The sequence below is a fragment of the Priestia sp. MDV22-iso46 genome (genome assembly GCF_058629175.1).
In genome coordinates, this window is record NZ_JBZVWT010000001.1 from 2,129,694 (window position 1) to 2,187,364 (window position 57,671).

Sequence of the window (57,671 nt, forward strand, 5' to 3'; positions counted from 1 at the left end):
AACCGGTAGATGAACCTGTTATGACAACTACTTTTCCTTCTAAATCTTTATACATTGTTAATAACCTCCTAGTTAGCTTTTGGCGAGCCCTAACATGACTCCTGCTATGATGATCAGTATAATCCCGATAATAATCCCAACTAGCTGACGCTTCGTTTTCTTCTCACCCAAAATGATGATCCCGCCTAATGTTGAAATGACGATTCCCATTTGAGAAAGCGAAAAGCTTGTCGCTACGCCTACTTTAGGTTGTGAGATGAATAAAAACATATTACCAGCGGCCCAAATAAGACCTGGGATAATGTTGCGAATTGCATATTTATTAAATGGCTTATGCTTAAACGTCAGCAATACTCCTCCAATAACCATACCAATTGCTTGAGGTAATAAAGCCGACCATCCGTCTACATTAAATAGACGGGCTACTACAACATAAACTAAATAACCAACGGTTGAAATTAATAAAATAACAATTCCTTTTTTGAAGTTTCCTTTTCCTTCTTCAGCCTCTTTCTCTTCTTTGCTTTGAAGTGATGCTAAAACAATCCCTACAATAATAAAGATAAGAGCGAGCACACCAAGAATGATTGAAGTTTTTGTAGACCACTCGTGAAACACAATTACTCCAAATAATGAAGTGGAAACTAACTGAAGCCCAGTTGAAATAGGCATCGTTTTAGAAACTCCAATTAAATCAATACTTTTCAGCTGATTACTTTGTCCAACTGCCCAAAATAGCCCCGATACAACTCCAACCCCAAAGATTAAAGGTGTAAGCGTAGGGTGTACAAAAATATAAATACCGATGGAGAAAATCAAAGCTCCCAATGTGGTTCCAAGCGTTTGACTATAAGGTCCTCCGCCTAGTTTCACATTGAAAAGCACAATGCTTCCCCAAAATATGGCTGGTAAGACAGCTAAAAATATGTCCATGTTTCAAAACCTTCCTGTGCTAAAATTAAATGTCAAAGTGCATATTCCCCAATTTTTCCGCCATTAATCCTTTTTCAGGGACATTTTATGAATTAATGACCGCACGAAATATTCTTTGGATATCGAAAACTGTATACCTTAATTTGTTCTAGGAGAGAAAAAGATATACTTTCTAACGCAAAAAAACAGCTTTTCCAAATAAAAGCTGTTTTGTATCATTTAATTTATTTTTAACATATAGCGATTAATAGGTCTCCCTACTCTGCCGTATTCAACTGATAATTTCAGCTCGTTTTCCTGTTCTAAAAACTCTAAATACCTTCTTGCTGTAACACGCGCAATTCCTACGCCGTCCGCCACTTCTTCAGCAGAAATTGGATGATTTTGTTCGGAAAGATATTGTTGTATCCTCCTTAGCGTAACCGCATTTAGCCCTTTTGGAAGCAAATCGGCTTTTTCTTCAAATTGCTGAAACAGCATAGAATCTAATTCAGACTGAGTAATATGTTCTTTTTGACTTATTTTAACTTGAAACGAACGATACTGCTCAAGCGCTTGCTTCATTCGTTCAAACTTGAACGGTTTCATAATATAATCTACCGCGCCGTATTGAAGAACTTTCCGTACGGTTTCAATATCACTTGCAGCCGTAACTGCTATCACGTCTGTTTTATAGCCATTTGCTCGAATTTGCTGTAAGGTAGTTAAGCCATCTTGACTAGGCATATACATATCAATAATCGTTAAATCAGGCTGATGCTGTTTAATGAGCTGTACCCCCTCTAAACCATTCGAAGCTGCAGCGATAACGATGAATCCTTCAACTTGTTCAATAAATTGGCGGTTCACTTCTTGTACCATAGGATCGTCTTCTATGAGAAGCACCGTCCATTCTTTTTTATTCATTTCCCACTCCCCCTATAAAAAGAATGTAATGATAAAAGTCGTTCCAACATCTAATTCTGACTCTACTTCGATCTGACCGTTTCCTTTTTCAACAATTTGTTTTACTAAATGCAAACCAATTCCTCTATTTTCCTTTGCTTTGGTTGAAAAACCTTCATCAAAGATTCTCTCTACTTGATCCTCATTCATGCCACACCCGTTATCTTCAACTAGTATAGAAAGAATGCCGTCATTTTGTTCCATACTTATATAGATCTTCCGTTCACGACGCTCCATATGTTGATACGAATCAAAAGCGTTCTCAATTAAGTTACCAATAATAATCACAAAATCATGATGATCTAAGTAAGGAGGAAATGAGTGAAGCTCGCTGTGGCGATCGATAGCTAACTCAATTCCAAGTTCTTTGGCACGGCTGACTTTGCTCAACAGCAATCCCGATATACTTTCATCTTTAATATGCTTATGAAGAAATTGGGTGAGCTCTTCTTGCTGTTCAGACACTTGAAAAACATACTGAAGAGCCTTGTCTTTATTTCCAAGTTGGATAAGCCCTGCAATCGTATGAAGTTTATTCATGTATTCATGGTTTTGAACTCTAAGAGCGCTTACAAATGATTTAACTCCTGTTAACTCTTCGGCTAATTTTTTAACTTCTGTTCTGTCTTGAAAAATAGCGACCGCACCGACTGTGTGATTATTAACCTTAATCGGCACACGATTGCTTAAAATATTCAAATTTCGAACTTGAAGCTCTCGATTATAAACAGGCTGATTAAGCTGCAGAATTTCTGGAAGCCTTGTATCTGGAATCACATCATAGATCTTTTTTCCAATTACCTCATCGGGTACATCCATCATAATTTTCGCTTTATGATTAAAAATAGTGATATTCTCCTCTTTATCAATGGCAATGACTCCTTCATGCATGGCATTAAAGGTCTCCGTTCGTTCTACGAACAAACGAGCAATTTCATGAGGTTCAAGCTCAAACATCTCTTTTTTGATACGAGATGCAAGCGCCCACGCTCCCCATCCTCCAAAAAAAAGAGCAAGACCTGAGATCAGAAAGATTTCTTTTTTTAAACTTAAAATGACCTCTGTAAATTTCGGAAGAAGATAGCCTGAGACAACCACTCCTACTTGTTCATGCTGATCGTTTACAACGGGCACAAAAGAGCGAATGACCATTCCGCCTTCTCCTTTTGCTTTATCGGTATAGGTATGTTCTGCAAACGCCTGTCCCTCATCATCTCCTTTAGAGATTTTTCCAATCATGCTTTGCAAAGGGTGAGACAAACGTTCATGATTCATATTCATAACTACTACATAATAAGCACCGTGAATAATGCGAATCGGCTCTACAATTTGATTAATGTTCTTACTATCTTTTTCAATTTTTTCTCGAATTTCAGGCATTTCAGCAACTGTTCTCGAAGTGATTAAAGCCCTTTGCTCTAAATCATTTTCTTTTGACTGTACAAAATTATTAATCACCACGATACTTGCTAAAAACAACGAAAAGGCCACGATAAAAAAGATTAACCCCGTCATTTTCGTTTGCATCGATAAGCGCATCATAGCGGAACACCTACTGCTGATTGAAGTTTATTTTAATTTTACCACGTTGAGAAATTGCGTGTTAGAATATTTGTAGAGAAAAATTATTGAATCGCGGGGTTGGACATTTTGAAGATGTTTATAGGGGCAAGTATAATTGTCAGCGTTTTCTTGATGATCTATGTTTTTTTGCAGTATACGGTTATAAATCAGGATAATGTGTATCATGACGATGAGCAAAAAGGATTAAATAAGCAAATTGTGATTAATTTTAGCCATGTGGTAGCTGAAAACACTCCAAAAGGCTTAGCCGCTCAAAAATTTGCTGAAATCGTTAATCAAAAATCGGATGGTAAAGTTAAAATTGAAGTATATTCAAACGGTGTATTGTATTCAGACGACGAAGAACTTGCCGCCCTTCGCCGAAATGATGTACAAATGATTGCACCTTCCATTTCCAAGCTAAGCGACCTCTCCCCTACGTGGCAACTTTTTGATCTTCCCTTCATTTTCGATGATTACAGCGAGGCAAAACAAGTGTTTACCGGTAAAATCGGACAGGATTTGTTGAGTACGCTGCAAGAGAAAAACATTAAAGGGCTTGCTTTATGGAGCAACGGCTTTAAACAAATGACTAGCAATACGAAGCCTTTGCTCTATCCAGCAGATTTTCAAGGTCAAACGTTTCGCATTATGCCAAGTGAAGTAATCAAAAAACAATTCGAACTTCTTGGCGCCAAGCCTCAGGCTGTCTCGTTTAATAAAGTATATCAATCCCTTGAACGACAGGAATTTGATGGACAGGAAAATACCATTTCTAATATTTATTCAAAACGTTTGTACGAGCTGCAAAAATATATGACCATCAGCAACCATGGATACTTGGGCTACGCTGTTTTAATGGATGAAAAGTATTGGGACAGCCTCCCTGAAGATGTAAAACAACTATTAAGTGATGCAATGGTAGAAACAACTAACTGGATTTGGACTCAATCAAAAATGATGAACGATGAACAGCTGCAGCAAATAAAAAATAAATCTGGCATGCGCGTTTATTACTTAAATGATTTACAAAAAGCCGAATGGAAAAAACAGTTTAACTCTCTTTATCAATCGTTTGAAAACAATGCAACAAAACAAACGCTTGATATCATTCAACAAATAAAAAATATCGAAAGCAAAAAGTGATGACTATATAGTCAACACTTTTTTTGACCAAAATGACCAAAAAGAACATTATCACCAGAAATATAAATAGTTAAAATTATCAGTTAATATAAGGATAAGAATAATGTAAGCGTTAACAAAAATACTCTCGAAAGGAGCATTACGTATGAAATTAAGTTTTAAAAATCTAACTGTTCAAGTTGTTATCGGTATCCTTCTTGGTATTGCAATTGGCTTCATGTTTCCTGAATTTGGAGCTAAATTAAAAGTATTGGCTGATATCTTCATTAAATTAATTAAGATGGTGATTGCCCCAATTATTTTCTTAACAGTGGTCATCGGTATCGGAAGCATGGGAGATTTAAAGAAAGTGGGACGAATTGGAGGTAAAGCTCTTTTATACTTTGAGATTGTCACTACTTTTGCCTTAGCAATTGGAATTATCGTTGTAAACTTTATCAAACCTGGGGCTGGCTTTAATATCAATGGTGCAAGCGGAGCTGATGTTACTCAATATACGCAGCAAGCAGCTGAAGCGGAGCATGGCTTTATGGAGTTTATCATGGGAATTATTCCAGACAGCGTATTTGGGGCGATGGCAAATGGTGAATTATTGCCAATCTTATTCTTTGCCGTACTATTTGGAATGGCTACAGCTACACTCGGCGAAAAAGCGGCTCCTGTCATTACATTCTTTGAACGCTGTACAGATATTTTCTTTGGAATTGTTAATATGATTATGAAACTTTCACCTATTGCGGCGTTTGGAGCGATGGCTTATACGATCGGTAACTTTGGAATAGGCTCTCTTCAAAAACTCGGTTTCTTAATGGGATCTGTTTACATTACTATGTTCTTATTTATTGTATTTGTACTTGGAACCATTGCTAAGATTTATGGATTTAATATTTTTAAATTCATTGCTTTTATTAAAGAAGAAATTCTACTTGTATTAGGTACGTCTTCTTCGGAATCTGCACTGCCAAAAATGATGGACAAAATGGAGAAGTACGGATGTTCAAAATCTGTGGTAGGACTTGTCATTCCAACTGGTTACTCATTTAACCTAGATGGAACAGCCATCTACTTATCCATGGCTGCTATCTTTATCGCTCAAGCGTATGGAGTCGACCTGTCGTTAATGCAAGAGATTACGCTACTTGGTATTTTAATGCTAACGTCTAAAGGAGCTGCCGGAGTTACTGGCTCTGGATTTATTACACTAGCAGCTACGCTTGCTGCATTCCCGATGATTCCAGTTGAAGGAATCGCGCTGTTAATTGGGGTAGACCGCTTTATGTCGGAAGCTCGTGCCATTACAAACTTAATTGGAAATGGTGTAGCAACTGTAGTTGTATCGAAAATGGAAAATGAATTTCATCCTCCTGTAGAGACGATACAAGACGTTAATTCCGCACCTCCATTAGCTAAGTAATAAAAAAAGAGGTTGAGACATAGCGAAATGAATCCAATCTAAAGACGAATAAATGGGATACATGAGCTGAACCGCTTATGACACCGCAGTTGATTTCCGTACAAGACTTCGCTTTCCGCGGGCGGCCGATGAGCCTCCTCGTCGCGTACGCTCCTGCGGGGTCTCATCCCTTCCGCTTTTCCCGCAGGAGTCTTCGCCTTGTCCTCCAATCAACTGCTAGAAGGATCTAAACAAAGGAAGCCTACGTTCACCACAACAAAAAAACGAACCACTAATCAAACATTTTGATTAGTGGTTCGTTTTTCACTTCATCAAATACTTTTGTCCCAACCTCTTTTTTAGGATTAATGCGTTTCTTTTTTAGAACGTCCGCTAAGTTTCCCAACAACAACAACTAAAATAGCTAACAAAATAGGAACAATCATATGCAAATGCGGATTTAATCCTTCTAATACATGTCCCACCGCTTTGTCTTTAAAAATCATTTCACCAGCAGTATAGCCAAGAAGCGCTGCTCCGGCAATGATGATAATCGGGAATTTTTCCATGATTTTCATTAAAAGCTGACTTCCCCAAATGATTAACGGAATGCTGATAACAAGACCAAGGATAATGAGTAGAATATTGCCGTTAGCCGCACCCGCAACCGCTACTACGTTATCTAAACTCATAACAAGATCCGCTATAATAATTGTTTTAATAGCACCTGCTAGAGTTGAATTCGCTTTAATATCTCCGTCATCTTCACCTTTTAAAAGACTAATCGCAATCCATAGAAGAAGCAGGCCTCCGATGAAATTTAAAAATGGGATTGTTAATAAATATACAGCGACAAACGTTAGCCCTACACGTAATACAACCGCTCCTAATGTACCGAAAACAACCGCTTTGTTTCGATGCTCGTCCGGAAGATTCCGACAAGCTAAAGCAATCACGACTGCGTTATCGCCACTCAGTACAATGTTAATCAGTAAAATTTCTAAAAGATTTAAAATAAAACTCTGATCCATAAAAAAACTCCTTGATTGATTTTTATTAGTCTATTTCTCTATCTCTTTTTTCATTACTAGAAATAGAGAACTAAAACTCTATCAATATAACCCGTTCTTACCCTTTAATGAAGAGAAGTAGTTATTTCACTAACAGTATTTTATCACTAAAAAGAAATTTGAAATAGGGATTTGTAAAGGAAAAGTCAGTTCATTACAATAAATCAAACCTTATCCTTTATCTTTCATCTGTTTTTCACCATCACCCTCTACTATTAGTAGCAGGAGAGCATTTATAAAAAATAGAGTAATTTTTATAAATAATACAAGCCTCCAATGCTTCTTCGTTATTTTGTAGTTTTTCGACCGCTACGACATAAGAAGGGAGAAAATAGGTATGATTTTAAAAGCGCTAAAAACAAATAAATTATTAACTATTAACTATCAAAACAACGGTTTTGTTCAAACGGTAAAAGGTTATATTCAAAACTTAAACTTACTTGAACAAACTCTTCTATTAAAAGATGAAAATCAGCATGTACGATCACTTCGCCTATCAAGTATTAAAAATATTTATTGATAAAAAAAGAAGAGATTTAGACATAACTACACCAACCCCATCTAAAGACGTACAAATTGGACAAATGATCTGGACTGCTTGTTACACCGCGGTTGATTTCCGTGCAAGACTTCGCTTTCCGCGGGCGGCCGTTGAGCCTTCTCGCTGCTTACGCTCCTGCGGGTTCTCACCTGTTCCGCTTTTCCCGCAGGAGCCTTCGCCTTGCCTTCCAATCAACCGCTAGAAGCAGCTAAATAGAGTAAATTCACGTTATCATAACCATAAAAAGATCCGAACGATTCATCGTTCGGATCTTCTTTCAATTAAATAAAATACTTTTGTCCTACCCTCTTTTTATTTAGCTCACTTTATAGCGTGCGATTACTTCTTTAATTGATTCATATACAATTTCAACCATTCTTTTTAATTCTTCGTCCGTCATTGAAAGAATAGGCATCATTGTAACCACAGGACCTAGTTCTCTAATAATTAAACCTTTTTGGCGAGCCGCTAAAATAATGTCTCCCATCACTTTTTTATCTTCAAAAACAGATTTTGTTTGGCGGTCTTTCACAACTTCGATTCCTGCCATTAATCCTCTTTGTCTAATGTCTCCCACGTTAGGCAGTTCATAAAGCTTTAATAGATAACGTTTAAAAACTTTTGCCTTTTCTTTTACACTACGGATTAACTCTCTTTCTTCTATCAGTTCAATATTTCTAAGCGCTACTGCACAGGCTAATTGATTTCCCGTATACGTATGTCCATGAAAGAAGGTTTTATTTTCATCTGGATGAGCTAAAAAAGCATTAAATATCTGTTCGGTTGTTAACGTAGCAGCAAGCGGCATATACCCTCCTGTTATCCCTTTTCCTACACACATAATATCCGGTACAACATCTTCTTGCTCACATGCAAACAGCGTTCCTGTTCGTCCAAATCCAACGGCTACTTCGTCACAAATCAGCAATACCCCATACGCTTTACACAAACGCTCTACTTGTTTTAAAAAACCAGGAGGATGTGTAATAATACCCGCTGCTCCTTGCACAAGCGGTTCAATAATCAAACCGGCTACTTCTTCTCCTTTGTTCTGCAAGAGCTTCTCTAGCTGGTGAATACAGTAAGCTGAAGCTTGCTCTTCCGTTTCGAATCCTTCCATACGGTAAGTATAAGGAGAAGGTGTGGGAATTCGTTCAAACAGCAAAGGCTTAAAGATGCGATGAAATAAATCCATGCCTCCCACACTGACTGCCCCAATTGTATCTCCGTGATATGCCTCATTCAATGAGATAAATTTACTTTTGTTTTTGTACTTTACAGAGTCGAGATTTTGCCAATATTGATAGGCAATTTTCAACGCAATTTCGACAGCGGCGGAGCCTGTATCAGAGTAGAAGACTTTCGATAAGCTGTCAGGAGTAATTTCCGCTAGCTTTTTGGCTAACAAAATGGATGGAACGTTTGCGGATCCAAGCAGCGTAGAATGCGCTAATTTTTCCACTTGTATATGTAAAGCTGTATTTAATTCCGGATCATTATGTCCATGCACGTTCACCCATAGAGAAGCGTATCCATCTAAATATTTGTTTCCCTCTACATCATATAAATAGCTTCCTTCTCCTCTTTCAATAATAAGAGGATTCGATTGACGGTAAGCTTTCATTTGTGTAAACGGATGCCATACATATTCTTTATCCCATTTCTCCAGCTCAGCTTTTTGATACGGCACAGTCAAACACCTCCTGAATATGTTGAATAACACTTTTTTGCCTCATCATTTTCTCAATATATGCATCTAACTCTTCATCGATATGTGTGAATACTGGAACGGTCATTAAAGATGATATTTGAAGCAGCTTTTCAATCGTTCGAACATTATCATTATGAATGATACTGCTGTGATTAAAACGATTAAAAATGAGTCCGTTGATTTTAAGGTGATGCTCACTTGCATATGAAAAGGTAGAAAGCGCGTCGTGAATGGCTCCTAACCCCGTTGTTCCAACAGCAATAACCGGCATTTGTGCATCTATGATCAAATCTTTTGTCATATAGAATGTTGTTTCTTCCTCAATTAAAGGTACGGCAAGACCTCCCGCTCCTTCCACGAGCACTACATCAAATTTCTTTTTTAATTCATTAATGCGTTTTAAGACGATTGAAGGCTCTACTTGCTTGTTGCTCAGTGCAATAGCCAAATGAGGAGACGTCTCCGGCTTTAACTGATAAATACCCGTATCTGCTACTCCGAGCCTTGTTTCAAACCAATGAATATCCGGATAACCTCCAATTTCGTCTTGGTAGCCGGTTTGAAATGGTTTGCAAATTGTCGTTTTTATTCCTAGACGACCAAGTACTTTATACAAAATACTTGTAACCAGGGTTTTTCCAATATCTGTTCCAGTTCCTGTAATAAAATACGCTTTGCCCATTTTCTTTTTTCTCCTTTTTTTCTATGTCTTAGTTACCCTGCTTTAACCCGCTTTGATGACAAACGACTAAATTGAGGCTGCATTCGGTGAATCAGCACTGAACATAAAATACACAATAAAAGATCTCCAGGCATTGGCAAAACAGCTCCAAAAAGAAGTGTATCACTCAGTGAAAGAGGCTTTTCAATTATCCATTTCATTGCTCCGTAAAGCCAGAAGCAGCCGACTGCGTACACAATAGCTAACGTAGATAAATTAGCTGAAAAGATAGAAAAGGGTTTCTTTAAGTCATATTTTTGAATAAGATAGCCGTTCATAAATGAACCTGCAGCATAGCCAATTAAATAGCCAAACGTTGGTTTGAAGATATACCCTAAACCTCCTCCTTCTGCAAAAACCGGAACACCGATTAACCCAATACCTATGTAGCATAGCTGACTATACAAGCCTAAACGCGGACCTAGCAGCGCACCGGCTAAATAAACAGGAACAATTTGAAGAGTAAACGGTATGTAGGGAATAGGAATTTTTATAAATGCACCGATCGCCGTTAAAGCTGCAAATAAGGAAACATACGCCATTGTTTTCGGTTTCATATTTACCCTCCTTTCTCTTTTCGTTGCTTTAAGTTTGCAATAATTTCTTTTTATTTGTCAACTTAATTTTATTTTAAGTTTACAAATAAATAATAAAAAAAGACGCAAAAACCTGGGCTTTTGCGTCTTTTTGATTTTTATAAAATTACTTTTTTGTCGTCTTTAAGCTGCACTTCTTGACGGCTGATAGATAAATCAACTTTCTTTTTTACACGGGCATGATAATAAGCATAAAACAGCAGCGCTAGTGGAATACCAACATACAGTGCCATTCGCTGTTCTGCATCAAATGCCATGCTTCCCAATACGATTGTATTTAATACTAATGCGATTAAAGGTAATACCGGGTAAAGAGGGACTTTAAATTTTAAATCCTCGATTTGCCCTCCTTGATTGATATATCTTTTTCTAAATGCAAGCAGTGATGCAGCAATCGTAATCCAGCCGATTTGTGCACCTAAACCCGCTGCAGAAATGAGCCATACAAATACTGTTTCTTGAGCAAAGAATCCTGAAAGTAAAGATAAAAGCGCAATGCCTAATGTTAAAAGCAGGGCATTCATCGGCACACCGCGTTTATTTACTTTCATGAAAGCTGAACTTGCCATGTTATCTTTTGACAATGAATACAGCATACGCGTTGCTGCATAAAGACCTGAGTTAGCTACAGATAACAGTGCCGTTAGGATAACAAAGTTCATAATATCTGCTGCATATGGAATACCAATTTGGTCAAATACAACAACAAATGGACTCTCAACTACGCCTGCTTTTTCAAGCGGAATCATACCCGCTAAGACAGCTACAGCTAGTACAAAAAATACAAGCGTTCTCCATACCGTTTGTTTAATTGCTCTTGGTACAGTCTTGTCTGGGTTTTCACTTTCCCCAGCCGCTACACCAATAAGCTCCGTGCCTTGGAATGAAAAATTAACTGTAATCATGGTAATCAACACGGCACTAATTCCGTGAGGAAACACGCCGTGAGCCGTATAATTAGAGAAAAGCGGTGCGCTGTCTCCATTACTTAATGGAAGAAAACCAAACATAGCAGCTCCACCAAGCACGATAAATAAAATAATAGCTAACACTTTAATGCTGGCAAACCAAAACTCCGCTTCACCAAACGCTTTAGCTGACAGTGCATTTAATGAGAATAATAAAAGTGCAAATATAGCACACCAGATCCATACAGGAGAATCAGGAAACCATCTTTGCATGAGCTGACCTGCTGACAAAAATTCTAATGCAACCGTTACAGCCCAGCCCAACCAATATAACCATCCAAAAGCGAAACCAACACCAGGGCCAATAAATTTTGTTGTATATGTCTGAAACGAACCGGAAACTGGCATTGCTACTGCAAGTTCCCCCAAGCAAAGCATTGTTAAGTACATAATGAAGCCACCTACGATAAACGAAAGGATAGCTCCAATCGCTCCTGCTTGGCTAATCGTGTATCCTGTTCCTAAAAAGAAACCGGTACCGATAACCCCGCCGAGCGAAATCATAAACAAATGTCTGCTTTTCATCGTCTTTTTTAATTCATTTGTTTGCTGTTGTCCTTCTATCATATTAACGACATTTCCTTTCAACCTATTTATTACGAGATATTACCTAGAAAAAAATTAATAAACCTTTGTTTTCTATGCATATTTACTTACATATTTATGCGGTGTTCTCAATTTAAATGAAACAGCCTTTTGTAATCTTAACATAATGCTCACTAGATTTAAAATGTTTTTCTGCAAAAGTAAAATGAATTTTTCTTGAATAGTGTAATTTTCTTTTACTGTTGATATTCATAACCGCTTTTCTTCAAATGAATAGAGGATGCAACAAGAAAAAAGCTGTGCTTTCGAAGACGAAAGCACAGCTTTTTCACACTTTTTACCAAACAAACAATCCAACAATCATAGCACTTAATAATGAAACAGCGATACCGCTCACAAGCAGTTTCCATACGTTTTTTCCAATAATCGTTGATTTACCTTCTGATAACGTAGAATTATACGTTCCATAAATCATACCCACCGTACTGAAGTTAGCAAAAGATGTTAAGAATGTTGTAGCAACTGCAATCGTATGCGGTGGAAGTGTATCTAGATTTTTCTTCAAATCCATCATCGCGACGAATTCATTTGTTGCTAGCTTGATACCCATCAGCTGAGCTACGTACATTGCATCATGCCCCGTGAGCCCTAGTAAGAATGCGAATGGACTAAAGATATAAGAGAAAATCTTTTGTACAGTCAAGCCGTCTACGATAACGCCTAAAATACCGTTAAGCGCAGATGTAAGAGCTACATATCCAATAACCATCGCTAAAATAACAATAACCATGTTCATTCCGACTAACATACTGTTTGAAATGGTAGAGAAAAAGTCTTTTTTCTCCGACTTTGGCGGTACGTAAATCATATCTTCTTCTTTTGTAACATGAACTGGATTCAATAAGCTCACTAAAATAAGCGCGTTTAAACAGTTCAGTGGAATTGCTGTAAACACGTACGTAGCGGGAACCATCGTTAAATAAGCACCGATAATAGATCCGCTAATACTGCTCATACTCATAATTCCAAACGTAAGCAAACGGTTGTCTTTTAACACAGAAAGTTGATTACGAATAACAGCCAATGCTTCCGTGTTTCCTAAAAACATCATTTGAATAGCGAAAAAGCTTTCTAATTTAGGCAAACGAGAAACTTTCGAAATGACCCAGCCTACTTTATCGATAATCCACGTTAAAATACCAAAGTAAGATAAAATATCAAAAAATGTCACGACAAAGATGATAGGCAGTAATGCACTGAAGAAAAAGTCAACCGTTTCATTTCCCATTACGGATGGGAACGCAAAAGCAATTCCATCGTTAGCACAGGAAATTAGCCAAGTAAAGAACGAAGCAATTTTATTAATGATCCATGTTCCGATTGAAGTTCCTAACATAAACCAAGTAATGAGCACTTCAACGACCAACAGTGAAGCAATAGGACGCCACTTTATTTCTTTCTTTTTAGGAGAACATAAGAAGACGACACCCATTACTACAAAAACGCCTAATAAATTTAATAAAAAGTACATGCAAGCCACTCCCAGGTGTGTATTTGAAAACCAAAAAAAGCTCTTACTTTTCATAAATTCTGACAATAACAGAAAGTATGAAAAGTAAGAGCTTTGAAAGAAGGCTGTATCTATGATAATACGCCCTTCTTTTTGCTGCTTATATCCAAACTTTCTTGTAGTCTAGTTTTTTACGGTTACTAGGTAGAGACTATCAGACCATATTACTGATAATATACAAGATCGTAATCTTAGCTGTATTCAATTGATATGAACAAATTCTACCCTTTATTTTTTTAATAATCAACACTTTAAAAGTTTTTCGGAATAATAAAATTGGTATGAAAATTCTATTTATTTATCACTTCTTTTGAACTACTTATCCCAAAATCACACAAAAAAAGTGAATTTAATCGTTCTTTTAACTCAATTATTTTCCTATTTTTGAAGCAAAGAAATTGATTCTTTGATGAGTATGTTTAAATATCTACTTCGCTTTTCATTTAATTCCTCAAAAAAATGTTTCGTTTTTACGACTTGAGGCGTAGAAAAAAATAATCCTGCTGTTCGTTGAAATTAACCGCTTTTCAATTTACACTTTATGGTAGAAGAAAACAAATTTAATTTAGGTAGAAAGCGGGTTATAACGTGAAAAAAATATTGGCTTTTATTTTAGTGATAGGTGGTACGGCAGTCCTCTTTTCTACTGCGTTTGCACCTTCCTCTTGGTCGTTAAGTTCATTCAAGACGTCCAAGTCTGAAGCAGCGTTATCAAGTGATATTCAGCATATTCAAATTGACTCTCCAAGCATTAGTACAACTGTCGTGCCGCAAGATCGTCAAGATATTAAAACAAAAGTAGAAGGGAAAGGAAAAGTAGATGTAAAGCAAAATGGAGACACCCTAGTCGTCACTTATCAAAAAAGTCCTTTTCAATGGCTTTCTATTTTTTCAAACACAAAAGTGACAATCTACATTCCTAGAGATTATCACCACAACCTTGCGCTTACGGTAGGTTCTGGGGACCTTCAAGTTGCTGCACAGCCTGAGCAAGCGCTTCAGCTGAAAGATGTTTCGATTAAAGTAGGTTCTGGAAATGCAAGTATTTCAAACTTGATTAGCACCTCTCTTCGCACGGATGTCAATTCTGGAGATTTACAGCTGAGTGATGTTGAAAGCCAAACGGCTAAATTTGCTGTAGGCTCTGGGGAAATTAAAGGAACAAACTATAAAGGAAAACTTCAGGCGCGCATTGGATCTGGTGATCTTTATATGGATTTTAAAAAGCTAGAAGAGGCCGTTTCTGTAGATGTAGGATCTGGAGATGCCGTGCTGGTTCTTCCGAAAAGCGCTGGTTTTAAAGTGAATGGAAAAGTAAGCAGCGGTGATATAAACAATGACTTTAAGTTAAGCAATGCAACCGTAACAGAAGATGTATTAAAAGGAAAGCATGGAAATGGAAAATATCCTATTGATGTAGCTGTTTCAAACGGAGAATTAACGTTAAAATCAAAATAAAACGAACACGGAAGTGTTCGTTTTATTTATGGTCTCACTGCAATATACCACGCTACTCCTACGATTGATCCTATGAATACGACTCCGTAAATAATAGATAAATTCACTATACTTTTCTTTTTAGATTTTCCGTAATCTTCATCTACTTTCTTTGCAGCACTGATCGTACCTGCAAGGGCAGCAACGCCGATAATAATGACAAGAAGCAATGCTAATTTCATTCATTCTCTCCTCCATATTTCGGTGATTGAATAAGACTGAATACCATGATGTTATTTATTTCATTTTAAGCAGCACGATTTAATCAGAATATGAAAGCGTTATATCTTCTCTTTCTATCATAAAGCTAAATTATGTAAAATCAACCATCCAATTGTGCATTATTTTCCTCCACCACTTTACATACATAAAAAATTCCCGAGCTTCACTGCTCAGGAATCTTCACCTAATAGAAATGGCATTTTAAGGTTTTAAAATGACTTTAATGCAGTTATCTTGATGATCATTAAAGATTTTGTAGGCATCAGCTGCGTCTTCTAAAGCGACTTTATGAGTAATAATTTCTTTTGGATCGAATTCTCCTTTTACAATTTGATCATACAATTTCGGCATAACCGGAATGACAAATGGTGTAAAATTCCCAAATGGCACTTTTAAATATTCAGCTTGACCTCCTGGATGATTTCCAAACTTTTCAGTATAACCGAAATAGCCGCCAGAATCGTAATGTGGATTAGAATTATCACATTGGCTCGTTAAATCATCCTTACAGTATGCACACTGTCCGCATGCTACGTTAAACGGAATAATAACGCGATCTCCTTTTTTTACTTTTGTAACATCCGGTCCTACTTCTTCCACAATCCCCATTGGTTCATGACCAATAATATAACCGTGAGGCAATGGCATGCTTCCTTGATATAAATGCAGATCAGAACCACAAATAGCCGTTGACGTTATTTTAATGACAATGTCATCTTTCTTCTCTAACTTCGCATCTTCTACTTCTGCTACTTTTACCTGATTAGGCCCTTGATACGTTACCGCTCTCATTTTCACCCTCCATTTTTACAACCTTCATATTACTTGAATTTATCTAAAGACATGTATTCTATCCGGAGAAATCAAGGAAAATAAAAAAGCAGCGCTTACGCGTCTGCTTAAATGATTATTAAAACTGAAATAAATGTTTTCCTACCAGTACATCTGCCATCTTTACAAAGCGCTTGATTTCTAATACGTCATGAACTCGAACCATTTGAACGCCTTGTGCAATACCTGCATATACAGTAGCTGCAGTTCCTTCCATTCTTTCCGTAGGAGGAGCATCGACTATTTGCCCAATAAATCCTTTACGAGAAGTAGCAAGCAGCACAGGATAGCCCATCTTTGTCAGCTGATCTAGATGCTGAATCGCTTCTACATTATGCGCAGCCGTTTTTCCAAAGCCAATGCCTGGATCTAAAATAATTTGATCATCTCGAACTCCTGCAGCTTTTGCAATTGATATGCTTTCTTCCAAATCACTTATCATATCTGTAATCAGATTTGTATAATTGGGCTCATGACGGTTATGCATTAAAATAATAGGAACATTATAGTCAGCTGCAACTTGAGCCATTTTGGGATCAGCCTTTGCGCCCCATATATCGTTAATAATATGTGCTCCTGCTTTTAGCGCATGCTTGGCCACTTCCGACTTGTATGTATCTACAGAAATCGGCACCTCTACGCGCTTAGCCACTTCAGAAATAACAGGCACAATCCGTTTAATCTCTTCTTCATCGCTAATTCTTGTATAACCAGGACGAGTTGATTCTCCCCCGATATCAATGATGTCTGCTCCTTGCTTCACCATTTCCTCAGCATGAGCAACCGCTTTATCTACATCGTAGTATTTTCCGCCATCTGAAAATGAATCCGGGTTTACGTTTAAAATCCCCATAATAAGCGTACGGTCTGCATAATTAAGTTCATACTTTCCGCATTTAATGACGGATTGAGACGTTAAAGTTGACACTATCCTCAGCCCCTTCGTAATTTGCAAATTGATGTATATTTATAAATATCATGTATTTTGAGAATGTCATACCGTTCGTAATTATATCAAAAGTCACCAGTCCTATGTGATTTTTCTTGGAGTTTCTTTCTTCTATAGTGTGAGATAAACATTAAAAGTGAATACACAGATAACATTAAAAATCTCTATCGGGCTTGTCTTTAGGGTCTTTTTTCCTCTTCTCACATCTTTTGTGAGTCTTTTTATTCAAAAAGAAAGGATTCGCATGAAAAGCGTTTAATTTATAGCAATAGTTGGGAATTTATAATTAAGCAAATTCCATTTTTATGGAATTCATTTTAAGGAGGATGACTATGACTCAACAACCATTACAAGTCAAATTAATTCCTTATACAATTGAGTCGATTATCGACTCAACAAACGAAACGCCTAAAGGAGTAAGCTTAATTCAAGCACCTGCTATTTGGGAACAAAGCAATCAAGGAGAAGGCATTGTAATTGCAGTTATCGACACTGGTGTTGACACAAATCATCCTGACTTAAAAGATTGTATTATCGGAGGAAGAAACTTCACTTCGGATCATAACGGAGATTCTTCTGTATTTGAAGATAATAATGGGCACGGTACTCACGTGTCTGGTACCATTGCTGCTGCGCTCAACAATGAAGGGGTAGTAGGAGTGGCACCCAAAGCAAAAATTCTCAGCTTAAAAGTACTTACCAGTGAAGGATCCGGAAATTACGAATGGATTATTGACGCTATTAACTACGCCGTCGAATGGCGGGGCCCTAACAATGAACGAGCACGAGTTATTTCCATGTCACTCGGCGGACCACAGGACGTTCCAGAACTTCACGAAGCTGTTCAAAACGCTGTGAATAAAGACGTTTCTGTTGTTGTTGCAGCTGGAAATGAAGGTGATGACCGTGAAGAAACCTTTGAATATTCATATCCGGGAAGTTATAACGAAGTCATTCAAGTAGGAGCTGTAGACATCAGCTTAAGTTTAGCTCCTTTTACCAATGTCAATGAAGAAGTAGACTTAGTCGCACCCGGAGTTAACATCATCTCTACTTTTTTAGAAGGTAAATATGCTACTCTTTCAGGAACTTCAATGGCAACTCCCCACGTGGCTGGAGCTTTAGCTCTATTGATTAACTTATGTGAGAAGGAATTTGGCCGGTCTTTAATTGAAGCTGAAATCTATGCTCAACTTGTAAAAAGGACGCTTCCTCTAGGATATCGAAAAAGCTCTGAAGGAAACGGATTTCTCATGCTCGATTTGGTAGAAAAAATACATGATATTATTAACGTAGCCCGCATCAGTCCTAGTAAGTAATAAATAAGAAAAACGAGAAATCTTCTTGGTTCTCGTTAAATTGAAATAAAGACATGCGAACGCATGTCTTTATTCATATCTTAATGCTTCGATTGGATCTAGCTTTGCCGCTTTGTTTGCAGGAAGCATGCCGAATACAATGCCAATCGTCATGGAAAACAACACTCCTCCAAGTACTACTTGCCACGAAATTAATGACGGCCAGCCAGCAAATAACGAAACAAGAGCTGCCCCGCCCGCGCCGAGGCCAATTCCAAGCAAACCACCAATTAACGTGAGGGTAATGGATTCAATCAAAAACTGAGTTAGAATTTGTCTTTTAGATGCTCCCAACGCTTTACGAATACCAATTTCTCTTGTACGTTCCGTTACAGAAACCAGCATAATGTTCATAACGCCAATCCCGCCAACAAGCAGTGAAATGCCTGCAATCGATCCAATAATCGTTGTCATAATTCGCGTTACATTTCCAATGCTATCTGCTATTTCTTCTAAGTTCTGCACTTGGTAAGCATCTTCCGCATCATGCAAATTATTTAACAAATCCGTTGCGTCATTGCCTACTTTTTTTAGTTGATCAGAGCTTTTTGCTTGAACACTAAGGTTGGTGTAATCGAGCTTACCGAAGCTTGATTTATACGTATTATTCGGAATATAAATGGTCGGTATTTCAAATGCTAAAAAGCCCGTTGCCTTTTTTGTGACACCAATAATTTTGATAGGCTGTCCTTGAATCCATACTACTTGCCCAAGAGCTTCTTTTTTATCAAATAGCTCTTTTTTCATATCGCTTGTGATAACACCTACTCGATTACCTGATAAAAAGTCAGAGCTGTCTAACATTCTTCCTTTTGAAACTTCCAGCTGATTAACTTCAATATATCCTTCGTTAATAGCATTAACAGTCGTATCAGATTCCTTGTCTCTATATCTTATCCCCATTCCCATTGAGCTAGAAGCCACCACATTCTTCACTCCGGGAATAGTCGAAAGAGCTTTAATATCATCCTCTGTAAAGATGGGCTCACCCGTCATTGAAAGGTCATCAGCTTGCATCTCGTCTTCAGGAGGCTGATAGTATACATCAACTGTATTGCTTGCTCCTGTTATTTCCGACTTAATCATTTGTTCTCCGCCTTGACCAATGGCTACAACGATAATAACAGCCGCTACGCCAATGATAATACCAAGCATCGTCAAAATAGAGCGCATTTTATGAGCAAGAACCGAAGAGAGAGCCATACGAATATTTTCTATCAAACTCATAAGCTATCGTTCTCCTTATCGCTATGACTTAGCACTTTACCGTCACGAACGATAACTGTACGCGATGTGTATTCTGCCACTTCAGGTTCATGGGTAATGACTACCACTGTTGTGCCATCTGCATTAAGTTTAGAAAATTGTTCCATAATATCAGCACTTGTTTTTGTATCTAGAGCTCCTGTTGGTTCATCCGCTAAAATAAGCGTCGGATTATTAACAATAGAACGAGCAATAGCAACACGCTGCTTTTGCCCTCCTGATAACTCGCTCGGTAAATGTTTCATCCGCTCACTCAGCCCTACTTTTTCAAGCGCAGCTTCTGCTCTGGCTCGTCTTTCCTTACGCGTTACACCGGCGTATACCATTGGAAGCTCTACGTTTTCTACCGCTGTTAAACGCGGCAACAGCTGAAATTGCTGAAAAACAAAACCGATATGAATATTCCTTACTTTTGCAAGCTGCTCATCACTATAAGTAGAGATTTCTTGTTCATTTAATAAATAGGACCCTGAAGACGCACGGTCTAAACATCCGATAATGTTCATTAGCGTTGATTTACCTGAGCCAGAAGGTCCCATAATCGCAACAAATTCACCGTCATAAATCTTCAAATTAATATCTTTTAAAATTAGCACTTCCTCTTTGCCAAGATGATAACTTTTATGAATATTCACAAGCTCAATCATTGAACAGTCACTTCCGCACCGTCAGTTAAGTTCTTTGTAGGATTTGTAATGACTTTGTCTTTAGAAGATACGCCGCTTTTGATTTCAATAAATTTATTTGTTGTTTCTCCAATCTTTACTTCCTTACGAACCGCCTTTTTATCTTTCACTACATATACATATTTTTCTCCGTCTTCATTTACAACTGCTTTTATCGGCAAAGATGAAGCTTTTTTACTGCTTGTTTCAATTTCAAGCAGCAACTTAAATCCCGGCTTAATCATCGTGATATCCTGGTCATCTACTTTTACTTCAATTGGATATTGATTAGCCGCATCATTGCCCGCTTCTGCTGATGCCTGCTGCTGAGGTAGATAGTCAATTTGTTTGACGCTCCCTGCCCATTCTTTATCAGGCAGCACATCTGATGTAATTTTAACAGCTTGACCGGTTTTAATTTTTAATGCATCATACTCAGACAGCACGCCAGTAGCTAAGTATTCATCGGTATTACCAATATGTATAAGCGGTTTTTGAACGTCACTTGTGTTATTAACCGCTTCTTTATCTACTTCTAGCACCGTCCCATTAATATCACTCGCTACGTCTAAATTACGTTCTTTTTTAGCAATTGATTTGGCTTCTAGTTTGTTTCGTTCTAAATCAATTTTAGCCGTTTCTAAATCGAGATTGAGCTGCGTACGCTCTGTATCAATTTGATCTCTCGCTTCTTGCTTACTCATTTCTTTTTCCAATTCTTTTTGTTTTTTATTTAAATTAGAAAGCTGTTTACTTACTGATTCAATTTGCAGCTGACTGGATTTTTTTTCTAGATTGTTTTGTTCTTGCTCTAAATCAAGCGCATCGCTCTCGTATGTTACAAGAGAGGTGCCCTGCTGTACACGAGAGCCTTCTGTTACGTGAAATCGTTCAACCTCGCCTTTTTCAGCATCAAAATAGACATATTGTTCATCAGCAAGCTTTAACGTACCCGGAACCATAACTGTATTTCTTAACTTTTTTTCCTTTATATTTGCTACGTGAACATTGACTGCTTTCCCACTTACACTTTGTGCACGATATACGTTAATCCCAATAACCGCAACAATAACAACTGCTACAGCTGTAATAATTATTCCTTTTTTCATTTACAACCCTGCTCCTTTAAGCGCTTCTGAAGCAGCTCCTCCAACTCCTGAAATAGCGGCTCCTAAGATGAATAAAATAATTACTGTAATAATAGAAGCAGCTTTTGATACATTTGCCACTTTTTGTAGTCCTACTGCTGTCAGAATAAGTCCCCAGATAGAAAAGATTTCAATGGAAGTAAATACTCCTCCCATAGCACCTTTAGCACCAACCATTCCATTTAACGAAGTCACATTAGCTGAAGTATGGGCTAGTGCAGCTACTCCCGTATTAATTAGCTGACCGATTGCTGTGATGAACGTAACAAACAAATTCAAACTAAACATTTGGCGGTAAGTTGTTTTTCCAGTCCCTAACTTTGCAATTAAAAACAGAATCAAACTTGTGAATGCCAGTGTAGCAACTACTGCAATAACTCCTCCAATCGCTCCGCCAATCATACTATATGTTGAATTCACTTCAATGCCAGCTTCTTTTTGCTGTTGCAGCGCTTCTTGTCCCTGAGGGGTATAGACGGCTAGAATCGTTGTTGCAGCTGTTAAGATGAGGATAAGAAAAAGAGGTCCCCAGATGACCGGGCTGCTTTTCATTTTCTCAAACTGTACAACCGGACTCGTAATAAAACCAAAAATAGAAGGCTTTCCTTTCTCTTGGACTTCCGAAGATACATTGACTTCTGTGCTCATAATCAAACTCCTTTTATTTTGTTTCGTTATTAGCTCTTAAGACCCGTCTTTTACTATTTTTTAAAGTCTTCTAGCAAAATCGGCTCTCTCTAAGAAACTCTCAAACACCTAATATTCTAACATAATTATACAAATAAATTTACATTTTTCTTACATTTTATATTTTTTATGGTATTTTTAGAAATTAAAGAGATGTCTTAATGCTGAATTACAGTATTAATTTTATTTATATTTTCTAAATATTCTAATTATAATTTGACATCGTTCAATATAATTCGTATATTATGATTAAAGTTTATTATTCCTATGTTTTTTGTAAGTTTTATATTTAAGGAGGAGTTTCAATGTCTGCTAAGAAACCATTTCGTCCTGAAACACAAGCCATCCATTCTGGCCAACAGCTTGACCCGGCTACTTTTTCGCGTGCGGTACCTATTTATCAAACAAGCTCATTTGGTTTTAAAGATACGGAGCACGCTGCATCTTTATTTAATTTAAGTGAACAAGGCTACATCTACACTCGAATTGTAAACCCTACTACGGACGTTTTTGAACAGCGAATTGCTGAGTTAGAAGGCGGGGTAGGTGCTCTAGGAGTAGCTTCGGGTCAGTCAGCTACTACCTTTTCCATTTTGAATATCGCTTCCGCAGGAGATGAAATTGTATCAGCAAGCAGTTTATATGGGGGAACATACAACCTCTTTTCGTCTACGCTTCCTAAACTGGGCATTACCGTCAAATTTGTAAACGCCGATAATCCAGAAAATTTTAGAAGTGCAATCACTTCCAAAACAAAGGCAATTTATGCTGAATCCGTTGGAAACCCGCAGGGAAATGTGCTAGACATCGAAGCAGTTGCAGACATTGCCCATGAACATGGAATTCCTCTTATTATTGATAATACGGTTCCAAGCCCTTACCTTCTTCGTCCCATCGATTTCGGAGCAGATATTGTCGTTCATTCTGCTACTAAGTTTCTTGGAGGGCATGGAACAGCAATTGGGGGTGTTATCGTAGACAGTGGAAAATTTGATTGGGAAGCGAGCGGGAAATTTCCAGACTTAACAACTCCAGATCCAAGTTACCATGGCCTTGTATACACAGAAGCTGCCGGTGAAGCTGCTTATATTACAAAAGCGCGCGTTCAGCTTTTACGAGATATTGGAGCTGCTTTATCACCTTTTAATTCCTTTTTACTCCTTCAAGGGGTAGAAACACTCCATCTGCGATTAGAGCGTCACAGCGAAAACGCATTAAAGGTAGCGAAATTTTTAGAGCAGCATGAATTAGTAGAATGGGTAAATTATGCGGGGCTTCCTTCCCACCCTTCCTATTCTTTGGCACAAAAATACTTGCCTAAAGGGCAAGGAGCAATTTTAACCTTTGGTGTAAGGGGAGGAAAAAACGCTGCGGCTAAGTTAATTGATTCGGTTCAGTTATTTTCTCATTTAGCCAATATCGGCGACTCTAAATCACTCATTATTCACCCGGCAAGCACCACTCATCAACAGCTATCTAAAGACGAACAAAAAGCTTCGGGTGTGACGCCAGAACTCATTCGTTTATCGGTTGGAACAGAAGCAATCGACGACCTTCTTGAAGATTTAGATTATGCCTTAAAAGCCAGCCAAAAAGTGAATACAACTGTTTAAAAGCTGTGATTTTCCACAGCTTTTTTTATATCATCCAATAACTTTTTATACTTTCGCTTATGCTACAATAAACAAAACGAATGAAAAAGGAGTTACTATGAACACGTTCAATTCAATACCTGCTATCACATTTACAGACGTTCATAAAACATTTAAGGATAAAGAACATAGTGTTTTAAAAGGCATATCGGGTACAGTGATGCAAGGCTCGCTCGTCATGATGGTAGGACCATCAGGATCCGGAAAAAGCACCCTTCTTTCCATGTGCAATTTACTTTCCGCACCTGATGAAGGAAGCATTGAAGTATATGGAAAAGACATTAGCAAATGGAATATTTCTGATTTACGAAAAAAAGTGGGCATTGCTTTTCAATCAGCTCCTGTTATTGATGGAACAGTGCGTGATAATATGATGCTTGTTCAAAAACTGCATGGCAAGCAGGATATTATGCCTGAAGAACTCTGTGCCTTAACCGGTCTTTCCCCTGACTTGTTAGAGCAGGATGCAAGAGATTTATCCGGTGGTCAAAGACAAAGGTTATCATTAGCCCGCACGCTGTCGAACGGATCTGACCTTTTACTTTTAGACGAAATCACTTCCGCTTTGGATGCCACTTCTGCTCATGAAATTGAACAGCTTATTTCTCATTTACATAAAGAGCAGAATAAAACGATTATTTGGGTTACCCATAATTTAGATCAAGCGAAACGTTTAGGAGAGGAAGTCTGGCTTTTAATGAACGGAGTGATTGTAGAAAAAGCGAAGACGGAGACCTTTTTTCATGCTCCTGTAAAAGCTGAAACAAAACAATTTATTGAAGGAGCCCTTCTATGAGTTCACTTTCACTGATTTTTACAATCATTTTTGTTTTTATTGCTCTTTTTTTATCAAAATCTTTTCGGATAGGACTCGAAAAAGATATTATCATTGCCAGTATTCGAGCAGCTGTTCAGCTGTTAGTGATAGGATATGTTTTATCTTTTATTCTTGACGCGAATCACCCTGCTTTTATGATTCTCATTTTATTCGTTATGCTGACGGTCGCTTCCCAAAATGTTGTAAAGAAAAAAAAGCAGGGATTTAAAGCTTTCTTTCGTGTATTTGTCACTCTTTTTATTGTAGAAATCCTGACCCAAAGCGTTATGCTCGGACTACATATTATCCCTGCTACTCCGCGATATATCATTCCTGTCAGTGGTATGATTATTGGAAATTCGATGATTTTGGCCAATTTATTTTTAAATCGGTTAGATGCTGAAGTAAATAGAAGACGAGACGAAATTCAATTGATTCTGGCGCTTGGCGGCACTCCTCAACAAGCTATTCATAGTATTTTAAATGCCGCAATCAAAGCTAGCATGATTCCTACTGTAGAAAGTCAAAAAACAATTGGACTCGTTCAGCTTCCGGGTATGATGACAGGCCAGATTATTGGAGGGGCAGATCCGATACAAGCTGTCAAATTCCAGCTGCTTATCGTTTTTACTATTCTAGCGTCTGCTACGCTTTCCTGCGTCATCTTAAGCCGATTAACATACCCTACCCTTTTTAATAGCTATCAGCAGCTTATCCGTGAGCATACATAAAAAAAGAAAGGAGACTCCTTTCTTCTTTTTTTATTGAGCAGCTTTTTTTAATCTTGATCCTATGTCACTTCCAAAGGTTACTCCTAAATCGCCGAGCCATCTTCTATACGCAATACTCAGTCGGTCCGGATTCAAATGAAGCTCTGCTTGTAAGTCAAGCGGCAGCTCTTCTGGTTTTTGACTTTCCACAATACTGGTATCTTGTTCAATAATAAGCTGCTGAAAATCGCGGAAATATTGATCAGGTGCATCAAACGAATAGTTTCTAGAAACCAGCGCAAACACCGTGGACTTCCTTTCCTCTTCAGGTAAAACCGCAAACAGCATTGAAAAGATTTCACCCGTTTCGTAGTTCACTTTTTTCAACCTTGCAACGGTAGGACGAAGAATTTCAAAGGTATAATAAATAGTCGCAAAGTTACCCGTACCATCTGCATCTGCGTACACAGCGATTTCATCAGAAACGTATCGGTTATCTTTCCAATGCACCTTATAATCAGGAATTTCAGCGTAGTCAGAGTGTCCAAGGCTTCCTTCGTGAACAAAAGCCAAATGGCTTACATCTAGGAAGTTTTCTACGACACGAGGAGCTGCTGCCTGCAGAGTATGAGGGTTGGCGCAAACCGTTTTGAATCCGGAGTTAAGATGTTCATCATAAAAGGGAAGAGGAGTATCACCTGCCTCGCTGTTCATCTTCACCCATATAATCCCGTACTTTTCAACGCAGGCATATACCTGTGCTTTTGCTTTTGAAGGAATAGCTCTTCCCGGCGGCTGTTGAGGAATTTTCACACAAGCCCCGGCATCATCGTATTTCCATCCGTGATAAGGGCATACAATGCAATCATCTACCACTTTTCCAAGAGATAACGCTGCACCGCGGTGGATGCACAAATCTTTAAATGCTTTAATGGCATTAGTTGTGCGAAAAAGCACAACTCGCTCTTCTAAAATCGTTACTTGCAAGGGCTGATCTGTTAAATCATGTGAATAAGCTGCAGGCAGCCATTCCTTAGCCAATACTAAATCTTTAATCATCTGCATCGCCTCCGTACAATAAGTAAATTTATTTCTTGTTTATAAAAAAAACCGCAGAAATAGAAGGAGTGCTTCTAATTCCGCAGCTTTTTCGTTCCGTAAAACAGACTATAAGCGCGCGAAGATTCTACATGATTGCAGATAGAGCGACCTTAGCACTTCATCTACAATGACAATACGTATTCATCGCTATTTTTTTAATCTTAAAATCTAACCCTTATATATTGAATAAAGAGCGGCCAGCCGATAAAAGCTTTTCTGTCCACTGATTTCTCTTAGTTTTACTTTATCAATTTCCCACTGAAAAATCTCTTGCTTTGTAAGCATCTCTAACATAATTTTTTCGGTTAAACGAATAAAAGCTGCGGTTTTTAAAACCGCAGCTTGCTTTATTATGAGCTCATATAACTGGCTGTATATTTTTTCGTCTGCTTTTGTATTTCTTGATTTAAATGTTTGAAAAATGAGAGGGTTTCTTCATAATCCGTCGCTTTTTCATGAAACTTCAATGTAAGATTTTCTTCAAACAACGTTTCTCCCTGATGACCGACCGCTTTCAGCTGAACATCTGTAACAATACCTTGGGAAATCGAACATAATAAATAATTAAAGCAATGAACCGGAACGATATGCATCAGATGAAAATCGTCGATAGTTCTATCACTTTTTGTTTTCTTAAATTCCACAGTGAGTTCTTCTGGATGAATAAACACATTTATATGCTGTTTGGACAAACAAGTAGGATTCATTTTTTGTGTATACTCACAAAATTCCAGTCCAATAAATATAGAATTCTCGGAGTCAGCTTCAATGAAGATTTGCGAATTTTTTACCATTGTCCTCGTCCTCCATATTCAATCTAGTTATCCCGTCACCCGCACCCATTTGTAGAATATTTCCATTCCTTCTCTATTCTATCATTGATTTTTCTCAATGCCTATTCCGCAAGCGGAAGTTCTCTTTAAAAGAGAGGGAACTGACAGGCAGTTCTTTATGTGAGAAGAATAAACAAAAGACACCTCTTTTATTTTGTTGAGGTGTCTTTTAGTATCATCAGCCTGTGTTACGTAACCCTGCTGCAATGCCATTAATCGTTAATAACGCTTCTTTTAAAAGTTCTTCATTTAACGTTCCAGCCTCATCTTCACGCAGCTTGGAAATGACCTTAACTTGTAAGAACGTTAGAGGGTCCACATACGGATTTCGTAATTTAATAGATTCTTTAATCGTTGGAAGATGATCCATTAATTCTTTTTGACCTGTGATTTGAAGAATCATTTCTTTTGTGAGATTATACTCTTTTTTAATGGCGGTAAAAATCCGCTCTGAAATAACCGGATCTTGTACCATTTCCGTGTATTCTTTTGCTGCCATTAAATCTGCTTTTGTTAAGGCCATTTGCAGATTATCGACGGTCGAGCGGAAGAATGGCCATTCTTTATACATTTGCTGAAGAAGCTGTATATCTCCGGATTTCTCTACTAAATGCTGTAAGCCTGTACCTGCAGCGTACCAGGCTGGAAGCAGCTGTCTGCTTTGCGTCCATGCAAATACCCACGGAATTGCTCGCAAGTCTTCAAAGCGATCACTTCCTTTTCGACTCATTGGACGTGACCCAATATTTAAAGCCCCCAGCTCAGGAAGAGGTGTAGCTTGTTTAAAGTACGTTAAAAAGTCTGGATCTTTGAAAACAAGCTCTTGATACTTACGTAAAGAAGCAGTTGAAATCTCGTCCATTGTTTCTTCCCATTCATGTGTACGAATATCACATTGTTCAGCTTCTTGAGAAACATTTGCTGCCGCTGTAAGAAGAGCTGAAACCGCTTGTTCAAGGCTTCGGTAAGCAATGTCATATAAAGAGTATCTAGAAGAAAGAACTTCTCCTTGCTCTGTAATTTTGACGCCGTCTCCTAGCGTCTCAACAGGCTGAGATAAAATGCTTCGGTTTAACGGCCCACCTCCTCGGCCTAGTGAGCCGCCTCGGCCATGGAAAAACTTCAGACGAACTTGATACTTCCTCGCCATATCGTGAATTTCCTGCTGCGCTTTATAGAGCTTCCAATTAGCAGTAAGCGTTCCTCCGTCTTTACTTCCATCTGAGTAGCCAAGCATAATTTCCTGCAAATCCTGCTGTTTCCTTAAGTGCTCTCGATAAAAATCTAATTGAAATAGCTGTTCCATGATTTTAGGACCTGCTGTGAGATCATCAATCGTTTCAAGCAGCGGAGCTATATTTAACTTACTTTCAATGCGGCCATCTGCATGAAGGCGATAAATACCCGCTTCTTTGGCGAGTACCATGACTTCTAATAAATCACTTGCAGACTGCGTCATACTGATTAAGTAGACTTCAATAGATCTTTCTCCAAATTCTTTATGTGCCCGATGTATCATATTAAATACTTCAATTACTTGCTGCGTTTCTTTAGAGTAATTCTCTACAAATGATATCACAGGTCTTGGGTCTTGAAGAACTTTCCCTAGCAGCTCAACTTTTTTCTCTTCCGTTAACGCTGAATAATCTTCAGCTAAAGAAACAGCATGGAAAATTTCTTTGATTGCCGCTTCATGTTCCCCGCTGTGATTACGGATATCAAGCGTTGCTAAATGAAAACCAAACAGCTCAACTTGGCGAATTAATTTACATAAGCTTTTTAACTGATAATCCTGAGGCTGGTGCTTTTGCAAGCTATCTTTGATTAGAAATAAATCATGTAGAAGTTCTTCCGACCTTTGATAGCCTGCTTCCGATTCTCCAACTAAATTTAATTTATGAAGCATAATCGTAAGCTTGCAGCGATATACTTCGTGTTTGATTCTCCATCGCTTTTTCTCAGGCAGCAGCGATATTTCTTGATTAATAGAATCAAGAAGATTATCTGAAACTGCGACTCTTTTTGTAGACTGACTTAACCTTTGTCTCAATTGAGTAAGCGACTCTTTATATTTACGAATAGCTAACTTCCTTTGTTTGACAAGCGTTTGCCACGTTACTTTAGGAGTTACGTTTGGATTTCCATCTCGGTCTCCGCCAATCCATGAACCAAATCGAAGAATATTAGGCACCTTCCAATTTTCTTCAGGGTAATTCTCCTGCAATGAATTTTCTAACTCCTGATGAAGTTGAGGAAGCACTTCAAATAACGTTTCATCAAAATAATATAATCCATTGGATACTTCATCCATCACAGTCGGCTTGCGATCTCGCAGTTCATTTGTTTGCCATAAAATTAATACTTCGCTAAACAGTCTTTCTTCAATTTCCGTACGTTCACGTTTTGTTAACGTTGGATTATCCAAGTTTTTCAGAAGCTCAGCCATTCGTTTATGAATATCAAGGACACTTCGTCTAGTGGCTTCTGTTGGATGAGCAGTGATGATGAGCTCTAGAGATAGAGTTTGAAGCAAGTTAGCAATTACGTCTGGCGCCACGCCATTATTTTTAAGCGAAACAACGGCACTTTCCAATGAGCCCGGCTGCATAATAGAATCTTCTTGCTGCTGATATTCGCGTCTGCGACGAATTCGATGATTTTGCTCTGCAATATTAACTAAATGAAAATAAACTGCAAACGCCCGAATAACCTGCTCGCGCATCGGCTGTTCAAGAGTAACGATTTCATTTTTTATTTCTTTATAGATAACTTCATCTTTGTTTTCTCTAAGTGATTTTGCTACTTCGCGTATTTTTTCTACTTTGCTGAGCAGTTCTTCTCCACCTTGGTGAACCAGAACTTTCCCTAACAATTGACCGAGAAACTTTACATCACGGCGCAGGGCAGTGCTGCTGTTTTGTCTTTCTGCTGCTTCTACTGTTACCATTAGACACGACACCTTTCTTCATAAATATTGTACTTTTTAAACTTTTTAGAAAATTATATTAAATTCATATTACCATGAACGAAAATAAATTTCATATAATTTTATTTCCTCCTCTCGTTCAGGAGAGGAGATTCATCAAATATAAAAGAGAGGTTAAGACATAATCCAATCTAAAGACGAACAAATGGGATACATAAGCCGAACCGCTTGTGACGCCGCAGTTGATTTCTGTGCAAGACTTTGCTTTCCGCAGGTGGTCGCTGAGCCTCCTCGTCGCTTCCGCTTTTCCCCCGGGAGTCTTCGTCTTGCCCTCCAATCAACTGCTAGAAGAAACGAAACAGATGAAACCTACGTTCACCATAACAAAAAAAAAAACGAACCGTTAATCAAACATTTTGATTAATAGTTCGTTTTTCATTTGAGCTAAAATACTTTTGTCTCGGCCTCTCTTTTATGCTACCAAGGTTGTCCCAAATCCAATACCGAGGCTAGTTCATTGCTTTTTTTACGCACTTGTTTACGCGTGGCAGCGCGATCTGCCCCCGTTTGAAACAGGTATTTTTCTTCTTCTGTTTCTGGAATAAGCTCCGGTACTGCGCGGGGCTTTCCATCATCATCCATTGCCACAAAAGTTAAAAATGATGTAGCTGCAATTTGACGCTCCCCGGTTTTTAAATTTTCTTTAATCACTTTCACAAACACTTCCATGGATGAACGACCTGTCCATGATACGTATGACTCCAAACATACAGAATCCTGAGGCGTAATAGGGTGCAGAAAATGAATAGAGTCTGCTGAAGCTGTCACACACTCTGTACGACTGTGACGATAAGCTGAAATGGACGCAATCATATCAATATCACTCATTAACTTTCCGCCAAATAACGTATTGTGATTATTAATATCATTAGGAAAAATGCGGCTCGTTCGAACGGCCTTTGTATCTTTACAATAATTTGCTTTCATTAGTAAGAACCTCCATTGATGCCTATCATAATAAGAATAAAAGAATGAATGAACCTATACTAGCATATTTTGATAAATTTAGCTTTACAAAAAACTCGTTGATTTATTTACAGAAAACAAAAAAGAGAAGAAAAATTCTTCTCTTTTTTGTCTATCGAATATAGCTTGACCCAAACGTTTTACCTAAAGAATCACTGTATAGGTCACTTGACTTTACAGTCCATTTCCCATCTTCTTTCACCATAAAAATTCGTAGGGGACGACTTCCTTCTTTCGTTTCTAATTCATTTACAATATCTTTGAATTTAGAAGCCGCAAACTCTTCAGAGTGTTGTGTATCGTAATCTTTCGTTTCATCTGTGTATGCTCGCTTAAGCTGCGATACGTATGAATATAAGTCTGATAAATCAAGAGTAGTGTACTCCACTTCTACTACGGCTTTATTATTTGCATTCGCAATCATATTTGTTTTCACACTTGCTTTTTCTTTTAAAACATCTTTATACATGTTAAAAAAATCTTTTTTTGCTTTGTCGGTTAAACTGTTAGAAAACGCACCTTTTAATTCCTCATTAAACGCTTTTTTCTGTTCTTCTATGACAGCTGTTTTATCTGCTGTTACATATTTATCATAGTCTACGTTTTCTTTGTTTAAGTAAAGGACTTCTGTGTAAGCTTGCAGAGCTTTTTCTGGGTCTTGCAGCTTATTATAGCTTTTCGCGTACTTTTTCGTATCCAGTGTTAATGTCACTTCGTCAATTTCTTCATCATAATCAGATGATTTTGGCTGAAGCCCAATTTTGTACTTTTTATCTTTTTTGACTTCAAAGACAAACGTTAAATTTTTTTGCTTTCCAGCGCCAATCTTGTCAGATGCACTGCTTTCTAGTCCAAGCTCACGACTGTTCACTCCCATTTTTGGAGACAGCTGTTCATCTCCTTCGTATAAATACACACCGTCATAATCCGATAAAGATATACTGTTTTTGGATACATTTTTCACTTTTAAATCAACTTTCAACAGCCCTTTTTCTTCACTTGTAGCTCCTTCATCACTATCTACTAAAATATAAGATGCGCTGTCAATGGATGCTTCAATCGCCTTATTTTTAGTCGAAGTGGATCCTCCCGTTTCCTTAGAACTGTTGCAAGCTGCTAATACTAGCATAAGTACAAAAGCCAAAGCCAAAACATTCATTTTTTTCACAGCTGCCTAATCCCCTTTATTTTGTTTTTTTAGAACTTTATCCCAAATAAAGGTTCCCTCTGTATAAATACTTAAACCTTAAAATCTATATTTTTTACAATATTTTGATAAAAAATAAGTCTAAATTCTCTACTCACCTAAATAAAAAAAACACGAGCACGAGCTCGTGTTTTTTTATTTAGATTTAAAATTTTCTTGATTGATTTGTTCAGCTTCTTTCATATATCGGTTAGATTTGCCGCTTTTAATTCCCCAGTAATAAAAAGCTAATGATACGCAAGCAATCACTAGCATATCCCATCCGAAAGGCAAAATATTTTTCCCTCCGAATTTTTCGCTTCCTATGTAGGAAATAAAAATCATGCACGCTAAATAGATAAGCATCCAAGCCCCGGTTAAAAATTCTTTTTTAAAGCCCACCCATTTATTTTTCGCTTGGTAATAAAAATAAACAGGCAGGCCAATTGCCATAATAAAGATCACTTCACCTGTAAGTGGCCACCTTGCCCAGTAAAGCGTCAAGGAAGCAAAAACGAAGCCGCATGGCGCAATAACTGATGCCCCTTTTAAATAAAATGGACGGTAAAAGTGTGAAGCCGTTTTTCTTAATGTTATAAGCGCTACAGGACCCATAATATAAGAGATAAGCGTCGCTACTGAGATCACTTCTGCTAAGACACCCCATCCTCTAAATAAAAAGAGAAACAAGAAGCAAGCTGCTAAATTTAGCCACATAGCTGGGCGCGGGACATTGTAAAGTGGATGAAGAGTACCAAATATCTTTGGCAAGTATCCATTTTGCTGCATCCCGTATAACATTCTAGAAGTAGTTGCCGTATATGTAGCACCTGTGCCGGAAGGAGAAACAAATGCGTCTGCGTATAACACAATTGTTAGCCAGTTAATTCCAAGCGCAATCGCTAAATCAGCAAAAGGAGAGTTAAAATTCAAATGATTCCATCCATCAGCAATTGATGACGGACTTACTGCTCCGATAAAGACAATTTGCAATATAATGTATACAATTCCTGCAATAAAAATTGAACCAATTACAGCTATCGGAATCGATTTATTAGGTGATTTTGCTTCTCCTGCCATATTTACAGGACTTTGAAACCCATTAAATGCAAACACAATACCTGATGTTGCCACTGCCGTTAAAACACTGGCCCATCCGTAAGGTGCTACCCCATGCTCACTTGAAAAGTTTCCACTATGAAAACCAGCAAAAAATAAAGCCCCTGCCGTTAAACCAGGAATAATTAATTTAACAATCGTAATAAATGAGTTTGCTTTAGCAAAGAGATTTACCGTCCAATAGTTCACAAAAAAGTAAACGAATAATAACAAAGACGCAACTGCCAACCCCTTGGACGTTAAAATGCCATTGTCTACTAATTCATGAGTCCAGCGAGCCCATTTCCACGGCCAAGTACTCATATATTGCACAGATGCAATAGCCTCCACTGTTATCGTTGAAGCGATTGAAATCCAGTTAGCCCAAGCAGCCAAAAAACCAATAAATGATCCGTGTGAATACTGAGGATATTTGACCATCCCCCCTGCTTGTGGAAACATCGCGCCCAGTTCAGCATATGATAGAGCAATGGTCAAAATAACCACCATTCCAATAACCCATGAAAAAATAGCCGCGGGTCCCGCAATTTGAGCTGCTTTCCATGCTCCAAACAGCCATCCTGAACCGATAATCGAACCTATGCCTGTCATGGTTAAAGCAAATGTTCCCATCTTCCTTTGCATATTGCTCATCCAAATCTACTCCTCTTCCCTAGGAAAATAAAAAAAACACTTGCGAAATTTTCTCAAGTGTTTGCCCAGGCGCGCGGCTTATACGCTATATGCTCCCCCATGGTCATCCATGTTGCGCCAGTCACATATAGGAATATATTTTTTATCAGTATATAACATTCATTACTATTACTCAATACACAAAAATGTTTACATTACTTTTCTAAAAATAATAAATTATTCGTAAAATTCCGAATTAATCTTCTAAAAATCTCTTTTTAATTATAAAAAGAACTAAAATCCTAACTTTTTCTATTATTTGATTCTTTTACTCCACGAGCAGATCACCTTCTAAAAATTATATTAATATACATTATTCATTTACAAAATAAGAATTAACAGCTATATATCCATAGAATTCTTGCACTAGACCCTTTACTTATATACAATATGAAGAAAAGATACTAAAGGGAACTGCCCACCACATAGCTACGCTTGAAGTGGGAGACTTCTTTTAGGAAAACGTTAAAACCTACATATCATGCACTTCGCAACAAATGAAGTACTTCGAGCAAACTTCTCTGTTTACGCCAGCAAAAAACAGGGAAAATTACGAAAAAAAGATTGTTAGAGGGATGCTTATGAATTATGCAAATGTAAAAGTTCTTTATTTTGATGACGACGGAACCATTCCAAATCACCCTCGTCTTCCAGTTTTGTTGTATGAACACGTATTTATTAGTAAGAAAGCGAAAGTGGAGAGCATTTTTAATTCTCACGACTGGAAAAATAGCTGGGTAGGCGGCATATATGATTTTCACCATTACCACAGCAATTCTCATGAAGCACTAGGTGTAATTAGCGGATCTGCACGTTTAAAACTAGGTGGACATATGGGGGAAAATATCGTGGTGCATGCTGGTGATGTGCTCGTACTTCCTGCAGGTACAGGGCATATGCGTCTGCAGTCAACTGCTGATTTTAAAGTGGTTGGAGCTTATCCAGAGGGCATGGAGTACAATTTACGAACAGGAAAACAAACTGATCGCCCTCACGTATTTGATGAAATTGCACAAGTACCTATTCCTACAACAGATCCTGTTTATGGCGACAAAGGACCATTGACAGAGTGGTGGAACTAGACAAGCACTTATTGTCTAGTTTTTTTATTTGCTTTGTTTTATTCTTTCCATGAATCTCTATTTGAACATACAAATTCTTTTCTTATGATGCAATAGCAATATACTTTATCTCAGCGAAATAACAAAAACTTCCCGGTCAAAACTAAATTTCTTCTTTTCCGTTCTCTTTTTTGCTTCAAGAGCAACTTCGCTTAGATTATCCCCCTTTTTTTCTTGCATAATCATTTCAAATATACTCCCATCATAAGCTCTTTTTTGTTTTTCTAAAAAAATTTCCATAGATTATAACTAAATTTTCAAAAAACTTATTGCTTTACCATGTCAGACTTGCTATCATAGTGAACATTGTTAGATAAATTTTTAGTAGGAGGAGTAAAATTGAACAGAAAATTCATAATTTTTATTTTATTCATCATTCCATTTATTGCTCAATTCGCTTTTTTACCTTTTGTAAATAACATTCATCCAATTATTTTTGGATTACCTCTTTTGCATTTATGGTTATTTTTATGGGTCTTCTTAACGCCTGTGTGTACATTTATTATTTATCGTTTACAAAAATCTTGGGGGGACATTGAATAATGCAAGGAAATTTAACCGCACTTTTAATCACATCAGCAATTGTTCTTGTCGTTATCGCAATTGGCTTTATAGCGGGACGTGACAAATCATCTAGAAGCTCAGTTGAAGAGTGGGCTGTAGGTGGAAGACGTTTTGGAAGCCTGCTCGTCTGGCTTTTAGTAGGAGCAGATTTATATACTGCTTATACATTCCTAGGTCTTACGAGTACAGCTTATCAGGGAGGAAGCATCGCATTTTTTGCCATTCCTTACTCTGTTTTAGCCTTTTTAATTTCATACTTTTTTCTTCCAAAGCTTTGGACTGTTGCTAAAAAGCACAAACTTACTACGCTTGCTGATTATGCCAGAGAACGTTTTAACAGTAAATTTCTCTCCTCTTTAATTGCCATAGTAGGTGTATTGATGCTCATTCCATATATTGATCTTCAGCTTAGCGGTATTCAAGATACTCTTCGCGTTGCAGGAACTGGCTACATTAACGTAAAAGCTGTCGTTATTCTTTCATTCTTTCTTGTGGCTCTTTATACCTTTTTCAGCGGAATTAAAGGTCCCACATATACGGCAATTATTAAAGATATTTTAGTATGGGCGATTATGTTATTTATGGTTGTTTCTCTGCCAATTATGCATTTTGGAAGCTGGGGCAACATGATCGACAATGTTGCAAAGGATGCACCTCAGCTATTAACGATCCCAACACAAGGACCTAAAGGCATTCCATGGTTTATTACAGCATCACTCGTATCTGCTTTAGCTTTATTCATGTGGGCCCACGCTGCTACAGGTGTTTTCACTGCTAAAAGTGCAGATTCGCTTCGTAAAAATGCTATTTTCTTACCGCTTTACAATATCGTTTTAATTCTAGTCATCTTCTTAGGATTTATTGCTTATCAAGTATTACCTCAAGATACGACGGACCCTAGATTAGCATTATTAACCTTAATTCAATATTCATATGGCGGCATTGGCCAAGGGTTAGCTTATGCAACGATTGCTCTTGCTTCATTAATTCCATGCTCTATCATGGCTATCGGAGCGTCTAACTTATTTGCAAATAATATATTTAGAGATTTAATTAATCCAAATGTACAGGGTAAAACATTAACAATGGTTACTCGTTCTATGGTTTTCGTTGTTATTGGACTGGCACTTTTATTTGGTTTATTATTCCCTCAAGCACTTGTTTCCCTACAGTTACTAGGGGTATCCGGTATGGTACAAATCTTCCCGGCTATCGTTATCAGCCTGTTTTGGAGAAATCAATCGAAAGAAAGTACGATTGCTGGATTAGTAGTAGGGCTGGTTGTAACGTTTACCGTTCATGCCACAGGAAATTCATTTGGTCTTTATGAAGGGTTCTGGGGATTGTTATCTAACTTACTCGTAGTTGTTATTTTAAATCCAATTTTTGCGGTAAAAACGAAAGCAGCAACTAACGGTGTGAAAGAAACATTATTTTCTAAAGACACTGTGCAATCTGAATTAAAGAAAAACGCATAAAAAAAGTTCAGCCAATTGGCTGAACTTTTTTTAGATAATATTCTCTTTTTCAGAAGAGGATGGAGTAGATTCTCTTTCCCAACATTCAATATTTTGATTGTTTTCTAGCGCATCTCTATAAAAGACTGGGTTTTTCCCTTCCTTTTTCTGCTGAGTATAGTCATGCAAGGCAGAAAATGCCACTTTCGATAATAGAAAAATAGCAATCAAGTTCACGACTACCATCATCCCCATAAATAAGTCTGCCAAATTCCATACAAGCTGAAGCTGAGCGACCGATCCAAAAATAACCATCGCTAAAACACCTACACGATAAGACCAAAGCCACACCTTATTTGAATTTAAAAATTCAATATTCGTTTCTCCATAATAATAATTCCCAATTAACGTACTAAAAGCAAATAGAAATACCATAATAGCTAAAAACCCTGATGCCCAAGAGCCGATATGGGTACTAAGAGAAGCCTGCGTTAATTCAATGCCGCTTAGTCCCTGCTTATAGGCGGGGGATAAGAGAACGATAAATGCTGTGCTTGTACAAATCACGAGTGTATCCGTCAAGACACCAAATGCTTGGATAAGACCTTGTTTAACTGGATGACTCGTCACTGCAGTTGCCGCGGCGTTGGGAGCACTTCCCATTCCTGCTTCATTGGAAAACAGTCCGCGCTTTACTCCGTTGATTAACGTTGCACCAATTGATCCCCCAAGCGCCTGTTCAAACCCAAATGCATTTTTCACAATTAGAGATAGAACCGCAGGCATTTGATCAATATTTTTAAAGATAATGAACAGAGCCATTCCAATGTATAAAACGGCTAATACGACCACGATGTATTCCGATATCTTGGCGATGCGTTTGATTCCGCCAAAAATAATTATCGCAAATATAACTGTCATAATAATCCCAATCAACAAGCGGCTCGTTCCAAAAGAGTTCTCAAATGCTAGCGTAATCGTATTAGACTGCACAGCGTTAAACACCAGGCCAAATGATAGTGTAATGAGTACAGCAAATAGCCCGCCCATCCACCTTTTATTTAACCCTTTTTCCATATAATAAGCGGGCCCTCCTCGAAACCCGTTTGATCCTTTTACTTTATAAATTTGAGCGAGTGTACTTTCTACAAAACTTGATACTGAACCGATAATGGCAATAATCCACATCCAAAATACAGCACCCGGGCCACCAAGTGCAATAGCAATCGCTATCCCTGTAATATTTCCCGTTCCTACTCGAGCTGCCATGCTTATGCAAAAAGCTTGAAACGGGGAGACTCCTCCACCTTTAGCCGCTCGTCCTTCTTTCAAAACAAGTACCATTTCTTTCAACATGCGAAACTGCAAAAAACGAGAGCGAATCGTAAAATAAATACCAATTGATACAAGTAAAATAATTAATAAATTCGACCAAAAAAAATCATTGATGACGCTAATCACACTTTCAACTGCTTGTTGCATGCCTATCACCTCATTAAAAAATTTGGTAGAACAAATGCAAAACATGAAAGTTTTTTCTCTTGGTGTTTATATTATTGAAGCGAATGAAGAGTACGTAAATAGACTAAAAAATACTCAAATCCCATTCTTTTGCGATTTTTTTTAGCAGCGTAACGCCTTTTACGCTATTCCCGTACTCATCAATAGCTGGACTGTATATTCCGATACCGCATCCGTCTGGAAATGGAGACTGCTTTTTCGTATTAGGCGGCACCAATGACATGATTCCTCCCGATACACCGCTTTTAGCTGGCATACCAACAAATGCCGCAAACTTTCCTGAAGCATTATACATACCGCATGTAAGCATGAGCGCTTTTGTTAATTTAGCTACTTCTTTTGGAATTACTTGTTTGTGAAACACTGGATGATATCCGTCTAATGACAGAATTAATCCAATCAGTGCAATATCTTCAGTCGTTACTTCAATTGAGCACTGCTTTAAGTAAACCTCTAGAACCTCTTCTACTTCTCCTTGTAAGTAGTTCGTTTCTTTTAAATAGTAGGCAAGCGCACGATTTCGATGAGACGTTTGCCATTCTGATTCAAAGACCGTTTCATTAATGAGTGGTGTTTTCCCGGTAAGCATTGTTATCACATCAAACAAATAGCTTAATTTTTCTTTTGCCGTCTCCCCAGATAAAAGAGATGAAACCGTTAAAGCACCGGCGTTAATCATAGGATTGAACGGCTTTCCTGGTTTATGCATTTCCAGTCTTATAATAGAATTAAATGCATCTCCAGTTGGCTCTACATCCACTCTCTCTAGCACATAAGGAATGCCGCAGCATAAGCAAGCTGCTATAAAGCTAATAACTTTAGAGATACTTTGAAGAGTAAATACCGATTCATAATCTCCAGACTGGATAACAGTACCGTCAGCACCAATCAAACAAATACCTAATTGAGACGAGTCCATATCTTTCAGAGCTGGAATGTAATCAGCCGTTTTTCCTTCTGAAGAAAATTCTTTTATTTGCTCTACCCACTCATGTAACTGCTCTTTTGCAGTGACCTGTAAGTAAGACATTTCCTGTTCAATTTCTCTTTTCATTAAAATCACCTCATCACTTAATTAACTTTTTATTTTAAAGCGCTTTCATAAAGCGAGATTTCATTTTCGTTTTTAATGTACAATGCAACCTACGAGAGCATACAAAAACCTACAAAACTTTTTGGAATTATATTTTTATCTTTGGCACTCTTCTCCATTGTGCTGGACGCTGTCACAATGTATACTAATTCACGAATCACTTCAGGAGGTGAAATTATCTGAATTTTAAATCTTTCATTCAAAAAGATCCGTACATTTTATTGCTCATGCTCATTACTGTCCCCCTGGCGGGAGAGTTAAAATTTTATCCGTTAAATGAAACATTTCGAATTACATTTGGAGCTCCTACATTTTTCTTTTTCCTGTTGCTTTTAAAACGGAAAACCGTTTTAGCCGGGGGCTTGTTAACCGCTTTAAGCGTCGTTCTCTTTCGCATCATGCTCGATTATATCATGCTCGATCATTTTCAATTTGCGGCTTCTGCACATACGCATTACCCTACGTTTTTCTTCTACTTTACGTATGCACTTTTATTTTTTGTTTTTAAGGTAAGCCGCATGAACTATAGTGCTATTGTAATTGGATTGATTGGACTCATCATTGAAATTGCTGCTGATATAGTGGAACTAACTGCGCAGTATATAGTTTTGCACACAACAATCCATGTCGATTCATTATCTGACATGGCGGTTATTGCTTTTGCTCACAGCTTCATTGTACTTAGCTTTTTTAATATGATGACGATTTATGAATCACAGTCACGAGAACGTCAAATTCGCAAACAAAATGAGCACATGCTAATGCTCATTACAAGCCTTTATGAAGAAACCGTTCATTTAAAAAAGACCCTTCATAATACAGAAGCGATTACAAAAGCTTCGTACGATTTATACCGTGTATTAAATCAGCAGGAAAAAGATCATTCTGTGCTAAACCAAACGCTCAGTAAAAAAGCGCTTCGGATTGCCGGAGATATTCACGAAGTAAAAAAAGACAACCAGCGTATTTTTGCGGGCTTATCTAAAACAATTTCAAATGAAAGTTTCCAAAATTATATGAAAGCAGAGGAATTAATCGAGCTGATCGTACGCATCAACAAAAAATATGCCGATTCTCTTCACAAACAAATTACCTTTTTTTCTTCTGTAAACGGGGAACATTTCAGCTACCACGTTTACACCATTTTATCGATCATTAATAACTTGGTAGCCAACGCAGTGGAAGCTATTAAAGATGAAGGAAGGATTGTTTTATCGGTACATAGACAAGCTGAACATGTAGAATTTCATGTACAAGACAACGGTCCTGGAGTACCTTTAAAGTACGAAAAAGCTATCTTTGAGCCTGGTTTCACCTCAAAGTACGATCAATTTGGAAACCCCTCTACTGGCATTGGTCTTTCTTATGTAAAAGATATTGTTCAAGAACTTGAAGGTACGATTAAAGCTACACAAGAAGACAGCGGAATGACGTTTATCATTCAAATCCCCCTTCGTAATCTAATTCAGAAAGGATGAGTTTATGCGATTTTGTATTACAGATGACGATTCAGCTATTCGTTCAACGCTCAGTCAGCTGATTGAAGATGAGGATTTAGGAGAAGTTGTAGAAGAAGTCGTCGACGGAAGCTTTTTAGATGCCTCTACGTTAAATTTAAAACAAATTGATATTTTATTTATCGATTTACTTATGCCAGGACGGGACGGAATCGAAACGATCCGTCATTTAAAAGATTCATTTAAAGGAAAAATGATTATGATTTCACAGGTAGAGTCCAAAGAATTGATAGGAGAGGCCTACTCATTAGGAATTGAATACTATATTACAAAACCAATTAACCGAATTGAAATTTTAACGGTTATTCGAAAAGTAATGGAACGAATCTCCCTTGAGAAATCAATCGATGATATTAAAACCTCCTTGAATAGTTTAGCGACAGCTCATCACCCCCTCCCTTCAAGTCAGCCGGTAACGAAACAAGCCCATCTATACGATGTAGGTAAATTCTTATTAGCCGAGTTAGGTATTGTAGGAGAAAATGGTGCAAAAGATTTACTGGATATTTTACAGTTTCTGTACACTTATGACCAAAGAGAAAGTGTGGAAAAACATTTCCCTTCTCTAAAAAATATTTTTGTGAATGTGGCTGAGAAAAAATTAGGAGCTCACGCGTCTTCCATTGAAATTAATCGCGAAACCAAAGCCTGTGAACAGCGAATAAGACGAGCAGTTACTCACTCACTAAATCACTTTGCTTCTATTGGATTAACAGACTTTTCAAATCCGAAATTTGAAAATTATGCTTCTAAGTTTTTTGACTTTACAGCTGTTCGTAAAAAAATGAAAGAATTACAGGGAGATTCTAAAATTTTGCCGATTCGCATTAACACCAAAAAATTTATTCAAATATTCTTTTTTGAAGCAAAGCGCTTGTTAAGCAAGGAAAAAAGCTGGTATTGACAGAAAAGACGGAAAAGGTGCAAATACCTCTTCCGTCTTTTATACTAATTGATTCAGTTTTACTAAGGAAGGTCCATATACAGTACGCAGAAGCAGCGTCTTTTCTCCCCTTGCATATTCCACCAGAGAAAATGCTCCTTTTTCTGTTTCTACCTGTACATCTACAGAAACTGGACACTCTTTTAACTGATTAACTATCAGTTGCGCTTGTTCCACCGACAAATAAGAAGAAAGGCGAATAAGTATATCCAAATCACTAGTTGTTGTAATAACTTCGGCACCACTTGCAAATTCGAATCCCACACTGCCGGTTGGTCCCCACGCAAAATCTTTTAAAATAATAGCGACTTCTTTTAAAGCACCTATGGCTGGCATGTTTCTAAAGTGCCCGTTTTGAAAAATAGAAACGAGATCTTCCGGCCTAATTCTTTGTTTAACGGCCTGCTCAGATACAAATGCTCCAAAACGCTGATTTCTTCTTTCTCCTCTTACTCCAACAGGTATCAGGCTATCTCGGTGAACAGCCCGCCTTACAACTACAAACGGAGCCTTCGCTAAAGAATGCTCCACCCACTCGGGGATAGGTGTATAACTGATAAGCTTTGCTTCCTCTTTTAACTGAAGCAAATCATGAGCTATATATTCCATTGTCTTTCCAACTCACCTCTTACTACTAAAGAAGCTTTACGCCCTTCCTTCCTTGCTTGCTCACTGTATAGCCGGCTGCTTAAATCGTACACACCTTCACGGCGTACATTTTCTACCGCTCCAGTCAAAATATCTTGAATCGTTTGAACGTCGCGATCTGTGGGCTGCTCTGCTTGAATACCGCTAACCAGCTCATATAAAGCGCCAAGTGAGGCAAATGATTCAATATCATAAGCCATGGACGGGACTTTCTTTGAAGCTTCTTCAAGTTCTTTTATACTTCTTTTAGTAATGCGCGCTGCTGACTGTTTGGACATGGCGTGAACATTCACTCCTTCGTCTTTTAAAGCCACAATTCGATTTGATTGGTATCCATGAGCCAGAAATGCTCCTGAAATTGCTTTTCCGACAATTAACGTAATAACCGGATGACCTGCTAAGCGCGCTGCTGCATAAGCATCAGCCGCAGCACCGCAAGCATAGTGAATACCTAGAAGTTCTTCATGATAGCCATACGCTTGACTCGGTACGTCCACAATGGCGATTATAGGGCGCGGAGATTGATTTCGATCTTCTTTTATTACTTCACGAACGTGCTTGGCAATTGCCCAGCCTTCATCTAGTCCTACTTCCCCTTTCCGTGCACGTAAGAAACGATTATAAGGATTAGGTACAACGGAGATATATCGGACCTTTTCTCTTCCTAGCAATGCGTCTTTATAAAGAACGGAAGGAATTTCAAAATCTGCTTCTTCATCATTTATTAAGGCGTTGATCCACACGCGACCGCGGCTGTTGGGCATGTTACCTGGAACTTCATTTAGCGAGTAAGAGACTGTTGAAGGGATAGGTTCATTTTTTGTTGCTTTATACAATTCTTGAAACTGATCAGAAGCCAGTTTTTCTGAAGGATCAACCTTACTAAGCAAATGTCTGTAAAAATCTACTTGTTCTGTTTTACTAGTTACTTTTTCTTTCTTCTGAAACGTTTCTTGAACCGCTCGTTGAATAGCAGTGACATCATCCTGTGCTAAGGCATCTGCAAACCCGGTTTCATAGCGTTGAATACCGCCAATCGTTTTCCAGATTAAGCTTCGGTCTCTTGCATCAAACTCTTCAACCCCTGCTTCTTGTTCGATCACTTCAGGGCCGTTAAGGCCAAACCTTGCTTCTTTTGTCATAATGAGATAACTAAAGAGTGAAGCAGTGATGGACATTCCTCCAAAGCAGCCTACATTTCCTGAAATAACTCCGACAACAGATGTATGCTCACGCAAAGCAACCACAGCTGAGCCAATTTCAGATATCGACAAAAGTCCATAATTCGCTTCTTGGAGCCTTACCCCTCCTGTATCGAATAGAAAAACAGGTCTAACAGGAATACCTTTTTTGTGATTATTAAGGGCTAGTTCTAAAGCTCCTGCAATTTTAGCTCCCGATACTTCACCAATGCCTCCCCCTTGAAACCCTCCTTCTATTGAAATGACAACGGCTGGCTCTCCTGCTATCAGCCCACCTGCTATAATGACACCATCATCGCTTTGAGGAACAATATTTTGCTTAGGTAAATGAGGCGATTCAATTCCGTCAAAGGGCCCAAGCAGCTCAAAGAATGTTCCTTGATCTAAGATTGCCTGCGCTCGTTCTCTTCCATTTAACTCAATAAAGCTTTGATTATTCACTCCCATTTTCACTCACCTCCAAAGCTTGTGCAAGACGCAAGGCGACTACACCAGGCGTAGCACCAAAATCATTAATTACAATTTTCGCTTGAATGGTATGAACACTAAAGAACCGGTCTAATACGGCTTTCCAGGTTTCGCTAAACCCTTCACTTCCTGTTCGTACTGATACGTGAGCATGTTCTTCATCAGAAGGAACCATTAAAATTTCTAAATCCCCTGAACCAACAACACCTACATGTGCGCGCTGAGTTAACTTTCGATCGGCTTTATATTTAAACACTAACGTTTCCATTAGCCACTCCTCCCTGCAGACGTTTACGATTCTTTAAAAAGAGATATTCGATCTAAAAATAATACAGCAGCCAGCAAATCTGCACTTCCGCCTGGAGAAGCGTTAGATGATAGAAGTATATGATCTAACGCTTCTAGCCGCTGTTTTCCCATTGATGTAGATACCCCTCCAGCTTCTAACACATTGGATGCCGCCATTTTAACCTCCTCTAACACAACCGGACCAGCACGATGCAAAATACACGTATCATCAAGGTTGGCGATTAGTGTTACTAAAGTATCAATCCTTGCTGATGTTTCATGTATGCCTAGCTTGCGAGCTTTATGTAAAGCAGGCAAGCCTATATGAATTACGTGAGGAAATCCTTGCTTCGCCTCTCCAGTTGCCCCTTTTGCGCCATACTGCTTTTTCACACGAAGTCCATTAGATGAATGCAGAGGACAAAAACGATCTGCATAACGAGCAATTTGTCCTGCAGCTTCTGTGATGGATGCAGGTGATGCTTGAATGCCGCAAACCGCTGTTGCAGACGCAAGTAGGCCTAATGCCCAAATGGCTCCTTTGTGTGTATTAACACCATCCGTAGCCGCGTACATAATTTGTTCGCCCTCGCGTCCAATTCGAGCAATTTCTTCCCTTAGCATCTGACTTGGCTGCTTTCCTTGACTATATAATGCAATCTGTAAAAAGGTCGGCTGTAAAGCATAAGCAGAAGTTAACAGCGTCTCAATATTCATATCTTGATGAGATCCAGTTGTTGCTGCATCCACAAGCCCAGGCTTAGGTGTAAGCACCGCTTCATCAACCAGAGCGGTAACTGCCATTTTAGCTATTAGACATGAGTAAAACACAGCTGGTCTTGGCTCTTCTTGAATACTTTGAATACGCATATTCCTTACCAGTTCCTAAATTTAGCAGGCGGATTATACAAGCCATCCGACCATTCTACTAAATCTTCGACACTTCTTGCTGCCAATAATGAACGCTTTGCTTCTGTACGGCGAATCTGTAAATCTTCGGGAAAAGCCACCAGGCCATCTCTGCGCATCTTTTCCACTTTATTTTGGTTATGTCGCAGGCCTATAGGTGTTACCCCTGCTACTGCTTCAAGCGCTGCTTTTCTTTCGTCCAAGCTTTGTGCTTTATATAAATAAGCAATTCCTTCTTCCGTCACAACATGCGTCACATCATCCCCGTAAATCATGACAGGAGCAGTAGCTAAGCCTGCTTGTTTTGCTACCTTTATCGCATCCAAAGACTCCACAAAAACAGGCTCATTTCCTGATTGAAAGGTTTCAACCATTTGAACAACTAGCTTTCTGCCTCTTGCTAGTTCGTGCTGCTCGTTTATCATATCCAGCCAAGCAGGCGTAGAATGTCGGCGGCCTCTAGGGTCATGCCCCATATTAGGCGCTCCGCCAAACCCTGACAAACGTCCTGATGTGACGGTAGAAGAATTTCCTTCTCCATCTATTTGCAAAGTTGATCCTACAAAAGCATCTACCGCATATTGACCAGCCACTTGACACATCGCACGGTTTGAGCGCAGGCTGCCGTCGCGTCCTGTAAAAAACACATCTGGACGCGCTGCTGTGTATTGTTCCATTCCTACTTCTCCGCCAAAGCAGTGCACGCTCTCAATCCATCCGCTTTCAATAGCCGGAATTAACGTGGGGTGAGGATTCAGAGCCCAGTGCTTGCATATTTTACCTTTCAGTCCTAACTTTTCTCCATAAGTAGGCAGCAAAAGCTCAATTGCAGCGGTATTAAAGCCAATGCCATGATTTAATGATTGTACGCTGTGGCGCTCATAGATACCTCGAATCGTCATCATAGCCATTAAAATTTGGAGTTCTGTAATATGACGAGGATCTCGCGTAAATAAAGCTTCCAATTGATAAGGCTGATCCGCCACGACGATACAATCAATCCAAGAAGCCGGAATATCAACTCGCGGAAGTTCTTCAACAAGTTCATTTACCTGCACAATAACAATTCCATCCTTAAACGCGGTTGCTTCGATAATGGTTGGTGTTTCTTCCGTATTTGCTCCTGTATATAAATTACCTTGTGCATCCGCTTTGTCAGCAGCCACTAAGGCAATGTTCGGAATTAAATCAATGAAAAGGCGTCCGTAAAGCTCTAGATATGTATGAATTTCTCCCATTTTCAACGTCTCATCTTCAATCATTTGAGACACGCGAAGGCTTTGAGCACCGGCGTACGAAAAATCAATTTTTTCAGCAATTCCTTTTTCAAATATGTCGAGATGTTCCGGACGTGAAATACTAGACATAATCATATGAAGGCCGTTTATTTTATCAGCGCTTACTTCATTCAGCGCCTTTGATAAAAAAGATGCTTGCTTTTGATTGTCTCCTTCAAGCACTACTTTATCTCCGGGTGATATAAGCAATTCTAACGCTTCAATAATGTGTGCATTACCCAATAACTTTCCTTTAAGAAGATGGTCTATTTTCGCAAGGCGAACTGCTTTTTGATCTCGGCGAGTTGTCCATGATTTTGAAGTTTTTTTTATGCCACTCATGTTCTATCTCCTTTCTGACACTTCTAAATTAATACGCTTACATTTTTTCTTTTTCCATTAAAATCAGCAAAGTTTTCATCGTAGATTCGGCTGCCGAAATAGCCCTTGCTTCAGGGAAACTCTTAGCAGCCAAATCCGTTAGCACTCTTCCTGGAGCCATTTCAATATATAATCTTGTGCCCATTTCATACATAACTTCCGTCGTATCATGCCAACGGACGGGCAGGGCAACACTCGCTGCCAAATCTTCCTTAATATCAGCAGCTTTCCATAATTTCCGAGCTTTACAATTACCTATAAAAGGAACGGCCGGGTCCTTTCCTTTCACTTCCGTTATGGTTTTTCGTAATTCACTCGAAACTCCTTCCATAAGAGGACAGTGAGAAGGCACCGTTACATGAAGCATTTTAGTTTTTCTAGCCCCTTTTTTAGATGCTTTTTCAAGAACTTTCTCAATTGCTTTTAGGGTGCCAGAAATCGTTATTTGATCAGGAGAATTTAGATTCGCTACGTACACAGGAGCTGCATCAGTTGATAGTTCATGTACAATAGAGAGAATCTGATGTTCACGCAGTCCCATCACAACCCCCATACCATAACCATCAGGATAAGCATTTTCCATCAGTTCCCCTCTTTTTTTCACAAGAAGAAGAGCTTCTTTAAAAGATAACACTTCAGATGCAACTGCTGCTCCAAACGCCCCTATAGAATGCCCTCCTACCACGTCTGGCGAGTATCCTTTGTTTTTAAACGACCTAACCGTAGCCACTCCTGCAATAAAAAGACATATCTGAACATTTTTATTACATTTTAATTTTTCTGACGAATCTAATGATAATACGTCTTGATTTAAAACCTCACTTGCTTCTTCAAACGTAGGGGATAATCCCCATTTATTTTTTATATCATGAAGCATACCAGCGTATTGTGCGCCTTGTCCTGGAAATAGAAATGCAACACTCATCGTGTTTCTCCTTTCGACTTTATATCATCCAAGGAGATAATGGATAATTTTATTATAAAGAACATAGGATCAATAACTCTAATACATATTTCTTATATATCCTATAACTTGAAATCTATATAAAAAGGGATTGAGACATAACGAAATCAATGGAATCTAAAGACGAACTAATTGGATAAAGGAGCTCATATGGGTCGCTTGTTCCATCACGGTTGACTTCCGTGCAAGACTTCGCTTTCCGCGGGCGGCCCGCGAGCCCCCCAGAGTCTTCGTCTTGTCTTCCAATCAACCGCTAGAAGCAACTACATACATAAATGCTACGTTCATCCTACCAATAAAAAAATCCGAACGAGTTAGATTCTCCATTAAGAATCTCGATTCATCGTTCGGATTTCCCTTTAACTAAACTACTTTTGTCCCAGCCTCTTTTTGCTACATATGAGACGGAAAATGCGGAAGCACTTCTTCACCAAGCTCATGTATGACTTCCTCAGCCGGACGCTTACTATCAAAAAGAGCAAAAAACAGGTGATTAACTCCTATTTCTTTATAAATAGAAAGAAGCTCAACTAATGCATTGCGCCCTGCTCGAAATCCTAAACGAATAGGCGTTGGCATTTCATTTGGATCTTCTGCCAAATCTAGATGCATAGGTTGTGTAAAAGGTTTAAAAACGCCTGGATGATAGATGTCAACCAGTTTCCTCCATTGTGTAATAGCTTCTGCTTGAAAATGGGGGTGACGAGGATAATACATCCAGCCGTCTCCATACTGTGCAAACCACTCCATATTTTGCTGACTGTATCCCGTGATCATCGTTGGAATACGTTTCGTTGGCTTAGGAACGACATTTGCTCCTTGAATGGATCCCAAAGCAGACTGGATAGATGGAAATTCTTTATTTAACGCTTCTTCTAAATAATGAAAAGCTTCTGCAAATCGCTTTCCTCTTTCTTCATGAGGAATACCTAACCCTCGAAAATCTGCTTGACGGTCTCCAGAAGATACGCCCATAATCAAACGCTCAGGAAAAAGCTGATCAATGGTTGCCATTTCTTTAGCTACGCGAAGCGGATGGCGCAAAGGCAGCACAATAGCAGCTGTACTAAGAGCAATTTCTTTTGTTTGACTGGCCAGATAAGTCAAATAAATAAGCATATCATAAATTTGACCCGTGGCTGGATCGCCAAATGATGGATCTTGAAGAAGGACATCGCGGAACCATAAGCTTGTAAATCCATATTGTTCTGCAAGCTGCGTGAGCTCTACTTGTTTCTCCATCGTAGGCGTGGCATATTGATAATTTTCAAGTGGCATATGCAAACCTAACGTTAACTCATTCTTCTTGTACATACGACGATATGCCTTATGATGTTGAAATGTAGTCATTTGCTTCCTCTCCTTTTATAGCTAAGAGATCATCGCAAAAGGCGATGATCTCTTGTTTTATTTTGCTTTTGCTTCTATTGAGCGGCTCCATGCTGTTAATAAGACCGCTCCTAAAACCATAACTCCCCCAATCCAAGGAGTATGAACAAGACCAATCGAATCAACAATCAGGCCGCCTACAAAAGAACCAATAGCAATTCCAACGTTAAATGCAGCAATATTAAGCGCAGAGGCTACGTTCACTGCTGAAGGGACATACTTTTCAGCTAAGTTCACAACCAGTACTTGCAGTCCAGGTACGTTCATAAATGCCAATAGGCCCATGGCAAAAATCGTAATTGTTCCCGCTACTTTAAACGATGCAGTAAACGATAAAATAACTAAGATAACTGCTTGAATTAAAAACATCCAAAATAATGCTTTTAACGGGTTTTTATTCGCAGCTTTTCCTCCGATCGTATTTCCGATGGCTACTGCTACACCGTATACCAGTAGCAAGATACTAACGGCACTTGGTGCGTATCCTGTTAGTTTTTCAAGAATAGGTGCTAAATACGTATAAGCTACAAACGTTCCGCCATATCCTAAGGCGGTAATAGCAAACGATAGTAAAAGCGGCCCGTTTTTCAAAATTTTCAATTGATCACTAAACTTTGCTGGCGGCGCTTCCTTTAAGTTTTTAGGCACTAAAAGAGCACTTGCAATAATGGCAATAACCCCAAGTAACGCTACTCCCCAAAATGTTGCTCTCCAGCCGAAAGCTTGTCCGATAAATGTACCAAGCGGAACACCTGTAACAGTTGCAACTGTCAAACCTGTAAACATTAAAGCAATGGCACTTGCTCGCTTATCTTCCGGCACCAAATCAGCAGCGATAGTCGCACCGATGGAAAAGAAAATCCCGTGTGAAAATGCAGTAATAATTCGTGCTATAAGCAACAGCCCAAAGCTTGTTGATAAAGCTGCTACTGAGTTTCCTACGATAAAAATAACCATCAATAGCATCAACAGTGATTTTCTGCTCATTTTACTTGTTAAAGCTGTTAATACGGGAGCTCCAAATGCAACTCCCATTGCGTATCCTGAAATTAATAATCCTGCTAGTGTAATGGAAATATTTAAATCATCTGCAAGCGATGATAATAAACCTACTGGAACAAACTCTGTAGTCCCGATTCCAAAGGCGCTAATAGCTAGCGCTAATAGCGGCAAAGCACCGCTTTTTTTACTTTGTTGTGTTTGTGAAAGTGTGTTCACTTCTTAACGCCTCCTGTTCGTTATGATAACTTCTTCATAATAGCTTCTCTTACGGCTGATTAGCTTAGGTACCTTTCATATATTCGCTAACTCGCCATCAACAATTGTTATTATGAGCGATGTAAAACCAAAGAAAAAGTACGCACTTTCAAGTGATATAGGCACCTGGAGGTTACAATAAGCGTAAATACTAAAGTCATGAACTATTGGGTATTCTAAAAAAATGCTTACACCTAGAAAATTTTGCTCTATAGTGATATGATAAACATCAGAAAAAATGCGAAAACATGCATTTGACCGTTATCTCTAGAACAAGGAGAGTTGTTAACGTGAAAAAATATAATATTCCAGTGGAAGCGGCACTAGAAGTCATTGGAGGCAAGTGGAAAGTCGTTATTCTTTGCCACTTAATTAAAGGGACAAAGCGCCCTGGAGAATTAAAAAGAATTATGCCGCGCGTTACGCAAAAAGTATTAACGCAGCAGCTTCGCGAACTTGAAGCAGACGGCATCATTGTTAGAAAAATGTACAATGAAATGCCGCCTCGAGTAGAATACTCTTTAACAGATTACGGATGGTCTTTAAAAAGCATTCTTGATTCATTATGCTCTTGGGGAGAACATCATATTGAAAAAACGTATCCTGATAAAGAAGCTGTACTTATGCAGCCTGTAGAAGAAGTCACTGTTTCTAATTAAAAAAAGCTGACTATCTAGTCAGCTTTTTCATTCCCTTACTTTCTTTGTTTTTTCAGATGATGTATATATTCAGGAGGAACCCATATGACAGAACAACTTAAAAAGAAAATTAGTCTTCAAGATGCTATCAAACAGCAGCTTGCTAATAAGAAAAATCAATCTTCAAGTAAAGCTCAAAATAGCAGCACCAATCAAGCAACCAAAAAGCTGACGAGTCAACAAACAAAAAAAACGAATAATCAGCGAAAGAGAACAGGTGTATAATGAACGGACAAAATAGAAAAGACGTAGCTCCTGGAATTGAAGTCGACATTGTTTTAAAAGCAGATCAGCGTTCTGGAAAACTTACACACGGAACGGTCAAAGACATTCTGACCAATTCAAGCTTTCACCCACACGGCATCAAAGTCCGTTTAACAGATGGACAAGTCGGACGCATAAAAGAAATTTATCCAAATTAAAAAAGCATGTATTCTACATGCTTTTTTAATTTACACTTCAAATAAATCTACTTATCATTTCCTACTTTTGTTAAAATAAAGAAGCACTGTCGTCCCCTTTCTTTCCCTTGGGAATTCACGCAAGGAAGAAAAAGGTGGTGGATAGTCTGAGACGAATCCTCAAGTCATTTTTCCTAGATGCTGAGAATGTTCAGCTCCTAACGGCTTACGTAGAGCTTTTAGGAGCCATAGTCGCTCTTATTTTGCTATTTTTCCAGTAGTAAAATAAGTAATCACCGATAAGTATCGTCTAAAAGGTTCTTCATCCATAAGGCTCGTGTACTGATTGTCTTTAGGGAATGGTGTTTGGCGGCACTTCCCTATAGTAAAAAGACAGCTTCCTTGCAGAAATGGACAAGGTGTAATCAACTACGACCGATTATGGGTGCGAGACCTTTTTCTTTATTAGCCTATGTCTTTTTTTCACTTCCCATACACAAAAATAAAAAAACCTCCGAGTTGGCGGTCTCGAAGGTTTTTTCTAGTGAATCGTTTTCGACAAATCCTCATCCGGGCTAACAAGGTTCAGATCTAATAAGATTATGTGATGAATTTCTTCACCTTACAAGCTAAACTTGTCAAAGCTAAGAATTCATTCGCTTGTTAAGAATAACTGAACGTGCGCTCCAGATTGTCATTTTTCCTAGCCTCAGTATATCATACTTGTTGACAACAGGTAAAAAAAGTGTTCGACAAAGCTTGTCAGCAGCTCTTCACCTATGTCATATTTTTCAAAACAAAAAACATTTTACAAATATGAAGGAATTTCATACTATTAGATAAAAGATACAACATAGAAGATAGAAGTATTCTGACTTGGAGAGGATTTCAATGAAGCAACCTCAGTTAGAAAAAGAAATTCGAGCCTTACAATCAGATATTTACCAATTAGCTAAAAAAACAAGCAGCTATTCTCACGGTGAGATTTTAAAATTAAGTCAAAAGCTAGATCAAAAAATTGTTAGTTACCAAAAGCTCTTTAACCGTACCAAATAAGAGCCGCGTAGGACTTTCACTTGCTATCCCTCAAGTACCATAAACTACAAATAAAACAGATATGTTTTATTCGCAATAGGTATATCTCTGCTTCCCTAATTAATAGGGAAGTTTTTTATTTAGAAAATTAAAACCTTCTCCTTTCCTTAGGTTAGTTGTCATACAAATTGGGTATCCAATCAGTAGGCCTTAAAACCTATCTAAGAAATATAAAGGAGAGAGTGCATGATGAGTAATGCTGATACTACCGAAACAAAAAAAGGCGCCGACTTACTAGTAGAAAGTTTGGCAAGTCAGAATGTGCCTTATATTTTTGGCATTCCAGGAGCCAAAATTGATGGCGTATTTGATGTTTTGAAAGAAAAAGGACCAGAAGTAATTGTTTGCCGCCATGAACAAAATGCTGCGTTTATGGCAGCTGCTATGGGAAGACTGACAGGTACGCCGGGCGTTTGCCTTGTCACATCAGGTCCAGGTGCCGCTAACTTAGCCACTGGCCTTGTCACTGCTACTTCTGAAGGTGATCCAGTGGTAGCCCTAGCAGGAGCCGTTCCAAGAGCAGATCGATTAAAAAAGACGCATCAATCAATGGATAATGAAGGACTATTTAAATCTATCGCCAAATTCAGCGTTGAGGTAGAAGACGCTGCAAACGTTCCAGAAGTGATAACAGACGCCTTTCGCGAAGCTGTTTCTTCTCCTTCAGGAGCATCTTTTGTCAGCTTGCCGCAGGATGTAATGGATAACGAAACATCAGCTTCCACTCTATCCGTTTTAAAAGCTCCTACGATTGGCGCTGCTAATTTAGACGCTGTTGCCCAAGCTATACACACTATTCGCACAGCAAAACTACCTGTTTTACTTTTAGGTATGAGAGCAAGTAAATCTAAAGCAGTGGAATCAATCCGTCAGCTTATAGCAGAACATGACCTTCCTGTGGTGGAAACGTTCCAAGGTGCGGGAGCTGTTTCACGAGAGCTTGAAACTCACTTTTTTGGGCGAGTAGGTCTTTTTCGCAATCAGCCTGGAGACGTGTTATTGAAGCATGCTGACGTCGTCTTAACAATCGGATATGACCCAGTTGAATACCCTCCTTCTCTTTGGAACTCAGAAAGTCAAAGAAGCATTATTCATTTAGATGATTTACAAGCACAAGCTGACCACCATTATCAGCCGGAAATTGAGTTAGTAGGGGATATTCCAAGCACAATTGACATATTAGCGGATAAACTCCCACATTTAATACGTTCAAAAGAAAGTGCTTCTTTTTTAAAAACGCTAAAAAGCAAACTTGAACAACCTGACGATCAGTACGAGTTTTCTAATGACACTCACCTTCATCCCCTACAATTAATTGAAGCTCTGCAGAACTTTGTTGAAGATGATACTACCATCACATGTGACGTTGGTTCGCATTACATATGGATGGCTCGTTATTTTCGTTCCTATGAACCTCAGCATTTACTATTCAGCAACGGCATGCAGACACTAGGTGTTGCTTTGCCTTGGGCTATTTCAGCTGCACTCGTTCGCCCCCATAAAAAAGTTCTGTCCATGTCTGGAGACGGCGGGTTTTTATTTTCAGCTATGGAGCTCGAGACAGCCGTTCGGTTAAACTTACCAATTGTTCACATTATCTGGAACGATCAAACCTACGATATGGTTGGCTTTCAACAGCAGATTAAATATGGCCGAAAATCTGCAGTAGAGTTTGGCAGTGTAGACTTTGTTACGCTTGCTGAAAGTTTTGGTGCCAAAGGATTTAGAGTTAACTCACCAGAAGAATTTTCGGACACTCTAGCAAGCGCTTTTCGTGAACAGGGCCCCGTTATCATCGATGTTCCTGTAGATTATAAAGATAATGAAAAATTAAATACACAGCTACTGCCAGATCAAATTAACTGAAAGGACTGAGTAAAGAATGAGCAATAAAGAAAAATTAACGATTCACCAAACTTCCACTATGATCGCTTTATTAGACGGAGTATTTGACGGTGTTGTCACATACAAGGATTTAGCTAAGAAAGGGGATTTCGGCATTGGTACGTTTAATCAATTGGATGGTGAAATGATTGCCTTTGACGGAGAATTTTATCATATTGCTGATGGTAAAGCCGCACCTATTAGTGAAGATGCAAAAACACCTTTTGCCATTATGACAACCTTTTATGAAGATATCTCTTATCGTGTAGAAAAGGAAATGAATCGTGAACAACTAGAAACCTTAATGAACGAACTTATTCCTAGCCCCAATTTATTCTATGCAGTTCGCATTGACGGCAAGTTTAAAGAAGTAAAAACTCGCACGGTTGCAAAGCAAGAAAAGCCCTATCCTTCTATGGTAGATGCGGCTGCTGATCAGCCTACATTTACATCTTCAGATGTAAATGGAACACTAGCAGGTTTTTACACGCCAGAATATTCTTCAGGCATCGGTGTTCCCGGCTACCACCTGCACTTTATTGATGAATATAAAAAAGAAGGGGGGCATGTTTTAGATGTCTCCGTTCAGGATGTTACAATTCAAATCTGCAAAAAAACGAAATTAAATCTCAATTTATCGGAAACAAGTGAATTTTTAAGTGCTAATTTAGAAGACCATGATGTAGAAGAAGAAATTGCCACGGCTGAATAAACAACCATACTTTTACTGATAAAAAAACGCTCATCGTCACGCATGACGATGAGCGTTTTTTATTTAATCGCGTTCAGGCTTCATTTCTAGCACAACACAGAAACCTTCCGCCTATACGTAAAAGGAGCCCGTGTCTTTTAAAACATAGAAAAATGGTATTTCAGTCTCTTTTAGACATCTAGCCATTCGATCCTTAAAGTTATCTAATTTAATTATATTTTTTGCTTCTTCTAACGTAAAATATCCCACATCCTGCGTTTCATTGGAGACAGAAATTTTTCCGCTAATCGCTTTTCCCTTTAATAAAATAACAGTAGTAGATCGTTTAACATCTTGTTCTACTCCTAGAAAGTTGGTCACTTCAATAACAATTCCAGATTCTTCTTTAACTTCTCGTATCCCCGCATCTTTTATTGATTCACCTGCTTCAACAAAACCGCCTGGAAATTCCCATCCCCGTCTATGGTTCTTGACTAGAAGCACGTGATGATCTTGATTTACCACCATAACTGCTACAGCTAATTTTTGATTCAACTTTTTCTCACTCTCCTTTTAAAGCTTTAAGATATTGTTCAAGAAGGTGAAGAAATCTTTCTATATCTCTATATGTGATATCACCAATATTTGCTATTCGAAACGTTTCTAATTTATCAATTTTACCAGGATAAATGGTGAATCCTTGTTTATAAAAAAAATCATGCATAATATCAAAATTATACTTTCTATTGGAAGGCTCGATGATAGAGGTAATAATTTTAGAATGATGTGTTTCAGGAACCAAATAGGTTAACCCAAGCCGAGTAATTCCATCCGTTAAAGTAGTCCATGATTTTGAGTAGCGTTCATATCGTTTCTCAATTCCCTCCCACTGAGTTTCTATAATTGCCTGCTTTAAGGCGTACATAGTCTGAACAGGAGGAGTAAAACGCATTTGTTTATTCATTTGGAAATATCGATACTGATCATATAAATGAAGATAAAGGTTACGAGGCTTTATTTGCTCCGTTTTTTCTAAACGGTCTTTATTTGCTATAACAAACGACACGCCTGCCATTCCTTGAAGGTTCTTATTTGCACTTGCGGCCAGATAGCTTATATTCATTTTTTGCATGTCAATTGGAACAGCTGCATACGAACTCATTGCATCCACAATCATTTCGATATTTTTCACTGCACAAAATTCCCCAATTTGTTCAATATCATTAAGAAGCCCCGTGGAAGTTTCACAGTGAACAAGCGCCAGATAGGAAACGTTCGTTGAAATCTTTTTTATAAAAATTTTTAAGTCGTTCATATCAATAGCCTGCTGGGCGGAGCTTTTATATTCTAAATAATTCAGTCCATAAATTTCAGCGATTTTACACATTCTTTCACCGTATGGACCATTATTGATAATAACAACCGTACCGTTATCAATTACTGAACTTAAAATCGATTCCACTGCCGCCGTTCCAGATCCGCCGAATAATACCGTAGTATACTTCTCTGGATTCCCAACAAATTTTGTTAGTTCA

55 protein-coding genes, 1 pseudogene and 2 riboswitches (2 of these 58 cut by a window edge) are annotated in these 57,671 nt (G+C 38.4%); of the genes and pseudogenes, 19 read left to right on the top strand and 37 right to left on the bottom strand.

Features of this window, described 5'->3' with window-relative positions:
- The 4 genes from gdh to AC4NPH_RS10825 all read right to left on the bottom strand — a co-directional run.
- Window positions 1-55 carry the 5' portion of a glucose 1-dehydrogenase gene (gene gdh / locus AC4NPH_RS10810; RefSeq protein WP_013055546.1) on the bottom strand. The gene continues 731 nt to the left of window position 1, outside the view, so only the first 55 of its 786 coding nucleotides appear in the window; it begins with the start codon at window positions 53-55; its stop codon lies beyond the left edge, outside the window.
- Between the two features lie 17 nt (window positions 56-72).
- Window positions 73-933: a RhaT/GlcU family sugar-proton symporter gene (locus AC4NPH_RS10815; RefSeq protein WP_028407570.1), complete on the bottom strand. Its 861-nt coding sequence runs from the start codon at window positions 931-933 to the stop codon at window positions 73-75.
- A 219-nt stretch (window positions 934-1,152) separates the two neighbouring features.
- A complete protein-coding gene (locus AC4NPH_RS10820) occupies window positions 1,153-1,839 on the bottom strand; it encodes a response regulator (RefSeq protein WP_013055544.1) in 687 nt (228 codons plus the stop codon).
- 12 nt (window positions 1,840-1,851) lie between these two features.
- Complete coding sequence (locus AC4NPH_RS10825; RefSeq protein ID WP_029324833.1) at window positions 1,852-3,420, bottom strand: ATP-binding protein; 1,569 nt, start codon at window positions 3,418-3,420, stop codon at window positions 1,852-1,854.
- A gap of 108 nt (window positions 3,421-3,528) precedes the next feature.
- On the opposite strand from AC4NPH_RS10825, the gene AC4NPH_RS10830 reads away from it, so the two are divergent.
- Both AC4NPH_RS10830 and AC4NPH_RS10835 read left to right on the top strand, forming a co-directional pair.
- Window positions 3,529-4,587: a DctP family TRAP transporter solute-binding subunit gene (locus AC4NPH_RS10830; protein ID WP_155660575.1), complete on the top strand. Its 1,059-nt coding sequence runs from the start codon at window positions 3,529-3,531 to the stop codon at window positions 4,585-4,587.
- Window positions 4,588-4,732: 145 nt separating this feature from the next.
- Complete coding sequence (locus tag AC4NPH_RS10835) at window positions 4,733-6,001, top strand: dicarboxylate/amino acid:cation symporter (protein ID WP_013055541.1); 1,269 nt, start codon at window positions 4,733-4,735, stop codon at window positions 5,999-6,001.
- Between the two features lie 75 nt (window positions 6,002-6,076).
- Here the strand turns inward: AC4NPH_RS10835 and AC4NPH_RS10840 are convergent, their stop codons facing one another.
- Both AC4NPH_RS10840 and AC4NPH_RS10845 read right to left on the bottom strand, forming a co-directional pair.
- A complete protein-coding gene (locus tag AC4NPH_RS10840; RefSeq protein ID WP_013055540.1) occupies window positions 6,077-6,214 on the bottom strand; it encodes a hypothetical protein in 138 nt (45 codons plus the stop codon).
- A 131-nt stretch (window positions 6,215-6,345) separates the two neighbouring features.
- Window positions 6,346-7,011, bottom strand: a complete 666-nt coding sequence (locus tag AC4NPH_RS10845) for a TerC family protein (RefSeq protein ID WP_013055539.1) — start codon at window positions 7,009-7,011, stop codon at window positions 6,346-6,348.
- 376 nt (window positions 7,012-7,387) lie between these two features.
- On the opposite strand from AC4NPH_RS10845, the gene AC4NPH_RS10850 reads away from it, so the two are divergent.
- Window positions 7,388-7,570, top strand: a complete 183-nt coding sequence (locus tag AC4NPH_RS10850) for a YolD-like family protein (RefSeq protein ID WP_013081858.1) — start codon at window positions 7,388-7,390, stop codon at window positions 7,568-7,570.
- Between the two features lie 81 nt (window positions 7,571-7,651).
- On the opposite strand, the gene AC4NPH_RS10855 is transcribed toward AC4NPH_RS10850, so the two are convergent.
- The 6 genes from AC4NPH_RS10855 to AC4NPH_RS10880 form a co-directional block, all read right to left on the bottom strand.
- Window positions 7,652-7,786 carry a hypothetical protein gene (locus AC4NPH_RS10855; protein WP_255256008.1) on the bottom strand — a complete coding sequence of 45 codons (135 nt, stop codon included), beginning with the start codon at window positions 7,784-7,786 and terminating at the stop codon, window positions 7,652-7,654.
- Window positions 7,787-7,907: 121 nt separating this feature from the next.
- The gene (gene bioA / locus AC4NPH_RS10860; RefSeq protein WP_013055538.1) at window positions 7,908-9,281 is read right to left on the bottom strand and encodes an adenosylmethionine--8-amino-7-oxononanoate transaminase; all 1,374 of its coding nucleotides are present in this window, start codon (window positions 9,279-9,281) and stop codon (window positions 7,908-7,910) included.
- Entirely contained in the window at window positions 9,262-9,984 is a 723-nt protein-coding gene (gene bioD, locus AC4NPH_RS10865; RefSeq protein WP_013055537.1) for a dethiobiotin synthase, read from the bottom strand. Before bioD ends, bioA begins: the two co-directional genes overlap by 20 nt.
- Before the next feature lie 32 nt (window positions 9,985-10,016).
- Complete coding sequence (locus tag AC4NPH_RS10870; protein ID WP_057274358.1) at window positions 10,017-10,580, bottom strand: biotin transporter BioY; 564 nt, start codon at window positions 10,578-10,580, stop codon at window positions 10,017-10,019.
- 137 nt (window positions 10,581-10,717) lie between these two features.
- Window positions 10,718-12,154, bottom strand: coding sequence for an amino acid permease (locus AC4NPH_RS10875; protein WP_013055535.1), 1,437 nt, complete (start codon window positions 12,152-12,154; stop codon window positions 10,718-10,720).
- Window positions 12,155-12,470: 316 nt separating this feature from the next.
- Window positions 12,471-13,664, bottom strand: a complete 1,194-nt coding sequence (locus AC4NPH_RS10880) for a NupC/NupG family nucleoside CNT transporter (protein WP_013055534.1) — start codon at window positions 13,662-13,664, stop codon at window positions 12,471-12,473.
- 138 nt (window positions 13,665-13,802) lie between these two features.
- Window positions 13,803-13,904, bottom strand: a riboswitch (purine riboswitch).
- Window positions 13,905-14,291: 387 nt separating this feature from the next.
- On the opposite strand from AC4NPH_RS10880, the gene liaG reads away from it, so the two are divergent.
- Window positions 14,292-15,161 carry a LiaG family protein gene (liaG, locus tag AC4NPH_RS10885; protein WP_063670593.1) on the top strand — a complete coding sequence of 290 codons (870 nt, stop codon included), beginning with the start codon at window positions 14,292-14,294 and terminating at the stop codon, window positions 15,159-15,161.
- 26 nt (window positions 15,162-15,187) lie between these two features.
- On the opposite strand, the gene AC4NPH_RS10890 is transcribed toward liaG, so the two are convergent.
- From AC4NPH_RS10890 to folP, 3 genes and pseudogenes are all read right to left on the bottom strand, one after another.
- Complete coding sequence (locus AC4NPH_RS10890; protein WP_013055532.1) at window positions 15,188-15,382, bottom strand: hypothetical protein; 195 nt, start codon at window positions 15,380-15,382, stop codon at window positions 15,188-15,190.
- Window positions 15,383-15,752: 370 nt separating this feature from the next.
- Window positions 15,753-16,214, bottom strand: a pseudogene (locus AC4NPH_RS10895) (alcohol dehydrogenase catalytic domain-containing protein); the annotation flags it as partial.
- 118 nt (window positions 16,215-16,332) lie between these two features.
- On the bottom strand, window positions 16,333-17,181 hold the full coding sequence (gene folP, locus AC4NPH_RS10900; RefSeq protein ID WP_013055530.1) for a dihydropteroate synthase: 849 nt from the start codon (window positions 17,179-17,181) through the stop codon (window positions 16,333-16,335).
- 353 nt (window positions 17,182-17,534) lie between these two features.
- Between folP and AC4NPH_RS10905 the strand changes: the two genes are divergently transcribed.
- Entirely contained in the window at window positions 17,535-18,521 is a 987-nt protein-coding gene (locus AC4NPH_RS10905; RefSeq protein ID WP_097813376.1) for a S8 family peptidase, read from the top strand.
- Between the two features lie 69 nt (window positions 18,522-18,590).
- On the opposite strand, the gene AC4NPH_RS10910 is transcribed toward AC4NPH_RS10905, so the two are convergent.
- Genes AC4NPH_RS10910 through yknW form a run of 4 tightly spaced genes read right to left on the bottom strand, consistent with a single transcriptional unit; the run spans window position 18,591 to window position 22,287 of the window.
- Window positions 18,591-19,787 (bottom strand): ABC transporter permease, encoded by a 1,197-nt coding sequence (locus AC4NPH_RS10910; RefSeq protein ID WP_097813377.1) that lies wholly within the window; start codon window positions 19,785-19,787, stop codon window positions 18,591-18,593.
- A complete protein-coding gene (locus AC4NPH_RS10915; RefSeq protein WP_013055527.1) occupies window positions 19,784-20,473 on the bottom strand; it encodes an ABC transporter ATP-binding protein in 690 nt (229 codons plus the stop codon). The genes AC4NPH_RS10910 and AC4NPH_RS10915 overlap by 4 nt, the downstream gene beginning before the upstream one ends.
- Window positions 20,470-21,600, bottom strand: coding sequence for an efflux RND transporter periplasmic adaptor subunit (locus AC4NPH_RS10920; protein WP_097813378.1), 1,131 nt, complete (start codon window positions 21,598-21,600; stop codon window positions 20,470-20,472). The genes AC4NPH_RS10915 and AC4NPH_RS10920 overlap by 4 nt, the downstream gene beginning before the upstream one ends.
- Complete coding sequence (gene yknW / locus AC4NPH_RS10925; protein WP_053486862.1) at window positions 21,601-22,287, bottom strand: YknW family membrane protein; 687 nt, start codon at window positions 22,285-22,287, stop codon at window positions 21,601-21,603. It abuts the gene before it with no gap.
- A 344-nt stretch (window positions 22,288-22,631) separates the two neighbouring features.
- Here yknW and AC4NPH_RS10930 point away from each other — a divergent pair, with 344 nt between their 5' ends.
- The 3 genes from AC4NPH_RS10930 (at window position 22,632) to AC4NPH_RS10940 (ending at window position 25,526) form a co-directional block, all read left to right on the top strand.
- A complete protein-coding gene (locus tag AC4NPH_RS10930; protein ID WP_013055524.1) occupies window positions 22,632-23,939 on the top strand; it encodes a homocysteine synthase in 1,308 nt (435 codons plus the stop codon).
- Window positions 23,940-24,036: 97 nt separating this feature from the next.
- Window positions 24,037-24,774, top strand: coding sequence for an ABC transporter ATP-binding protein (locus AC4NPH_RS10935; protein WP_097813379.1), 738 nt, complete (start codon window positions 24,037-24,039; stop codon window positions 24,772-24,774).
- On the top strand, window positions 24,771-25,526 hold the full coding sequence (locus AC4NPH_RS10940; protein WP_013055522.1) for an ABC transporter permease: 756 nt from the start codon (window positions 24,771-24,773) through the stop codon (window positions 25,524-25,526). The genes AC4NPH_RS10935 and AC4NPH_RS10940 overlap by 4 nt, the downstream gene beginning before the upstream one ends.
- A gap of 30 nt (window positions 25,527-25,556) precedes the next feature.
- Here AC4NPH_RS10940 and AC4NPH_RS10945 read toward each other — a convergent pair whose 3' ends face one another.
- The 6 genes from AC4NPH_RS10945 to aimA form a co-directional block, all read right to left on the bottom strand.
- Entirely contained in the window at window positions 25,557-26,564 is a 1,008-nt protein-coding gene (locus AC4NPH_RS10945) for an aromatic ring-hydroxylating dioxygenase subunit alpha (protein WP_013055521.1), read from the bottom strand.
- Window positions 26,565-26,956: 392 nt separating this feature from the next.
- The gene (locus AC4NPH_RS10950; protein WP_013055520.1) at window positions 26,957-27,400 is read right to left on the bottom strand and encodes a hypothetical protein; all 444 of its coding nucleotides are present in this window, start codon (window positions 27,398-27,400) and stop codon (window positions 26,957-26,959) included.
- A gap of 217 nt (window positions 27,401-27,617) precedes the next feature.
- Window positions 27,618-30,386, bottom strand: a complete 2,769-nt coding sequence (ppc, locus tag AC4NPH_RS10955; protein ID WP_013055519.1) for a phosphoenolpyruvate carboxylase — start codon at window positions 30,384-30,386, stop codon at window positions 27,618-27,620.
- Between the two features lie 456 nt (window positions 30,387-30,842).
- Window positions 30,843-31,352 carry an acyl-CoA thioesterase gene (locus tag AC4NPH_RS10960; protein ID WP_013055518.1) on the bottom strand — a complete coding sequence of 170 codons (510 nt, stop codon included), beginning with the start codon at window positions 31,350-31,352 and terminating at the stop codon, window positions 30,843-30,845.
- A 151-nt stretch (window positions 31,353-31,503) separates the two neighbouring features.
- Entirely contained in the window at window positions 31,504-32,550 is a 1,047-nt protein-coding gene (locus AC4NPH_RS10965; protein ID WP_240530845.1) for a DUF5105 domain-containing protein, read from the bottom strand.
- Between the two features lie 183 nt (window positions 32,551-32,733).
- Complete coding sequence (gene aimA, locus AC4NPH_RS10970) at window positions 32,734-34,329, bottom strand: glutamate/serine transporter AimA (protein ID WP_013055516.1); 1,596 nt, start codon at window positions 34,327-34,329, stop codon at window positions 32,734-32,736.
- 56 nt (window positions 34,330-34,385) lie between these two features.
- Window positions 34,386-34,464: riboswitch (ZMP/ZTP riboswitch) on the bottom strand.
- A gap of 485 nt (window positions 34,465-34,949) precedes the next feature.
- On the opposite strand from aimA, the gene AC4NPH_RS10975 reads away from it, so the two are divergent.
- From AC4NPH_RS10975 to AC4NPH_RS10985, 3 genes are all read left to right on the top strand, one after another.
- Window positions 34,950-35,450 (top strand): cupin domain-containing protein, encoded by a 501-nt coding sequence (locus tag AC4NPH_RS10975; protein ID WP_231101671.1) that lies wholly within the window; start codon window positions 34,950-34,952, stop codon window positions 35,448-35,450.
- Window positions 35,451-35,828: 378 nt separating this feature from the next.
- Complete coding sequence (locus tag AC4NPH_RS10980) at window positions 35,829-36,032, top strand: DUF3311 domain-containing protein (protein ID WP_013055514.1); 204 nt, start codon at window positions 35,829-35,831, stop codon at window positions 36,030-36,032.
- Window positions 36,032-37,531 carry a sodium:solute symporter family protein gene (locus AC4NPH_RS10985; RefSeq protein ID WP_013055513.1) on the top strand — a complete coding sequence of 500 codons (1,500 nt, stop codon included), beginning with the start codon at window positions 36,032-36,034 and terminating at the stop codon, window positions 37,529-37,531. The genes AC4NPH_RS10980 and AC4NPH_RS10985 overlap by 1 nt, the downstream gene beginning before the upstream one ends.
- A 30-nt stretch (window positions 37,532-37,561) precedes the next feature.
- Here the strand turns inward: AC4NPH_RS10985 and AC4NPH_RS10990 are convergent, their stop codons facing one another.
- Complete coding sequence (locus AC4NPH_RS10990; protein ID WP_013055512.1) at window positions 37,562-38,992, bottom strand: alanine/glycine:cation symporter family protein; 1,431 nt, start codon at window positions 38,990-38,992, stop codon at window positions 37,562-37,564.
- 103 nt (window positions 38,993-39,095) lie between these two features.
- Entirely contained in the window at window positions 39,096-40,085 is a 990-nt protein-coding gene (locus tag AC4NPH_RS10995; RefSeq protein ID WP_035439364.1) for a glutaminase, read from the bottom strand.
- A 266-nt stretch (window positions 40,086-40,351) separates the two neighbouring features.
- Here AC4NPH_RS10995 and AC4NPH_RS11000 point away from each other — a divergent pair, with 266 nt between their 5' ends.
- The gene (locus AC4NPH_RS11000; protein WP_013055510.1) at window positions 40,352-41,602 is read left to right on the top strand and encodes an ATP-binding protein; all 1,251 of its coding nucleotides are present in this window, start codon (window positions 40,352-40,354) and stop codon (window positions 41,600-41,602) included.
- Window positions 41,603-41,606: 4 nt separating this feature from the next.
- Window positions 41,607-42,545 carry a response regulator gene (locus AC4NPH_RS11005; protein ID WP_013055509.1) on the top strand — a complete coding sequence of 313 codons (939 nt, stop codon included), beginning with the start codon at window positions 41,607-41,609 and terminating at the stop codon, window positions 42,543-42,545.
- Between the two features lie 39 nt (window positions 42,546-42,584).
- Here the strand turns inward: AC4NPH_RS11005 and AC4NPH_RS11010 are convergent, their stop codons facing one another.
- From AC4NPH_RS11010 to AC4NPH_RS11045, 8 genes are all read right to left on the bottom strand, one after another.
- Window positions 42,585-43,193, bottom strand: a complete 609-nt coding sequence (locus tag AC4NPH_RS11010; protein WP_013055508.1) for a malonate decarboxylase holo-ACP synthase — start codon at window positions 43,191-43,193, stop codon at window positions 42,585-42,587.
- Window positions 43,181-44,881, bottom strand: coding sequence for a biotin-independent malonate decarboxylase subunit beta (mdcD, locus tag AC4NPH_RS11015; protein ID WP_053486857.1), 1,701 nt, complete (start codon window positions 44,879-44,881; stop codon window positions 43,181-43,183). The genes AC4NPH_RS11010 and mdcD overlap by 13 nt, the downstream gene beginning before the upstream one ends.
- Entirely contained in the window at window positions 44,868-45,170 is a 303-nt protein-coding gene (locus tag AC4NPH_RS11020) for a malonate decarboxylase subunit delta (protein ID WP_013055506.1), read from the bottom strand. The genes mdcD and AC4NPH_RS11020 overlap by 14 nt, the downstream gene beginning before the upstream one ends.
- Window positions 45,171-45,193: 23 nt before the next feature.
- Window positions 45,194-46,060 carry a triphosphoribosyl-dephospho-CoA synthase gene (locus AC4NPH_RS11025; RefSeq protein WP_029324813.1) on the bottom strand — a complete coding sequence of 289 codons (867 nt, stop codon included), beginning with the start codon at window positions 46,058-46,060 and terminating at the stop codon, window positions 45,194-45,196.
- Window positions 46,061-46,065: 5 nt separating this feature from the next.
- Window positions 46,066-47,718: a malonate decarboxylase subunit alpha gene (gene mdcA / locus AC4NPH_RS11030; protein WP_064471322.1), complete on the bottom strand. Its 1,653-nt coding sequence runs from the start codon at window positions 47,716-47,718 to the stop codon at window positions 46,066-46,068.
- 37 nt (window positions 47,719-47,755) lie between these two features.
- Entirely contained in the window at window positions 47,756-48,682 is a 927-nt protein-coding gene (mdcH, locus tag AC4NPH_RS11035) for a malonate decarboxylase subunit epsilon (protein ID WP_053486855.1), read from the bottom strand.
- 432 nt (window positions 48,683-49,114) lie between these two features.
- A complete protein-coding gene (locus AC4NPH_RS11040) occupies window positions 49,115-50,071 on the bottom strand; it encodes an LLM class oxidoreductase (RefSeq protein WP_013055502.1) in 957 nt (318 codons plus the stop codon).
- Between the two features lie 57 nt (window positions 50,072-50,128).
- Window positions 50,129-51,328 carry an MFS transporter gene (locus tag AC4NPH_RS11045; protein ID WP_014461498.1) on the bottom strand — a complete coding sequence of 400 codons (1,200 nt, stop codon included), beginning with the start codon at window positions 51,326-51,328 and terminating at the stop codon, window positions 50,129-50,131.
- 329 nt (window positions 51,329-51,657) lie between these two features.
- Here AC4NPH_RS11045 and AC4NPH_RS11050 point away from each other — a divergent pair, with 329 nt between their 5' ends.
- The 6 genes from AC4NPH_RS11050 to budA all read left to right on the top strand — a co-directional run bounded on the left by AC4NPH_RS11050 (window position 51,658) and on the right by budA (window position 56,157).
- Window positions 51,658-52,026, top strand: coding sequence for a winged helix-turn-helix transcriptional regulator (locus AC4NPH_RS11050; protein ID WP_013055500.1), 369 nt, complete (start codon window positions 51,658-51,660; stop codon window positions 52,024-52,026).
- Between the two features lie 84 nt (window positions 52,027-52,110).
- Window positions 52,111-52,290, top strand: a complete 180-nt coding sequence (locus tag AC4NPH_RS11055; RefSeq protein WP_013055499.1) for a hypothetical protein — start codon at window positions 52,111-52,113, stop codon at window positions 52,288-52,290.
- The gene (locus tag AC4NPH_RS11060; RefSeq protein ID WP_013055498.1) at window positions 52,290-52,487 is read left to right on the top strand and encodes a YwbE family protein; all 198 of its coding nucleotides are present in this window, start codon (window positions 52,290-52,292) and stop codon (window positions 52,485-52,487) included. Before AC4NPH_RS11055 ends, AC4NPH_RS11060 begins: the two co-directional genes overlap by 1 nt.
- A gap of 870 nt (window positions 52,488-53,357) precedes the next feature.
- Window positions 53,358-53,522 carry an aspartyl-phosphate phosphatase Spo0E family protein gene (locus AC4NPH_RS11065; RefSeq protein ID WP_078081481.1) on the top strand — a complete coding sequence of 55 codons (165 nt, stop codon included), beginning with the start codon at window positions 53,358-53,360 and terminating at the stop codon, window positions 53,520-53,522.
- 225 nt (window positions 53,523-53,747) lie between these two features.
- The gene (alsS, locus tag AC4NPH_RS11070; RefSeq protein ID WP_082611872.1) at window positions 53,748-55,427 is read left to right on the top strand and encodes an acetolactate synthase AlsS; all 1,680 of its coding nucleotides are present in this window, start codon (window positions 53,748-53,750) and stop codon (window positions 55,425-55,427) included.
- 16 nt (window positions 55,428-55,443) lie between these two features.
- Window positions 55,444-56,157: an acetolactate decarboxylase gene (budA, locus tag AC4NPH_RS11075; protein WP_013055496.1), complete on the top strand. Its 714-nt coding sequence runs from the start codon at window positions 55,444-55,446 to the stop codon at window positions 56,155-56,157.
- A 111-nt stretch (window positions 56,158-56,268) separates the two neighbouring features.
- Here the strand turns inward: budA and AC4NPH_RS11080 are convergent, their stop codons facing one another.
- Both AC4NPH_RS11080 and AC4NPH_RS11085 read right to left on the bottom strand, forming a co-directional pair.
- On the bottom strand, window positions 56,269-56,691 hold the full coding sequence (locus tag AC4NPH_RS11080; protein ID WP_013055495.1) for an NUDIX hydrolase: 423 nt from the start codon (window positions 56,689-56,691) through the stop codon (window positions 56,269-56,271).
- A gap of 7 nt (window positions 56,692-56,698) precedes the next feature.
- Window positions 56,699-57,671, bottom strand: partial view of a 2-aminoethylphosphonate aminotransferase gene (locus AC4NPH_RS11085; protein WP_097813381.1) — the 3' portion only. 869 nt of this gene lie beyond the right edge of the window; 973 of the gene's 1,842 nt are visible here — the last part of the coding sequence; its start codon lies off the right edge, out of view — the gene reads right to left on this strand; its stop codon occupies window positions 56,699-56,701.

Bases quoted from the DNA above. Each gene is read 5' to 3' on its own strand.
- AC4NPH_RS10815 (WP_028407570.1), bottom strand. From the start codon at position 933: ATGGACATATTTTTAGCTGTCTTACCAGCCATATTTTGGGGAAGCATT.
- AC4NPH_RS10820 (WP_013055544.1), bottom strand. From the start codon at position 1,839: ATGAATAAAAAAGAATGGACGGTGCTTCTCATAGAAGACGATCCTATG.
- AC4NPH_RS10825 (WP_029324833.1), bottom strand. From the start codon at position 3,420: ATGATGCGCTTATCGATGCAAACGAAAATGACGGGGTTAATCTTTTTT.
- AC4NPH_RS10835 (WP_013055541.1), top strand. From the start codon at position 4,733: ATGAAATTAAGTTTTAAAAATCTAACTGTTCAAGTTGTTATCGGTATC.
- AC4NPH_RS10845 (WP_013055539.1), bottom strand. From the start codon at position 7,011: ATGGATCAGAGTTTTATTTTAAATCTTTTAGAAATTTTACTGATTAAC.
- AC4NPH_RS10850 (WP_013081858.1), top strand. From the start codon at position 7,388: ATGATTTTAAAAGCGCTAAAAACAAATAAATTATTAACTATTAACTAT.
- bioD (WP_013055537.1), bottom strand. From the start codon at position 9,984: ATGGGCAAAGCGTATTTTATTACAGGAACTGGAACAGATATTGGAAAA.
- AC4NPH_RS10870 (WP_057274358.1), bottom strand. From the start codon at position 10,580: ATGAAACCGAAAACAATGGCGTATGTTTCCTTATTTGCAGCTTTAACG.
- AC4NPH_RS10875 (WP_013055535.1), bottom strand. From the start codon at position 12,154: ATGATAGAAGGACAACAGCAAACAAATGAATTAAAAAAGACGATGAAA.
- AC4NPH_RS10880 (WP_013055534.1), bottom strand. From the start codon at position 13,664: ATGTACTTTTTATTAAATTTATTAGGCGTTTTTGTAGTAATGGGTGTC.
- AC4NPH_RS10890 (WP_013055532.1), bottom strand. From the start codon at position 15,382: ATGAAATTAGCATTGCTTCTTGTCATTATTATCGGCGTTGCTGCCCTT.
- AC4NPH_RS10905 (WP_097813376.1), top strand. From the start codon at position 17,535: ATGACTCAACAACCATTACAAGTCAAATTAATTCCTTATACAATTGAG.
- AC4NPH_RS10910 (WP_097813377.1), bottom strand. From the start codon at position 19,787: ATGAGTTTGATAGAAAATATTCGTATGGCTCTCTCTTCGGTTCTTGCT.
- AC4NPH_RS10915 (WP_013055527.1), bottom strand. From the start codon at position 20,473: ATGATTGAGCTTGTGAATATTCATAAAAGTTATCATCTTGGCAAAGAG.
- AC4NPH_RS10920 (WP_097813378.1), bottom strand. From the start codon at position 21,600: ATGAAAAAAGGAATAATTATTACAGCTGTAGCAGTTGTTATTGTTGCG.
- yknW (WP_053486862.1), bottom strand. From the start codon at position 22,287: ATGAGCACAGAAGTCAATGTATCTTCGGAAGTCCAAGAGAAAGGAAAG.
- AC4NPH_RS10930 (WP_013055524.1), top strand. From the start codon at position 22,632: ATGTCTGCTAAGAAACCATTTCGTCCTGAAACACAAGCCATCCATTCT.
- AC4NPH_RS10935 (WP_097813379.1), top strand. From the start codon at position 24,037: ATGAACACGTTCAATTCAATACCTGCTATCACATTTACAGACGTTCAT.
- AC4NPH_RS10940 (WP_013055522.1), top strand. From the start codon at position 24,771: ATGAGTTCACTTTCACTGATTTTTACAATCATTTTTGTTTTTATTGCT.
- AC4NPH_RS10945 (WP_013055521.1), bottom strand. From the start codon at position 26,564: ATGATTAAAGATTTAGTATTGGCTAAGGAATGGCTGCCTGCAGCTTAT.
- AC4NPH_RS10950 (WP_013055520.1), bottom strand. From the start codon at position 27,400: ATGGTAAAAAATTCGCAAATCTTCATTGAAGCTGACTCCGAGAATTCT.
- ppc (WP_013055519.1), bottom strand. From the start codon at position 30,386: ATGGTAACAGTAGAAGCAGCAGAAAGACAAAACAGCAGCACTGCCCTG.
- AC4NPH_RS10960 (WP_013055518.1), bottom strand. From the start codon at position 31,352: ATGAAAGCAAATTATTGTAAAGATACAAAGGCCGTTCGAACGAGCCGC.
- AC4NPH_RS10965 (WP_240530845.1), bottom strand. From the start codon at position 32,550: ATGAATGTTTTGGCTTTGGCTTTTGTACTTATGCTAGTATTAGCAGCT.
- aimA (WP_013055516.1), bottom strand. From the start codon at position 34,329: ATGAGCAATATGCAAAGGAAGATGGGAACATTTGCTTTAACCATGACA.
- AC4NPH_RS10975 (WP_231101671.1), top strand. From the start codon at position 34,950: ATGAATTATGCAAATGTAAAAGTTCTTTATTTTGATGACGACGGAACC.
- AC4NPH_RS10985 (WP_013055513.1), top strand. From the start codon at position 36,032: ATGCAAGGAAATTTAACCGCACTTTTAATCACATCAGCAATTGTTCTT.
- AC4NPH_RS10990 (WP_013055512.1), bottom strand. From the start codon at position 38,992: ATGCAACAAGCAGTTGAAAGTGTGATTAGCGTCATCAATGATTTTTTT.
- AC4NPH_RS10995 (WP_035439364.1), bottom strand. From the start codon at position 40,085: ATGAAAAGAGAAATTGAACAGGAAATGTCTTACTTACAGGTCACTGCA.
- AC4NPH_RS11000 (WP_013055510.1), top strand. From the start codon at position 40,352: ATGCTCATTACTGTCCCCCTGGCGGGAGAGTTAAAATTTTATCCGTTA.
- AC4NPH_RS11005 (WP_013055509.1), top strand. From the start codon at position 41,607: ATGCGATTTTGTATTACAGATGACGATTCAGCTATTCGTTCAACGCTC.
- AC4NPH_RS11010 (WP_013055508.1), bottom strand. From the start codon at position 43,193: ATGGAATATATAGCTCATGATTTGCTTCAGTTAAAAGAGGAAGCAAAG.
- mdcD (WP_053486857.1), bottom strand. From the start codon at position 44,881: ATGGGAGTGAATAATCAAAGCTTTATTGAGTTAAATGGAAGAGAACGA.
- AC4NPH_RS11020 (WP_013055506.1), bottom strand. From the start codon at position 45,170: ATGGAAACGTTAGTGTTTAAATATAAAGCCGATCGAAAGTTAACTCAG.
- AC4NPH_RS11025 (WP_029324813.1), bottom strand. From the start codon at position 46,060: ATGCGTATTCAAAGTATTCAAGAAGAGCCAAGACCAGCTGTGTTTTAC.
- mdcA (WP_064471322.1), bottom strand. From the start codon at position 47,718: ATGAGTGGCATAAAAAAAACTTCAAAATCATGGACAACTCGCCGAGAT.
- mdcH (WP_053486855.1), bottom strand. From the start codon at position 48,682: ATGAGTGTTGCATTTCTATTTCCAGGACAAGGCGCACAATACGCTGGT.
- AC4NPH_RS11040 (WP_013055502.1), bottom strand. From the start codon at position 50,071: ATGACTACATTTCAACATCATAAGGCATATCGTCGTATGTACAAGAAG.
- AC4NPH_RS11055 (WP_013055499.1), top strand. From the start codon at position 52,111: ATGACAGAACAACTTAAAAAGAAAATTAGTCTTCAAGATGCTATCAAA.
- AC4NPH_RS11060 (WP_013055498.1), top strand. From the start codon at position 52,290: ATGAACGGACAAAATAGAAAAGACGTAGCTCCTGGAATTGAAGTCGAC.
- AC4NPH_RS11065 (WP_078081481.1), top strand. From the start codon at position 53,358: ATGAAGCAACCTCAGTTAGAAAAAGAAATTCGAGCCTTACAATCAGAT.
- alsS (WP_082611872.1), top strand. From the start codon at position 53,748: ATGATGAGTAATGCTGATACTACCGAAACAAAAAAAGGCGCCGACTTA.
- budA (WP_013055496.1), top strand. From the start codon at position 55,444: ATGAGCAATAAAGAAAAATTAACGATTCACCAAACTTCCACTATGATC.